General features: G+C 59.1%; 48 protein-coding genes and 3 pseudogenes (2 of these 51 cut by a window edge). 25 read left to right on the top strand and 26 right to left on the bottom strand.

Going from position 1 to position 57,671, the window contains the following annotated elements; all coding sequences use genetic code 11:
* Positions 1–727, bottom strand: the 5' portion of a protein-coding gene (locus tag AC0L7P_RS20785; protein ID WP_473436023.1) for an ABC transporter permease. It extends 50 nt beyond the left edge of the window; the window shows 727 of its 777 coding nt (coding positions 1–727); its start codon is at positions 725–727; its stop codon lies off the left edge, out of view.
* Positions 724–1,413 (bottom strand): ABC transporter permease, encoded by a 690-nt coding sequence (locus AC0L7P_RS20780; RefSeq protein ID WP_473436022.1) that lies wholly within the window; start codon positions 1,411–1,413, stop codon positions 724–726. The genes AC0L7P_RS20785 and AC0L7P_RS20780 overlap by 4 nt, the downstream gene beginning before the upstream one ends.
* Before the next feature lie 223 nt (positions 1,414–1,636).
* On the opposite strand from AC0L7P_RS20780, the gene AC0L7P_RS20775 reads away from it, so the two are divergent.
* Complete coding sequence (locus tag AC0L7P_RS20775; RefSeq protein WP_473436021.1) at positions 1,637–2,842, top strand: mandelate racemase/muconate lactonizing enzyme family protein; 1,206 nt, start codon at positions 1,637–1,639, stop codon at positions 2,840–2,842.
* 65 nt (positions 2,843–2,907) lie between these two features.
* Here the strand turns inward: AC0L7P_RS20775 and AC0L7P_RS20770 are convergent, their stop codons facing one another.
* A complete protein-coding gene (locus AC0L7P_RS20770; RefSeq protein WP_473436020.1) occupies positions 2,908–3,927 on the bottom strand; it encodes a LacI family DNA-binding transcriptional regulator in 1,020 nt (339 codons plus the stop codon).
* A gap of 346 nt (positions 3,928–4,273) precedes the next feature.
* Between AC0L7P_RS20770 and araD the strand changes: the two genes are divergently transcribed.
* Positions 4,274–6,016, top strand: a complete 1,743-nt coding sequence (araD, locus tag AC0L7P_RS20765; RefSeq protein WP_473436019.1) for an L-arabinonate dehydratase — start codon at positions 4,274–4,276, stop codon at positions 6,014–6,016.
* Positions 6,017–6,027: 11 nt separating this feature from the next.
* Positions 6,028–6,930 carry a dihydrodipicolinate synthase family protein gene (locus AC0L7P_RS20760; RefSeq protein ID WP_473436018.1) on the top strand — a complete coding sequence of 301 codons (903 nt, stop codon included), beginning with the start codon at positions 6,028–6,030 and terminating at the stop codon, positions 6,928–6,930.
* A gap of 98 nt (positions 6,931–7,028) precedes the next feature.
* Here the strand turns inward: AC0L7P_RS20760 and pcaF are convergent, their stop codons facing one another.
* Entirely contained in the window at positions 7,029–8,234 is a 1,206-nt protein-coding gene (pcaF, locus tag AC0L7P_RS20755) for a 3-oxoadipyl-CoA thiolase (RefSeq protein ID WP_473436017.1), read from the bottom strand.
* Between the two features lie 404 nt (positions 8,235–8,638).
* Between pcaF and AC0L7P_RS20750 the strand changes: the two are divergent.
* A pseudogene (locus AC0L7P_RS20750) lies at positions 8,639–9,696 on the top strand (YeeE/YedE family protein).
* A 72-nt stretch (positions 9,697–9,768) separates the two neighbouring features.
* On the opposite strand, the gene doeB reads toward AC0L7P_RS20750, so the two are convergent.
* The 8 genes from doeB to ehuR form a co-directional block, all read right to left on the bottom strand.
* Complete coding sequence (gene doeB, locus AC0L7P_RS20745; protein ID WP_473436016.1) at positions 9,769–10,761, bottom strand: N(2)-acetyl-L-2,4-diaminobutanoate deacetylase DoeB; 993 nt, start codon at positions 10,759–10,761, stop codon at positions 9,769–9,771.
* The gene (doeA, locus tag AC0L7P_RS20740; RefSeq protein WP_473436015.1) at positions 10,758–11,942 is read right to left on the bottom strand and encodes an ectoine hydrolase DoeA; all 1,185 of its coding nucleotides are present in this window, start codon (positions 11,940–11,942) and stop codon (positions 10,758–10,760) included. Before doeA ends, doeB begins: the two co-directional genes overlap by 4 nt.
* A gap of 12 nt (positions 11,943–11,954) precedes the next feature.
* Positions 11,955–12,800, bottom strand: a complete 846-nt coding sequence (locus AC0L7P_RS20735) for an aspartate racemase/maleate isomerase family protein (RefSeq protein WP_473436014.1) — start codon at positions 12,798–12,800, stop codon at positions 11,955–11,957.
* A 31-nt stretch (positions 12,801–12,831) separates the two neighbouring features.
* Positions 12,832–13,272, bottom strand: a complete 441-nt coding sequence (locus AC0L7P_RS20730; protein ID WP_473436013.1) for a universal stress protein — start codon at positions 13,270–13,272, stop codon at positions 12,832–12,834.
* A 20-nt stretch (positions 13,273–13,292) separates the two neighbouring features.
* Complete coding sequence (locus tag AC0L7P_RS20725) at positions 13,293–14,579, bottom strand: TRAP transporter large permease (RefSeq protein ID WP_473436012.1); 1,287 nt, start codon at positions 14,577–14,579, stop codon at positions 13,293–13,295.
* A gap of 3 nt (positions 14,580–14,582) precedes the next feature.
* Positions 14,583–15,185 carry a TRAP transporter small permease gene (locus AC0L7P_RS20720; RefSeq protein WP_473436236.1) on the bottom strand — a complete coding sequence of 201 codons (603 nt, stop codon included), beginning with the start codon at positions 15,183–15,185 and terminating at the stop codon, positions 14,583–14,585.
* 96 nt (positions 15,186–15,281) lie between these two features.
* A complete protein-coding gene (dctP, locus tag AC0L7P_RS20715) occupies positions 15,282–16,301 on the bottom strand; it encodes a TRAP transporter substrate-binding protein DctP (protein ID WP_473436011.1) in 1,020 nt (339 codons plus the stop codon).
* A 170-nt stretch (positions 16,302–16,471) separates the two neighbouring features.
* Positions 16,472–17,830, bottom strand: a complete 1,359-nt coding sequence (gene ehuR, locus AC0L7P_RS20710) for a MocR-like ectoine utilization transcription factor EhuR (RefSeq protein WP_473436010.1) — start codon at positions 17,828–17,830, stop codon at positions 16,472–16,474.
* A gap of 73 nt (positions 17,831–17,903) precedes the next feature.
* Here ehuR and AC0L7P_RS20705 point away from each other — a divergent pair, with 73 nt between their 5' ends.
* The 3 genes and pseudogenes from AC0L7P_RS20705 to AC0L7P_RS20695 all read left to right on the top strand — a co-directional run bounded on the left by AC0L7P_RS20705 (position 17,904) and on the right by AC0L7P_RS20695 (position 21,429).
* Positions 17,904–18,386 carry an Lrp/AsnC family transcriptional regulator gene (locus AC0L7P_RS20705; RefSeq protein ID WP_473436235.1) on the top strand — a complete coding sequence of 161 codons (483 nt, stop codon included), beginning with the start codon at positions 17,904–17,906 and terminating at the stop codon, positions 18,384–18,386.
* 136 nt (positions 18,387–18,522) lie between these two features.
* Positions 18,523–20,007, top strand: coding sequence for an NAD-dependent succinate-semialdehyde dehydrogenase (locus tag AC0L7P_RS20700; RefSeq protein WP_473436009.1), 1,485 nt, complete (start codon positions 18,523–18,525; stop codon positions 20,005–20,007).
* Positions 20,008–20,056: 49 nt separating this feature from the next.
* Positions 20,057–21,429 (top strand): annotated as a pseudogene (locus tag AC0L7P_RS20695) (aminotransferase).
* 36 nt (positions 21,430–21,465) lie between these two features.
* On the opposite strand, the gene AC0L7P_RS20690 reads toward AC0L7P_RS20695, so the two are convergent.
* The 8 genes and pseudogenes from AC0L7P_RS20690 to AC0L7P_RS20655 form a co-directional block, all read right to left on the bottom strand.
* On the bottom strand, positions 21,466–21,900 hold the full coding sequence (locus AC0L7P_RS20690) for an aldo/keto reductase (protein WP_473436008.1): 435 nt from the start codon (positions 21,898–21,900) through the stop codon (positions 21,466–21,468).
* Positions 21,901–21,923: 23 nt separating this feature from the next.
* Positions 21,924–22,535, bottom strand: coding sequence for an aldo/keto reductase (locus tag AC0L7P_RS20685; RefSeq protein ID WP_473436007.1), 612 nt, complete (start codon positions 22,533–22,535; stop codon positions 21,924–21,926).
* A 79-nt stretch (positions 22,536–22,614) separates the two neighbouring features.
* The gene (locus tag AC0L7P_RS20680; protein ID WP_473436006.1) at positions 22,615–23,283 is read right to left on the bottom strand and encodes a GntR family transcriptional regulator; all 669 of its coding nucleotides are present in this window, start codon (positions 23,281–23,283) and stop codon (positions 22,615–22,617) included.
* Between the two features lie 82 nt (positions 23,284–23,365).
* The gene (locus tag AC0L7P_RS20675) at positions 23,366–23,725 is read right to left on the bottom strand and encodes an ABC transporter permease subunit (RefSeq protein WP_473436005.1); all 360 of its coding nucleotides are present in this window, start codon (positions 23,723–23,725) and stop codon (positions 23,366–23,368) included.
* Positions 23,726–24,267: 542 nt separating this feature from the next.
* The gene (locus tag AC0L7P_RS20670) at positions 24,268–25,200 is read right to left on the bottom strand and encodes a carbohydrate ABC transporter permease (RefSeq protein WP_473436004.1); all 933 of its coding nucleotides are present in this window, start codon (positions 25,198–25,200) and stop codon (positions 24,268–24,270) included.
* Between the two features lie 65 nt (positions 25,201–25,265).
* Entirely contained in the window at positions 25,266–26,537 is a 1,272-nt protein-coding gene (locus AC0L7P_RS20665) for an ABC transporter substrate-binding protein (protein ID WP_473436003.1), read from the bottom strand.
* A 43-nt stretch (positions 26,538–26,580) separates the two neighbouring features.
* Positions 26,581–27,686: pseudogene (locus AC0L7P_RS20660) on the bottom strand (ABC transporter ATP-binding protein).
* Positions 27,687–27,781: 95 nt separating this feature from the next.
* Entirely contained in the window at positions 27,782–28,939 is a 1,158-nt protein-coding gene (locus AC0L7P_RS20655; protein ID WP_473436002.1) for an enolase C-terminal domain-like protein, read from the bottom strand.
* Between the two features lie 428 nt (positions 28,940–29,367).
* On the opposite strand from AC0L7P_RS20655, the gene AC0L7P_RS20650 reads away from it, so the two are divergent.
* From AC0L7P_RS20650 to AC0L7P_RS20640, 3 genes are all read left to right on the top strand, one after another.
* Positions 29,368–30,366 (top strand): ABC transporter substrate-binding protein, encoded by a 999-nt coding sequence (locus AC0L7P_RS20650; RefSeq protein ID WP_473436001.1) that lies wholly within the window; start codon positions 29,368–29,370, stop codon positions 30,364–30,366.
* A gap of 223 nt (positions 30,367–30,589) precedes the next feature.
* The gene (locus AC0L7P_RS20645; protein WP_473436000.1) at positions 30,590–33,175 is read left to right on the top strand and encodes an ATP-binding cassette domain-containing protein; all 2,586 of its coding nucleotides are present in this window, start codon (positions 30,590–30,592) and stop codon (positions 33,173–33,175) included.
* Positions 33,130–33,477: a TOBE domain-containing protein gene (locus AC0L7P_RS20640; protein ID WP_473435999.1), complete on the top strand. Its 348-nt coding sequence runs from the start codon at positions 33,130–33,132 to the stop codon at positions 33,475–33,477. Before AC0L7P_RS20645 ends, AC0L7P_RS20640 begins: the two co-directional genes overlap by 46 nt.
* 12 nt (positions 33,478–33,489) lie before the next feature.
* Here AC0L7P_RS20640 and AC0L7P_RS20635 read toward each other — a convergent pair whose 3' ends face one another.
* Complete coding sequence (locus AC0L7P_RS20635) at positions 33,490–34,392, bottom strand: hydrogen peroxide-inducible genes activator (protein ID WP_473435998.1); 903 nt, start codon at positions 34,390–34,392, stop codon at positions 33,490–33,492.
* A gap of 190 nt (positions 34,393–34,582) precedes the next feature.
* Here AC0L7P_RS20635 and katG point away from each other — a divergent pair, with 190 nt between their 5' ends.
* A complete protein-coding gene (katG, locus tag AC0L7P_RS20630; protein ID WP_473435997.1) occupies positions 34,583–36,757 on the top strand; it encodes a catalase/peroxidase HPI in 2,175 nt (724 codons plus the stop codon).
* 161 nt (positions 36,758–36,918) lie between these two features.
* Here the strand turns inward: katG and AC0L7P_RS20625 are convergent, their stop codons facing one another.
* On the bottom strand, positions 36,919–37,851 hold the full coding sequence (locus tag AC0L7P_RS20625; RefSeq protein ID WP_473435996.1) for a LysR family transcriptional regulator: 933 nt from the start codon (positions 37,849–37,851) through the stop codon (positions 36,919–36,921).
* A gap of 125 nt (positions 37,852–37,976) precedes the next feature.
* Between AC0L7P_RS20625 and AC0L7P_RS20620 the strand changes: the two genes are divergently transcribed.
* From AC0L7P_RS20620 to AC0L7P_RS20555, 14 genes are all read left to right on the top strand, one after another.
* Complete coding sequence (locus AC0L7P_RS20620; RefSeq protein ID WP_473435995.1) at positions 37,977–38,936, top strand: Bug family tripartite tricarboxylate transporter substrate binding protein; 960 nt, start codon at positions 37,977–37,979, stop codon at positions 38,934–38,936.
* Positions 38,937–38,947: 11 nt separating this feature from the next.
* Positions 38,948–39,355, top strand: a complete 408-nt coding sequence (locus AC0L7P_RS20615; RefSeq protein WP_473435994.1) for a tripartite tricarboxylate transporter TctB family protein — start codon at positions 38,948–38,950, stop codon at positions 39,353–39,355.
* 73 nt (positions 39,356–39,428) lie between these two features.
* Complete coding sequence (locus AC0L7P_RS20610) at positions 39,429–40,913, top strand: tripartite tricarboxylate transporter permease (RefSeq protein WP_473435993.1); 1,485 nt, start codon at positions 39,429–39,431, stop codon at positions 40,911–40,913.
* Positions 40,913–42,331: a sulfatase family protein gene (locus tag AC0L7P_RS20605; RefSeq protein WP_473435992.1), complete on the top strand. Its 1,419-nt coding sequence runs from the start codon at positions 40,913–40,915 to the stop codon at positions 42,329–42,331. The genes AC0L7P_RS20610 and AC0L7P_RS20605 overlap by 1 nt, the downstream gene beginning before the upstream one ends.
* A gap of 28 nt (positions 42,332–42,359) precedes the next feature.
* Positions 42,360–43,790 carry a sulfatase family protein gene (locus AC0L7P_RS20600; protein ID WP_473435991.1) on the top strand — a complete coding sequence of 477 codons (1,431 nt, stop codon included), beginning with the start codon at positions 42,360–42,362 and terminating at the stop codon, positions 43,788–43,790.
* A gap of 185 nt (positions 43,791–43,975) precedes the next feature.
* Positions 43,976–45,235, top strand: coding sequence for an adenosylhomocysteinase (locus tag AC0L7P_RS20595; RefSeq protein WP_473435990.1), 1,260 nt, complete (start codon positions 43,976–43,978; stop codon positions 45,233–45,235).
* Positions 45,232–46,467 (top strand): adenosylhomocysteinase, encoded by a 1,236-nt coding sequence (locus AC0L7P_RS20590; protein ID WP_473435989.1) that lies wholly within the window; start codon positions 45,232–45,234, stop codon positions 46,465–46,467. Before AC0L7P_RS20595 ends, AC0L7P_RS20590 begins: the two co-directional genes overlap by 4 nt.
* A 77-nt stretch (positions 46,468–46,544) precedes the next feature.
* Positions 46,545–47,831: an ABC transporter substrate-binding protein gene (locus tag AC0L7P_RS20585; protein ID WP_473435988.1), complete on the top strand. Its 1,287-nt coding sequence runs from the start codon at positions 46,545–46,547 to the stop codon at positions 47,829–47,831.
* 65 nt (positions 47,832–47,896) lie between these two features.
* The gene (locus tag AC0L7P_RS20580) at positions 47,897–48,814 is read left to right on the top strand and encodes a carbohydrate ABC transporter permease (RefSeq protein WP_473435987.1); all 918 of its coding nucleotides are present in this window, start codon (positions 47,897–47,899) and stop codon (positions 48,812–48,814) included.
* Positions 48,811–49,641 carry a carbohydrate ABC transporter permease gene (locus AC0L7P_RS20575; RefSeq protein WP_473435986.1) on the top strand — a complete coding sequence of 277 codons (831 nt, stop codon included), beginning with the start codon at positions 48,811–48,813 and terminating at the stop codon, positions 49,639–49,641. The genes AC0L7P_RS20580 and AC0L7P_RS20575 overlap by 4 nt, the downstream gene beginning before the upstream one ends.
* Positions 49,631–50,899: an amidohydrolase family protein gene (locus AC0L7P_RS20570; RefSeq protein ID WP_473435985.1), complete on the top strand. Its 1,269-nt coding sequence runs from the start codon at positions 49,631–49,633 to the stop codon at positions 50,897–50,899. Before AC0L7P_RS20575 ends, AC0L7P_RS20570 begins: the two co-directional genes overlap by 11 nt.
* Positions 50,886–51,926, top strand: coding sequence for an ABC transporter ATP-binding protein (locus tag AC0L7P_RS20565; protein ID WP_473436234.1), 1,041 nt, complete (start codon positions 50,886–50,888; stop codon positions 51,924–51,926). The genes AC0L7P_RS20570 and AC0L7P_RS20565 overlap by 14 nt, the downstream gene beginning before the upstream one ends.
* Positions 51,927–51,988: 62 nt before the next feature.
* Positions 51,989–52,897 carry a nucleoside hydrolase gene (locus tag AC0L7P_RS20560; RefSeq protein ID WP_473435984.1) on the top strand — a complete coding sequence of 303 codons (909 nt, stop codon included), beginning with the start codon at positions 51,989–51,991 and terminating at the stop codon, positions 52,895–52,897.
* 58 nt (positions 52,898–52,955) lie between these two features.
* Positions 52,956–53,963, top strand: a complete 1,008-nt coding sequence (locus AC0L7P_RS20555) for a LacI family DNA-binding transcriptional regulator (RefSeq protein WP_473435983.1) — start codon at positions 52,956–52,958, stop codon at positions 53,961–53,963.
* Positions 53,964–54,000: 37 nt separating this feature from the next.
* Here AC0L7P_RS20555 and AC0L7P_RS20550 read toward each other — a convergent pair whose 3' ends face one another.
* The 4 genes from AC0L7P_RS20550 to AC0L7P_RS20535 all read right to left on the bottom strand — a co-directional run.
* Complete coding sequence (locus AC0L7P_RS20550) at positions 54,001–54,387, bottom strand: VOC family protein (RefSeq protein ID WP_473435982.1); 387 nt, start codon at positions 54,385–54,387, stop codon at positions 54,001–54,003.
* 231 nt (positions 54,388–54,618) lie between these two features.
* Complete coding sequence (locus AC0L7P_RS20545; protein ID WP_473435981.1) at positions 54,619–56,022, bottom strand: hypothetical protein; 1,404 nt, start codon at positions 56,020–56,022, stop codon at positions 54,619–54,621.
* Between the two features lie 81 nt (positions 56,023–56,103).
* Entirely contained in the window at positions 56,104–57,378 is a 1,275-nt protein-coding gene (locus AC0L7P_RS20540) for a hypothetical protein (protein WP_473435980.1), read from the bottom strand.
* Positions 57,379–57,459: 81 nt separating this feature from the next.
* Positions 57,460–57,671, bottom strand: the 3' end of a protein-coding gene (locus AC0L7P_RS20535) for a hypothetical protein (RefSeq protein ID WP_473435979.1). 1,177 nt of this gene lie beyond the right edge of the window; the window shows 212 of its 1,389 coding nt (coding positions 1,178–1,389); its start codon lies beyond the right edge, outside the window; the stop codon is at positions 57,460–57,462.

Below are 57,671 nucleotides of genomic sequence, written 5' to 3'. Positions count from 1 at the left end.
AATCAAGAACAAGCCCGACGACGCCGACCACCAGCATATAGCTGACCAGACCGTTCACATCGCGATCGACAAACAGGGTCGATACCATGATCTGGCCGATGCCGGCCTCGATCTTGCCGCCGGTTTCCAGTTTGACCCCGATGGCCAGTTCGGCGGCGACAATGGAGGCCCAGGCAAACCCCATCGCAATCCGTGCCCCGGTGATCGTGGCGGGCGCGGCGGCGGGCAGGATCACCCGGCGCAGCACGAACCCCGGCCCCGCCCCAAGGGTGCGCGCGGCGTTCACCAGCCGCATATCGACATTGCGCGCCGCCTCGGATGCATTGAGGATGATCGGAAAGATGGCGGCATAGGCAACGATGAACACCGCCGAGGCCCCGGTCACGCCGAACCACAAAACCGCCATCGGAATCAGCGCAATGGGCGCAATCGACCGCAGGGCGTTGATAAACGGGCCAATGGCCCGATCCAGCCAGCGAAAACGCCCGATGGCAACCCCGATCAGCGTGCCGAACACGGCGGCAAAGACAAAGGCCAGCACGATCCGCGACAGGCTTTGTTCCAGAGCGATGAACAATTCGCCGCTGGCCGCATTGTGGGCAAGGCTGGCCAGCACCCCAAGGGGCGAGGGGTATTTGTCGGGCGTGGCGGACAGGCGGACGGCGATTTCCGCCAGAATCAAGATGCTGCCATACACCGTCAGGACAAACAGGCGGGGATGTTTCATTGACCGGCCCCCTGCCCTGCGGAGGGCGACCAGCGCAAAAGCCGGGCCTGCACCATGCGGATCAGGAAATCGAAGGTAAACCCGAGAAACCCGACGACCAGGATCACCGCGAGGTTCTTGTTCATGGCAAAGAATTGCTCATACCAGAACGCCCGCCAGCCAAGGCCCGACGCCCCGCCGATGAGTTCCGCGCCGATCAGGGTCATCCAGGCAACGCCCAGGCTTAGCCGCAGGCCGGTCAGGATCATCGGCAAGGCCGAAGGCAATATGATTTCGCGTTGGATCTGGCCCGAACCGGCGCCCAACACCCGCGCAGCATGGATCAGCCGGGCATCCACGCCCTTGATGCCCGCGACCGTGTTGAGAAAGATCGGAAACACCGAAACATAGGCGATCAGGAAAATCGGCACCGTCTCTCCGACGCCGAACATCATGATGGCAAGGGGGATCCAGGCAATGCCGCTGATCGGCCTGAGCAGTTCGATCAACGGATCCAAAAGCAGTTCGGCCACGCGCAGGGAGGTTGCCAGAAACGCCAGCGCCAGACCCAGGATCACACCGACCCCCATGCCGGTTCCCAGATGGCGCAGACTGGCCAGAATATCGGGAAACAGCTCATCCCCGAGGATCTGCCACAGGGCCGTCAGCACCGCGGCAGGCGGCGGCATAAGCACCGGGTTGTTCATGGCATAGGCCAGGACATGCCACCCGAGAAAAACACCCGCCCCCCAAGGACAGGGGCAAGAATCCGTGTGGCAAGACGCCCCTGAAGGTTCTGCTTTTGCATGTGCCGGCTCTTTATTTCCGCTTGACGCCCCAATTGATAAACGCTTATCAAATCATCCGTCAACAGTTTGATAAGCGTTTATCAAATATCGCGCCGACAGGGCGCCGAACAAGGGAAACGCCGTGCAAAGCCACCGGATCATCAACACCGCCGTGCGCAATGTTCAGATCAGTGACAGAACCGTCTGGCGGCATGTGGTGCTTGAAACCGACAGCGGGCTGACGGGTCTCGGTGAGGCGACGCTAGATGATGCTTCGGCTGGTTTTGACGCCGCGTTGCGCCACGCCGCGCGGGGGCTGCAAGGCCGGGTGGTGGATGGCGCGCCGCTGGCCGTGCTGCCGGATCAGGGGTTGGAACACCGCACCATCCGTTCCGCTCTGGATCAGGCGGTTTGCGATTTGCGGGCCAGGGCGCAAGGCGTTCCGCTGCACCGGCTGTTCGCGCAGGGCGCGCCGGAAACGGGGGTGCCGCTTTATGCCAACATCAATCGCACCAGCCGCGACCGCAGCCCGGAGGCAATTGCACGCAACGCGCGCCGGGCCGCCGCCGAAGGATACGGCGCGATCAAGCTGGCGGCGTTCGACGGGTTGACGCCAGCCCTTTGCGCAACGGCCCAGGGCGCGGCGCTGATTGCTGCCGGGCTGGCCCGGCTGGCGGCGATGGCGGCGGCGGCGCCCGATGCACAGATCATGGTCGATTGCCATTGGCGGTTTACCCCGGCGGCGGCCCGGAATGTTCTGGCCCCACTGGCCGAAATCGGTGTGGTCTGGTTTGAATGCCCCCTGCCCGAGACACCGGACCGCATCACAGAGCTGCGCAATCTTCGCACCCATGCAAACAGGCTGGGGATCCGGCTGTGCGGTCTTGAAACCCATGGCGATTGGGATCATGTCGCGCCATTCGTGACCGCAGGCGCATATGACGTGATCATGCCCGATGTGAAACACGCCGGCGGCATGGCCACGATCACCGATATCGCTGCCAGGGCCAGGGCATTCGGGGTTGGGGTGTCGCTTCACAATCCGTCTGGTCCGGTGGCGCATATGACCAGCCTGCACCTGGCAACCGCCATCGGTGGCCCCGAGCGGCTTGAAATTCAATGGCGCGAAAGCGGCCTGTTCCACACCCTCACCGATCCCGCCCCGATCATCGAACAGGGCAGCGCGCGGCTTTCCAAGAGACCCGGGCTCGGCGTCACCCTGACGCCCCCGGCCATCAGGAACCTGACACCAACACATAGCCGTCAGGGCAAGGGCCCATCAAACCTTGCATCCTTGCGCGTTCAAGACCGGTCAACCCTTTGTCGGCGTACGGCGCGGCCCGCGTAAAATTCCCGAATTCCTCAAGCTGGATCGTCGCGACGCCGGTGATTTTCATATGCTGTTGGCGTTGGTCATGCCGATTTCCGGCGCAAAAGTTCAAACCCCACATCAAGAACGGGCCGTTCGGCCGGATGCCCCTGAATGCGGGCCAGCAATGCCGCGGCCGCCTGCCGGCCCAATGCGTCGCGGTCAACGCGAACGGTGGTGATGCCCGGTTCGACATCGGCGGCAAATTCCTGATCGCCGAACCCGACCACGGCAATGTCGCCCGGCACGTTCAGCCCGCGCGCCTGGGCCTCGGTGATGACGCCATGGGCCAACAGATCGGAACTGCAAAAGATCAGACCGCCATCAAACGCCGCATCTTTCAGCAACAGCGAAAGCCCCCGCCGCCCCTGCCCCAAAGACGCGGGCGTGTGCAGGTTTATGTCGCGCACCGTATGGCCGGTACGTTGTGAAAATCGCTGGCCGAAGGCCGCCATCCGGCGCGCCGCCCGTTCGTCACCCGCATGAATGACCGCCGCCCTACCATGGCCCGTGTCACAGGCAAAATCAGCGACCGCCCGCCCGGTCGCGGCGTGGGAAAATCCGACACAGATATCGATGGGTGATTGGGTGATATCCCACAATTCAACCACCGGAATCCCGGCGCCAAGCAGGGCCTTGCGCGCCTGTGGCGTATGGTGAATTCCGGTCAGCATCACCGCATCGGGCTGACGCGACAGGTGCAGCGCGATCATCTTTTCCTCGGCCTCGGGCGCAACCCCGGTTTCCGACAGCAAAATCTGATAACCGCGCGCCCGCATCCCTTCGGAAAACGCGCGCACCATGGACGAATAGATGATGTTGGTGATCGACGGCACCAGCGCGCTGATCAGCATGCTTTTGCGCGAGGCCAGTGCGCCCGCCAGTGCGTTCGGCACAAACCCGGTCAGGTCTATTGCATCGTGAATGCGCGCCAGCGTTTCGGGCGACACCTTTGACGGGTCTGACAATGCCCTTGATACGGTGACCTGGCTGACCCCGGCCAATCGCCCCACGGCGGCCATCGTCACCCGCTTGCCCCCTGCCCTTTCCGTGCCCCTGTCCATGTCCTTCACCTTTTGCCGCGCCGCATTGCGCAGTTTCGCCACCCTTGGTTTGCTTTGCCAGATACACAGATGCGCCGGGTGATCCAAGGATCAGCAGCCACAGCGCCCCGGCTGTTCGGGCAACGCCACGATGGCCGAATTCTGACGGGCATTCTGGCCGTCGTGCCAGTGTGACGCCGTTGGCTTTGCGATGGCTATGTATACGTATACATCACTACCCCTTAAAGAAGGCGCCATCAATGCCATAGGTACCAACAATAATCGAAAATCAGGTATAGTCAGCCCCGTGATATTGACTCGTGAAAATGATTGCGCATACACGATGGGGCGTAACGTGGAGAACGCCATGAAGAAACCCACCGCCAAGACCCCCGAAACCCTGCGCAGCGCGCGCTGGTTCGCCCCTGACGATCTGCGCAGTTTCGGTCACCGGTCGCGGATGATGCAACTGGGATTCGCCGAGGAAGAATTCCGCGACAAACCCATCATCGGGGTGCTGAACACCTGGTCCGATCTCAATTCCTGCCATGGCCATTTCCCCGAGCGGGTCAAGGATGTGAAACGCGGGGTGCAGATGGCGGGCGGGTTCGCGGTGGAAATGCCGTCACTGTCTGTCGATGAAAGTTTCACCAAACCCACCTCGATGCTTTATCGCAATCTGCTTGCCATGGAGGTCGAGGAAACGATCCGCTCGCATCCATTGGATGGCGTTGTCCTGATGGGGGGCTGTGACAAGACCACGCCGGCCCTGATCATGGGGGCGCTGACCGCTGGAGTGCCGCTGATTTATCTGCCCGCCGGGCCGATGTTGCGCGGCCATTACGCGGGCAAGATCCTTGGCTCTGGCTCGGACGCCTGGAAATACTGGGACGAACGGCGCGCGGGCAATATTTCCGACGATGAATGGCTAGGCATTCAGGGCGGAATCGCGCGCTCGGTCGGCACCTGCATGACCATGGGCACGGCCAGCACGATGACTGCGATCACCGACGCCCTTGGCCTGACCCTGCCCGGTGCCTCGTCGATTCCCGCCGCCGATTCCGGTCATCAGCGCATGTCGTCGGCCTGTGGGCGGCGCATCGTCGATATGGTGTGGGAGGATCTGACGCCGAACCGGATCGTCACTGATGCCGCGATTCGAAACGCCGCCATCGTGGCCATGGCAACGGGGTGTTCCACCAACGCCGTCGTTCACCTGATCGCCATGGCGCGCCGCGCCGGGGTTGGCCTGACGCTGGATGATCTTGACGCATTGGGGCGCACCACGCCGCTGATCGCCAACGTCCGCCCCTCTGGCAAAGATTTCCTGATGGAAGATTTCTTTTACGCCGGGGGGTTGCGCGCCCTGATGAAACAGATGGAAGACCGGCTCGATACCACTTGCATGACCGTGACCGGCAAAACCCTGGGCGAAAACCTGCAAGGCGCGCAGGTGTTCAACGACGATGTGATCCGCCCGCTGTCAAATCCTGTCTACAAGGAAGGTTCGCTTGCCGTGTTGCGCGGCAATCTGGCACCCTCCGGCGCCATCATCAAACCCGCCGCCTGTGACCCGAAATACCACGTTCACCAAGGCCCCGCCCTTGTCTTTGACAGCTATCCCGAGATGAAAAAGGCGGTGGATGATCCCGATCTCGACATCACCCCTGATCACGTCATGGTGCTGCGCAATGCCGGGCCGCAGGGTGGGCCGGGGATGCCGGAATGGGGCATGTTGCCGATTCCAAAGGCGCTGATCGCGCAGGGGCATCGTGACATGCTGCGCATTTCCGATGCGCGCATGTCGGGCACCTCTTACGGGGCTTGCGTGTTGCATGTCGCGCCGGAATCCTTTGTCGGCGGTCCGCTTGCCCTGTTGAAAACCGGCGATATGGTGCGCATGGACCTGCCCAACCGCACCCTTGATATGCTGGTGGATGCGGCGGAACTGGAGCGCCGCCGCGCCGCATGGGTTGCCCCCGAACCCCGGTTTCAGCGCGGTTGGGGCTATATGTTTTCCAAACACGTCAGTCAGGCCGACAAGGGCTGTGATTTCGACTATCTCGAACAGGATTTCGGCACAGCGGCGGGCGAGCCGGATATTTTCTGAAAGGGGCCGGTATGGCACATGATCTTGACACCGCGTTGACCGGGATTTCCGGCATTCTTGTCACGCCCTATGACGCGGGCGGCGATGTGGCGCCCGAGCGGCTGAGCCCGATCATCACCCGCGCGCTGGCGGCAGGGCTGCACATGCCTGTGGTGAATGGCAACACCGGCGAATTCTATGCGCTGACCACCGATGAGGCCTGCACCATGACCCGCGAGGTTGTTGCGATGGTCGATCACCGTGCGCCGGTTCTGGCCGGGGTCGGGCGCGGTGTGCGCGATGCCTGCACCCTGGCGCGTGTGGCGGCCGATGTCGGGGCCACGGCATTGATGGTGCATCAGCCGCCCGACCCGTTCGTGGCCCCGCGCGGGATCGTCGATTACCTGAACGCAGTTGCTGATGCCTCTGGTGGCTTGCCAATGATGCTGTACCTGCGCAACGATGCCATCGGCACGGGCTCCATCGCTGATCTGTGCGCCGTGCCCGGGGTGAAGGGTGTAAAATGGGCCACGCCCAACCCGCTGAAACTGGCGGCGGCCAAGGCGGCCTGCGACCCCTCTATCGTTTGGGTGGGCGGCTTGGCCGAAGTCTGGGCGCCGTCGTTTTATGCCGTGGGCGCGCGGGGCTTTACCTCGGGGCTGATCAACGTCTGGCCCGAACGTTCGGTCGCGATTCATGCTGCGTTGGAGGCGGGCGATTACGCAACCGCAAACCACCTGATCGGCGGGATGAAAACATTCGAGGACATCCGCGCCGAGGAAATGAACGGCACCAACGTCACCGGGGTGAAATCGGCGCTGGCCGCCATGGGTGACGATTGCGGCCCCACCCGCCCGCCGTCGGCCTGGCCGCTGAGCGATGCGCAGCAGGGCCGACTGATTGAATTTCTGACCACAAATGGGTTGATTGCCTGACCGTTCCGCTATCCAGTGGCAAAACAATGGCTTAGCAGAGGATCAGGCGGCCTTTTTTGACGCGCGCTGGTGCCTGATGCGTTTCGTGCCGTGCTTTCTTATACCCGCTCAAGAATGACGGCGATGCCCTGTCCAACACCGATACACATGGTGCAAAGCGCATAGCGCCCGCCGCTGTGCTGCAATTCTGCCGTCGCGGTAAGCGCCAGCCGTGCGCCGCTCATGCCAAGCGGATGCCCAAGGGCAATCGCCCCGCCGTTTGGGTTCACCTGTGGCGCATCATCAGGCAGGCCAAGCCCGCGCAGAACGGCCAACCCCTGTGCGGCAAACGCCTCGTTCAGCTCGATCACATCCATCTGGGCAAGGGTCAGCCCGGTCTGTGCCAGCAGCTTTTGCACGGCGGGCACCGGCCCAACCCCCATCACGCGCGGCGCGACCCCGGCCACAGCCATGCCGACAACCCGCGCGCGTGGCGTCAGCCCTTGCTGCGCCGCCATCTCTGCCGAGGCAAGGATCAAGGCCGCCGCCCCGTCATTGACACCAGAGGCATTGCCCGGGGTCACCGACAGATCGGCGCCGTTGATGCCGCGCAACCTGGCCAATTGTGTCTCTGTGGTTTCGGGCCTTGGGTGTTCATCCGTTGTCAGGACCAGAGCGTCACCGCGTTTTTGCGGGATTGTGACAGGGCTGATTTCCTGCGCAAACCGGCCTGCTGCCTGTGCTGTCGCCCAACGGCGCTGTGAACGCAGGGCAAATGCATCCTGATCGGCGCGGCTGATGCCATATTCGGCGGCGACATTGTCGGCGGTTTGTGGCATTGAATCCGTGCCAAAGGCGTTTTGTATCCTGGGGTTGATGAAACGCCAGCCAATCGTTGTGTCATAAACGGCAGGCGCGCGCGCAAAGGCCGTTTCGGCCTTTGGCATCACAAAGGGCGCCCGTGACATGCTTTCCACGCCGCCCGCGATCATCAACTGACATTCGCCTGCGCGGATGGCACGCGCCGCCGTTCCCACTGCATCAAGGCCCGAACCGCAGAGCCGGTTCACCGTAACACCCGGCACCGTCGTTGGCAGGTTCGCCAGCAGCACAGCCATGCGCGCCACGTTGCGGTTGTCTTCGCCCGCCTGATTGGCGCAGCCAAGGATCACATCATCCAGCGCGCCCCAATCAACCGCCGGATTGCGCGCGGCAAGGGCCGCAAGCGGCAAAGCCGCAAGATCATCCGTGCGCACCGACGATAAACCGCCACCATAGCGCCCGATCGGGGTTCGGATGGCATCGCAGATAAAGGCGTCGGTCATGGTGTCGCTCCTCGCGTCACAGGTGCGTTTGTGGGTTCACTCTTGCTTGCCTTTGCTGCGTCAAAAGCGCAAGGCACGACGCCGCTTGCAATCTGCCCTCGACCTGCCCCGGTGCACAGCCACGTATTGCGTGCGACCCATCCTGGCGCAGGTGGGGCCAAAAGAGGCGGGCCGGTTCAACATTGAATGCCTTCAAGGGTTGAAAAAGGATCAAAGCGTGACTCTGCCTTTCGCGACAGGCGGCGTGTTTCGAATATTTGACCAAAGGAGAACACTATTCCAATAGTCCTGCCTCAAAAGGAATAATATCCTGATACGGGCGTAAATTAGGCCGTTATTGCCCCTTGATGTTCCGACTTGGCCGGGGCATCTGGGAAATATTCCTTAATTCTGGGGTTTTCGTGATGTTTGAGACGTTTGGCTTTGAAGAAGTGACCCCAAGGCAGGTTTCTGTCCTTTTGGCGCTTTTTATTGGTGTTGCTTTTGGGGTCCTGGCGCAACAGACAAAATTCTGTTTCCGCCGGTCGCTGGTGGGCGAGGATCGCCGGCAGGCGTCTGGCATCTGGCTGATGGCGCTGGCCGTGGCGGTGATCGGAACGCAGGCCGCTGTCATGCTTGGCTGGATCGAATTCACGGATCACCGGTTTATGGTCACGGACCTTCCGGCTCTGGCGATCGCGGTTGGCGGCCTGATATTCGGGGCGGGTATGATCCTGACCCGTGGCTGCATTTCCCGGCTCGCAATTCTGACCGGCGGTGGCAATCTGCGCGCGGGCCTGATGTTGCTGGTCTTTGCGATCGTGGCACATGCCACCCTCAAGGGCGTTTTGGCGCCTGTGCGTGTGGCTCTTGGTGGTGTGACCGTGGATCTGGGCAGCTATGTTTCCCTGGCCGCCCTGCCCGGCGGAGCATGGCTCTGGGGCGGGCTGATTGCCCTGATGGCGCTGGCTTTTGCATTGCGGTCGGGCAATCGTGCGGGACAGTTGACAATGGCGGCGGCCATCGGGCTGCTGGTGCCGCTTGCATGGGTTGGAACCGGTTTTGTCCTGCTTGACGATTTCGATCCAATCCCGCTGGAAAGCCTGAGCTTTACCTCGTCCACGTCCGAAACCCTGTTCTGGTCTATCGCAAACAGTTCGATCCCGGCCGGGTTCGGCACGGGTTTGGTCGGTGGCGTGTTGGTTGGCGCCTTTGCGGCAAGCCTGATCTTTGGCGGATTTCAATGGCAAAGCTTTGACACGCCCCGCCAGACCCGACGCTATATCGCAGGTGCCGCCATGATGGGCATGGGGGTGTTCTGGCTGGCGGTTGTACCGTGGGCGCTGGCCTGTCCGGTGTTCCAACCCTGTCCGTCGCCGCAGTTGAAGCGATTGCGTTTATTGCCATCGGTGGATTGGCCATGAACGCCTTTCTGTCGCGCGCCGCTTCCCCTGTTGGCGCCGAGCCTACCTTTCTGACGTGATAGCCGCGGTGTCCGGCATCAGTTAGGGGTGTCACCCAGAAAATGGCGTTTGCCCCTCAGGTCGGGCGGTTGTCACCCCACCGGCTGAGCGATGACGCCAACGCAGTCGCCCATGGCGACAAGCCCGGGAAAATGTCGTGCGGTCAATACCCCGGTGAGTTTGGCATCAAGGTGCAAAGGCGCGCCGCCGCTGCGGTCGGCCTGCCAGATGCGTGCGATTGGCTGGCCGTCTTTCACCTCGGCCCCGAGATCGACCAGAGGTTCAAGCAACCCGGCCTGTTCACTGAAAACAAAACACCGTGCATCGGGCATGTCGAGCATGACAGTGGGGTCTTTTTGCATCTGGCCTTGCAGAATATTCGCATGAATCAGCAGATTCCGCAGGCCCTTGCGCGCAACGGCAACACTGGCGGCAGTCGATGTTCCCCCGCCGCCCAGCTCGGTGGTGACAAAAACCTTGCCCTGGGTTTCGACTTCGGTGTCAAACATGCCGACACTGTCGATCTCAAGCATTCGCATGGAAAACGGGGCGTTGAATGCCTCCATCGCCCTCATGCAGGCGGCATCCTGTTTCTTGTCGGGCAGAATATGGGCCGCTGCAAAGGGCAGGAAATCCAATGTGCGCCCGCCCGAGTGGAAATCAAGCACGACATCGGCCAGCGGAACCAGTTGGGTGGCAATGAAATGTGCGATCTTCTGGGTCACGGTCCCATCGGGGCGGCCCGGAAAGCTGCGGTTCATGTTACCGCCATCAAGGGGCGAACAGCGGCGTCCGGCGGCAAACGCGGGCATGTTCATCATCGGCAAAATGATGACCCGGCCCTGAACATGGGCGGGGTCCAGCGTCGCGGCCAATTCCTGAAGGGCGATCGGCCCTTCATACTCATCGCCGTGGTTTCCACCGGTCAAAAGAGCGGTTGGCCCGTCCCCGCCGGAAATCACGCTGATCGGAATCATCACGCTTCCCCAGGCGCTGTCATCGCGACTGTAAGGCACACGCAGAAACCCGTGGAATGCGCCTTGGGCATCCATGGGTATGGTAGGGGAAACGGGGCTTTTGGTCATGATTTCACAAAAAGTTTGCGGGGGGTGGTGCAAAGGCATTCATGCCCGGTTTCGGTGATCTGGATCGGTTCGGTGATTTCCAACCCGCCATCATCCAGCCACAGGGCCGGCATAAAGTGAAACGTCATCCCCGGTTCCAGAATTGTCTTGTCGCCGCGCCGAAAGGAAATCGTGCGTTCGCCCCAATCCGGCGGATAGCTGAGCCCGATGGCATAGCCACAGCGGCTGTCCTTTTCGAAACCCGCCTTGTTGAGCGTGGTGTTAAAGGCATTGGCGATATCTTCGGCCCGGTTACCGGGGCGGGCCTGTTCCAGCCCGGCTTCGATTCCGTCAAGGACTGCCGATTCGGCATCACGGTATTTTTGCGGCACCTTCCCCAGAAACAGCGTCCGCGATTGCGGGCATTGATAGCGGCGATGCGCCCCCGCGATTTCGAAAAACGTGGCTTCGTTGGTTTCCATCGGGCGGTCATCCCATGTCAGGTGCGGCGCGGTGGCGTCCATCCCTGAGGGGGCCATCGGCACAATCGCGGGATAGTCGCCCCAATACCCATCGGCGCCGTGAATCCCCTTGGCATAGATTTCGGCCACCAGATCATTCTTGCGCAACCCCGGCCGGGCGATTTCAAGGATACGTTCGTGCATGGCTTCGACAATGCGGGCCGCGCGCTGCATGTATTCGATTTCGCGTTCGGATTTTACGGCGCGCTGCCAATTCACCAGACCTGTTGCATCCGCCAGATGGGCCTCGGGCAATTCCCGCACCAGCGTCGCATGGGCGGCTGCCGCATAATAGTAATTGTCCATCTCGACGCCGATCCGGGCCTTTTCCAGCCCAAATTCCTTGAGCAGCCGGGACAGATCCTCCATCGGGTGTTTTTCGGGGTTCTGCACATATGTGTCGTCATAGCCGCGAATGCAGTCGTCATCGTCCATGAATACGGTGCGCCGCGCGCCAAGGGCATCCATCCCCCGGCCCCACCAGATGGGGTCGCCTTCCTGCCGGAGGATGACCGCCTGATAGGTATAGAAAGACCAGCCATCATAGCCCGACAGCCAGGACATGTTGGACGGATCGCAAACAACGATGGCATCAAGATGTCTGGCGGACATTTCCTTGCGGGTCTTGACGATCCGACGTTCGTATTCGCCTTGGATAAAATTCGCCTGGAAGGTCGTCATGTCCTGCCCCTTTCACTGTTGCAGCGCCACATTGGGCAGGCAAACCATGTCACCCCCGATTCCGTTGGCAAACGCGGCCGGTAAAGCAAAATCAAACAACCGTCCAAAGTCAACGGGACGGGTGTTCAGACTGGCAAGCCGGTCCAGCGCCCAGAACTGTGCCTGATTGGAGGTCACGACAGGTTTGCCCAACCGCCGTTCTATCCGGGCAATGACATCCACCCCCCGCATGCCGGTACAAGACAGGAACAATGCTTCGACGTCGGGGGTATCGAGGGCGCAGGCCGCCTCGATCATGCTGTCATCGTCGATTCGGGCCATGTCGCGGTCATCCTCAAGCGCAAAACACGCGCTTTTCACGACGTCGACGCCTTGTTTGACCATATATTCCGCGATCAATTCTGTGGTTTCCGGCAAATACGGGGTCAGCAATGCAATCCGTCTGGCGCCCATCGCCGCAAACGCGGCCATTGCGGCAAATGACGGCGTGATGACCGGCACACCCGGCAGGCTGTCGCGAAAGGCATTTGCAACCGCCGCATTGCCAATCGTCACCGATGCAGATGTGCACCCAAAGGCAACCGCGCAAAGCGGCACCCCCGGCACCAGCAAACCCGCCGTCCGCGCCAGATCGGGTGTGATGGCGCGTAGACGTTCCGGCGTCGTGGGGTTCTGGAACGGAATGCGGGAAACATGCAGGATCGAGTTATCCCGATCAAGCAGCCGCACGGCATCGGCCTCGGATACCATATCCGTCGACAAAAGGACCGCGCCCAGCCGGACCGGTTCCTGGGACGGATGGCGCAGTTTGCATGCGGCAACGCCGGTCTGCGGCGTGGTATTTGATGTTGTGGTCATTGGGACAACGCTCGCTTTCGCCCCTTTCGTGTCAGACGACAAGAACAGGGCATTTGGAAATTCCCGTCAACTTGTGTGACACGCTACCCAAAAGATAGCTGTCCCCCGGAGAGCCAAGCCCCCGGCTGCCGAGAACAATAAGGTCGACCTTGTGTTTGACCGAAAAATCGTTGATTTCGCGGACAGGACGGCCCGAGCGCACAAAGGCGCGCACGTTTTCGATCCCGGCAGCGCGCAGAATTGTCTTGCCATGTTCGGCAATTCCGGTGGCGTGTTCGCGCATGGCATCATCCATCCGGCCCGGATCATTGACCCGCACCATGGACAACGACGCCTCCAGCATGGAGTGATGCCGATAAACCGTCAGCAGCGTCACCTGTGCATTGGTCAGCTTGGCCAGTTCCGCCGCCTTTTCCAACGCGCGGTCCGCGTTTTTCGACCCGTCATAGGGCGCAAGGATATGGTTAAACATGGCAGGCTCCTTTCACCGGGTCATTTTGCAAACGCGACATCGCGCAGGAACAGGGCAATCTGCGGGAAAAAGATCAGCGCGACCGACACCCCCAGCAACATGATGATGAAGGGCGGTGTGCCGCGGATCACCTCGATATAGGGGCGTTTGAACACCGCAATCGCCGTGAAAATATCGCACCCGAACGGCGGCGTGGCGGACCCGATGGCAACCTGAAGCGTGATAACAGTACCCACCAGAACCGGGTCCAGTCCCACGGCTTTTACGACCGGCGCAAAGATCGGCACAAAGACCAGAATGACGACGATGGGATCGACGAACATGCAGCCGACGAAAAAGGCGATCGAGATGACGAACAACACGCCGATCGGGCCCATCTGATCAATGCCGATACCCCCCAGAATGGCCTGCGGGATCTGCGCAAACGAGATGACCCAGGAAAACGCAGCGCCCGCGCCCACAAGGATAAACACCACGGCGGTAATCAGCCCGGTGGATTTCGCGGTTTCATACAGCCCGCGCAGATCAAGCGAGCGGAATACGATCAATTCAAGGAAAATCGCATAAAGCACACAGGCCGCCGCCGCTTCGGTCGGGGAAAAGATGCCGCCATAGATGCCGCCAATGATGATCGCCGGAAAACCCATGGGCCAAAGCGCCTTGCGCACCGCGATCAGACGGGCGCCCCATGTGGTTTTTTCCTCGGTCGGAACATTGTTACGGATCGCATAGATCACGGAATAGGCCGAGAACAACACCAGGATCAGCAACCCCGGCCCGATCCCCGCGATGAACAATTCGGCAATCGAGGTGTTGGAAACAACACCGTAAATAATCATCCCGATGGAGGGCGGAATGAGAAAGGCGATATCCGAGGAATTGACGATCAGCGCCAGAACGAAACTGTCCTTATAGCCTGCCTTCAGCATCCGGGGCCGCAAGGGCGAACCGATGGCCACAACCGTGGCCTGCGTAGAGCCGGAAACAGCGCCAAACATCGTACAGGCCGCCGCCGTGGAAACCGCCAGACCGCCCTTGATGTGGCCCACAAAGGACATCACCATGTCGATCAGCCGCCCCGCCGATTGGCCACGTGTCATGATGTCGGCGGCGAAGATGAACATCGGCACCGCGATAAGAGAGGCAGGGCGAATACCCGCCATCATCTGCTGTACCATGGTTTCAAGCTGACCAAAGCCGTCAAACAGCGAGTAAAAGCCCACAAAGGCGCCGACGATGAGCGGGATCATCATGGGAAAGCCCAGCAAAAGAAGGACAATCATGACAGAAAATATGGTGATTGCCATGGCTCAGATCTCCAGCTCGTTGTCGTCGTAACCTTCGAGAACATTGGTCGAAAGATAGATGTCCTTTTCGATCATGTTCTTGATCGCCGTCAGAAGATATTGCAGCCCGGTCATGAAAAACCCGACAGGCACCCAGACAAGCGTGATCCAGACCGGAATCTGAAGTGATGGCAACACCCGCCCGCGTCCGGCCTGCGTCAGGATATATTGCAGAGAATACCAGGCTAGCCCCAGCATGAAAACCGCCGTGACCAGCGAAATGACGATCATCAATGGTTTGCGAAGACTGGGCGGAAGCGCGTCGAAAATCGCCGACATGCGGATATGCCGCCCCTGACGGGCCGCATAGGAAATTCCGGCAAATGTGATGAGAATGATGAGAATACGGTTCAATTCTTCCGAGAAGAAGATCGAATTCTGAAAAACAAACCGCCCGATAACATTGGCGATGGTATTCAGCGCCATCAGCAACACACCCACGGCAAGCATCAGGGATTCGATGCGGCTGATTGCGGTGTCGATGGTGCCAAGAAACCCCGGCAGGCTCGATTCATAGGGTTCGAGCGGCGCGTCATCCGTTCCTGTGGTGTCGGTCTGCGATTGCAGTTGCGAGCCGTGCTTTTCGTCTGTCACCTGCGAAATCCCGTCACAATGGTTGAATGACAGCCCCCGGCAAACCCATGCCGGGGGCTGAAAATGGTGTTACTTCTTGACGGCGTCGAGATCCGCCTTGAACTGATCCAGGAGCTTTTTGCCACTGTCACCGGTCATTCCGATAAAGGCATCTTCGACCTGACCCGCCGCATCCTTGAACGGCTGACGCTCTTCCTCGGACAGGGTCGTGACCGTATAGCTGGGCTTGGCTTCCATGATGCCCTTGATTGCCTCTTCGGTCTGGCCCTGCTGGTATTGCAGGATATATTCAAAGGCGGCGTCGATCGCATCGCCGATCATTGCCTTGTCGTCGTCGCCAAGGTCGGCATAGAAATCCTGATTGGCCATCACGGCGGTCGTGAAATTGTTGTGGCCAATATAGGTCATGTATTCGCTGACCTCATAGAGCTTGTTGGACAGGATATAGAACGTCGGATTTTCCTGCCCCTGAATGATCCCGGTCTGAAGCGCGCCATAGACTTCGCCCCAGGGCAGCGGCGTCGGGGTCGCACCAAAGGCCTTGTAGCTTTCGACCAGCAACGGGTTGGTCATCACCCGCACCTTGACCTCGTTGAAATCGGCCGGCGATTTCAGCGGCTCCTGGGTGGTGATGGCCACGTCGCCTTCGGGGAACATGGTCAGCAATTCCAGCCCCTGCTTTGCATAAAGCTCGGGGAACATTTCGTGGATCGCCTTGGACGTGCGGAAGAAATCGAACAATTCCTCGTCGTCCTGGGGCAGCAGGTAAGGCACGAAGAAAACTTGCGCTTCGGGGATCAGCGCGCCGGTGAAACCGGGCGACTGGTCAACAAACTGAAGAATCCCCGCCTGTGCCTGCTCCATGATGTCGGCCGATTCGCCGAGTGTCCCATAGGGAAACAACTGAATTTCGTGATCGGAATTGGCCTCGACCTCTTCCTTGAATTTCTGGGCGAATTTACCCTGAATTTCGTCCATCGCCTCTTCGAAGGCATAGCGCCATGTGTCGGCATGAACGGCATTTACGGCCATAATGGACGTGGCAGCGGAAAGAATACCCCCCGCCAGAACATTTTTATAAACGGTCATAACTTTTCCTTTTCGTTAGGCGTTTCATCCATCGCGCAGGCCAAAGAGATTGGCAGCACATGGATTGTCCTGATTGGGCGATCATTGAAAAGCAGGGCAATCATGTCAATGCGATTATTGAACCATGACAATGTGACGTTTTCAAATCGACGCTATCGAAGGTTACAGGCTTAGGGCGACCTGCCTGATGATCTGCAACCCACGGGCGAAATCCGGAAAGGATTGCCCCCCAGCGCGACCCGAATTCCGGTATGAAGATGGTGCGGCCCAATGGAAAAGCTTGCTCCCGGCGCGACGGCAACGCTCTCATCGCGCAGGGATTCAACCAAGGCGTGTTCGTCCTGGGCGTCGCGACATCCGATCCAGATATGCAGGCCATTCGGGCTGGCGCGGAAATCCAGCCCATCCAGAATTTGCAGCGCATAATCCTGCCGGTCCCCCAGTGCCAGCCGTTGACGAAGCAGCAGTTTTTCGGCCGTACCATCACCAAGCCAGCGTTCGGCAATTTCTGTCATCAACCCGGTGGCCATCCAGTTGGTCACAAGATGCCGGTTCAGCGCCGCCGATCCCAGATGCGCCGGCACCGCCAGATACCCCACCCGCAGCCCCGGCATGAGGCATTTGGTCAGGCTGGTGAAATACAGTGTCCTTTCGGGCGCGAGGGCTGCGATCGGTGGTGGTGGCGCGTCCTGCAACGGACCCCAGGCATGGTTTTCGATGATCTGAAGATCATAGCGGCGCGCAACATCCACCACCGCGCCGCGCCGCGCCTCTGTCATGTTGAACGCAAGCGGATTCAGCCCGCTTGGCATGATATACAGGGCTTTCACGCTTTCCGTGCGACAAAGATCCTCTAACGCCTGTGGGCAAATGCCGCCTTCATCAACGTTGGTGCCTTGCAACTGCAACCCCAGAAAACGCGCCAAAGGGCGCAGGGTGTGATGGCCGATATTTTCGCTGACCACGAGATCGCCGGGTTGCGTTGCCGTCATCAGCGCCGCCGTCATCGCGCTCGTGCTGCCGTTGGTCGGGATCACGACGGTATCATCCAGATGCACCAGCCCGCATTGCGCAAGCCACCTTTTGACCGGAACCGGATTTGGTTCGTGCCGGTGCATGGGGCGAATCGAGTCCAGAACCGAACGGGGTATCGCGGCCGCAATCGCGCGCAATGCCGCCTGAAGCGCGTCTTCGTGGGCATGGTCGATCACCGGCCTGAGAATCGACATATCCAACAATTCGCGCGATGTCTTGCGGTTCACAAATGGCATCGTCACATCATTGGGCGAATCCCGAACGAACGTCCCCCGCCCCACGACACCCACGATCCTTCCTGCTTCGATCAGTTTGTCGTAGGCGCGGCTTACGGTCTGCACACTGAGGTTCAGATCAAAGGCAAGCTGGCGCTGCGTCGGCAGGCGGTCACCCGGTTTCAACAGACCGTTCTGGATGGCGGATTCTACCGTCTGGATCAGCGAACGATAGGCGGGGCGTTTCAAAGAGTCGGGGTCTGGCGGCCATTTTGTCATGATTTATATCCTGACCAAAATCAATACAATTGACAAGCCTGCGGACCCTGCGCATCAGTGTTCCATGAGCTTTCTGAAAGTCGACAAACGAGATATCGCGATCCTGCAAGTGCTGTCCGCCGAGGGCCGCATTTCAAAAGCCGCGCTTGCGGAGCGGGTCAATCTTGGCGCCAGCGCCTGCGGTGACCGGCTCACGCGGCTGGAAGATGCGGGGCTTGTTGCCGGCTACAGCGCCGACGTTGCGCTGCGCCGGTTGGCCCCCCATGTCACGGTGTTTGTTCTGGCCGAACTCAGCAGCCACAATGCGGCGGCGTTCCAGCAATTCGAAGCGGCGATCACCCGGTATGACGAAATCACCGGATGTTGGGCGCTTGGGGGCGGGTATGATTACCTGCTTCAGGTCATCACGCGCGACATCGACAGCTATCAGCGGTTGATAGATGCCCTGCTTGGCGAACGGGTCGGGCTTGCCCGGTATTTCACCTATGTGGTGACAAAATCGGTCAAATCCACGCCGCCGCCCTTTGCGCTTTTGCATTCCGGCATTGCGGATTAAGCGGGCAGATTCCCCGATTATCCGCCGGGTTTGGCGCAGAACCACCTGAAAATTCCGGCGAATTCCGGCGTTCCTGCGCCATGTTGACGGTATTCTTCGGCACGAAGCTGCCAACAGATGACGGAGGACACCCAAAATGAACACTTTGAACACGCCCGCCGCAACCGGCCTGCCCGTGCTGGGGCAGGCTGAGCTGGCGCGCAGCTTTGCCTATGTCGGGGGTGCCTGGGTCGCGGGGGCCGACAATGCCACCCTTACGGTCACCGACCCGGCTACGGGCGCCACTCTGGCCGATATTGCCCGGCTCGACGCCGCTGACAGCCGCCGCGCCGTCGATGCCGCACATGATGCCTGGCCTGAATGGGCCGCCCTGTTGCCACAGGAACGGTCGGCGGTGTTGCGCCGCTGGTTCGAGCTGATGATCGAACACCGCGAGGATCTGGCCCGCATCATGACCGCCGAACAGGGCAAACCCATTTCAGAGGCCCGTGGCGAAATCGACTATGCCGCAGCGTTTCTTGAGTTTTATGCCGAAGAAGCGCGGCGCCCCAACATCGAAGGGGTCACGTCGCATCTTCCCGATGCCGAGGTCGAGGTCTGGCGCGAACCCGTGGGCGTGGCCGCGCTGATCACACCCTGGAACTTTCCCGCCGCCATGCTGACCCGCAAGGCCGGGGCGGCACTGGCCGCCGGGTGCACCGTTGTTGCGCATCCCTCATCCGAAACGCCCTGCTCTGCTCTGGCGCTGGCCGAACTGGCGGAACGGGCCGGATTTCCTGCGGGCGTTTTCAACGTCGTCACGGGCAACGCGCCCGAAGTGGTCGGCGCCTGGATGGAAGATTCCCGGGTGCGGGCGGTTTCTTTTACCGGGTCCACCGAAATCGGGCGTCTGCTTTATGCGCAAAGCGCCGATACGATCAAACGGCTGGTGCTTGAACTTGGCGGCCATGCCCCGTTCCTGGTGTTCGGCGATGCGGATATAGACCGCGCAGTAAATGAGGCGATCAAGGCCAAATTCGCCACCTCAGGGCAGGATTGTCTGGGCGCCAACCGTTTCTTTGTGGCCCGGGGTGTTTATGATGCCTTCTGCGCCCGCTTTGCCGAGGCCACCAAGGCCCTGACAATTGGCCCCGGCGCGGATGACCCGGATATCGGCCCGCTGATGAACGAACGTGCCGTTGCCAAGCAGGAAGAACACGTTGCCGATGCGCTGGAACGGGGCGCGACCCTGCTCTGTGGCGGCGGGCGTGACGCCAACGGGCTGCTTTTCTTTCAGCCCACGGTTTTGGCAGATGTTCCGGCTGATGCTAAAATCATGCACGAAGAAACCTTCGGCCCCGTTGCCGCCATCGCCGCGTTTGACACCGAAGCAGAGGCGATCAGCCGCGCCAATGAAACGGAATACGGGCTTGTGGCCTATCTGCACACCCAGGATCCGCGCCGCATTTATCGTGCCAGCCGCAGTTTGCGGTTTGGCATGGTCGCGGTGAACCGCACCAAAGTGACCGGCGCGCCGATCCCATTTGGGGGCATGAAACAATCCGGCCTTGGGCGCGAGGGGTCGCGCCTTGGGATGGAAGCCTTTACCGAGGTCAAATATCTTTGCCGTGACTGGGCCTGAATAACGATCGAAGAAACGGCGGCCCTGCCGCCAGAGAGAAGGAAAGACCATGCTGAAGAATGATATGCTGGACCAATGGGACCGCGAGAATTTCTTTCACCCCTCCACCCACCTTGCCCAACACGCGCGCGGCGACAGCCCAAGCCGTGTTATCAAAACGGCAAAGGGCTGTCATATCACCGACCGCGACGGCAACAGCTCGCTTGATGCCTTTGCCGGGCTGTATTGCGTCAACGTCGGCTATGGCCGCAGTGAAATCGCCGAGGCGATTGCCGCGCAGGCGCACGAGCTGGCCTATTACCACGCCTATGTCGGGCACGGCACCGAAGCCTCGATCACCCTGTCAAAGATGATCCTCGACCGCACCCCCAAAGGCATGAGCAAGGTGTATTTCGGACAATCCGGTTCGGATGCCAATGAAACCAACATCAAGCTGATCTGGTATTACAACAACATCCTGGGCCGCCCGGAAAAGAAAAAGATCATCAGCCGCTGGCGTGGCTATCACGGGTCGGGCCTGATGACCGGCTCGCTGACCGGGCTTGAGGGGTTTCACCGCAAATTCGACCTGCCGTTGCCCTATGTGATTCACACCGACGCGCCCTATTACTATCGCCGCGACAACGAAGATCTGACGCCGGAACAATTCACCGATCATCTGGTAGCCGAGCTTGAGGCGCTGATCGAACGCGAAGGGGCCGACACGATCGCCGCCTTTATCGGAGAGCCGGTTCTGGGCACCGGCGGCATCGTGCCCCCGCCCCCGGCTATTGGCCAGCTATCCAGAAGGTGCTGGACAAACACGATATCCTGCTGGTTGTCGATGAGGTGGTAACCGGGTTTGGCCGCCTTGGCACCATGTTCGGGTCCGATCACTATGGCATGCGCCCCGATCTGATCACCATCGCCAAGGGTCTGACCTCGGCCTATGCGCCGCTGTCGGGGTCGATCGTGGGTGACAAGATGTGGAAGGTTCTGGAACAGGGCACCGATGAAAACGGCCCCATTGGCCACGGCTGGACCTATTCCGCCCACCCGATCGGTGCGGCGGCCGGGGTTGCCAACCTCAAGCTGATTGATGATCTGAACCTGATCGAAAATGCCCGCGATGTCGGGGCCTATCTCAACACCCAGATGCAGGCCGCGGTTGGCGACCATCCCAATGTCGGCGAAGTGCGCGGGGAAGGTATGCTTTGTGCCGTCGAGTTGGTGGAAAACCGTGACGGACGGCAGTTTTTCGATCCCTCGCGCAAGATCGGCCCGGCGGTTTCTGGCGAAATGGCGAAACGGGGCGTGATCGCGCGGGCCATGCCCCAGGGTGATATTATCGGCTATGCCCCGCCGTTCTGCCTGACCCGCGAAGAGGCCGATACGATCATCGCCGCAACGGTTGATGGCCTGAACACTGTTCTCAAGGCCTGATCTGCGGCGCGCCGGCATGGGGCCCTTTCAGGGGTGTCATGCCGGCGGATCACCCCGGCCCCGGTCCGGGTCAGCCATGACATGGGCAAAATGCCGTTCGGAAATGAATGCGTTGACATAAAGCGCCTGCCAGAAGTCGACCGGAATTTCGGCCTCCAGACTGGCGAGGTTCTGTGTCACTTCGTCGGCCGAGCGCATGCCCGCCACGACATTGCAGACTGCCGGGTGAAAAAGCGGAAACTGCAACGCCGCAGCTTGAACCGCGACTTCATAGTGATGGCAAAGTGCCGTCAGTTCTTGCACGCGAAGGCGAATGTCATCCGGGACAGGCCCGTAGCGCCAATGATCGCCCCCCGCAAGGACACCCGACAGGAAAGGCGCGGCGATGATGACAGAAACGCCCTGCCCGGCACATGCATCCAAAAGACCGTTATCGCCCTGCGACAACGCCGAATAAGACCCCGCCAACATGAAACAATCCCACGCCCCGATTTTCAGCGCCCTGGCGCAGGGGCTGGTGAATTGACGCCAATGCCAATGGCGGTGATCAACCCCTGTTGCCGCAGGTCGTCCATCACACTGTAGGCTTGGGACAACAGCGCATCCAAAGCCGGGCCATCGGTCGCATATTTGTCAGGGTCATGCAGAAACAGGATGTCCAGCTTGCTCAGGCCGGTTCGTTCAAGGCTTTCCTCGACCGACCGCATGATCCCGTCGCGGCTGGCATCATATATCGTCGTGCGGCCGCTGGCTTCGGGCCAGTTTTGCGATGCGGGCTCTGCCCCGCCTTCCCCAAGAAGCCGGCCGACCTTGGTTGAAACAACGGGTGTCAGATCGGGCGGGCATTCACTGCGCAGCCCCATGCCCAGACGTTTTTCGGCCAACCCGAAACCGTAACTGGGGGCGACATCAAAATGGGTGATCCCGCCATTGATCGCGGCGCGAATTGCCTTTCGTGCCGCATCCGTGCTGCTGGCTTGAAACAACCCACCCAGTGGGGCAGCACCAAAACCGAGAGCAGACAGCCTCAGATTGGTTTGGCCAAGCCTACGCTGGGCAATGGCCTTGGGGGGCGACACATTCCCAGATTTGTCTGACGGGTTCATGGCATATCTCCGGCCCTGTCATTGATGCAGATTGAAACGGCGCAATGGGTTGGCCTTGCTTTGGCGGCCTGCGGGGCGGTCAGTCAAAATTCTGTTTCATACTGGCTTGCGCGTTTTTGATATGGGCCTGACCGGCAATGATTGCCGCTTCCGTATCGCGGGCTTTGATGGCTGCAACGATGGCCCAGTGTTCCTGCGAAATCGTGCGCAGCCGATCAATCTTGAAGCCGAACAAATCACGCAGCGATCCGGTGAGGTGCGTATATCTTTTCCCCGCGCGGACAGCCTCGCGGTTCAAGCAGCGAGATTCGATCTCGAAGTGAAAGCTCCGGTTGCATTCATTGCAGCGTTCCACGTTTCCCTGCTCCATCGCCTCATCGAACCGGGTTTGGGTTCGCGTTAGCAGTTCTTCAAAAGCAGGGTCAGCAACGGCGACGGCATCGCGATAGTATATAACGCAGAGCGCCACCCGGATTTCATAGATATCGGACAGAAACCTGTGATCAAGCGCCCGGACACTTGCGCCCTTGTGGGGCAACATCACCACAAGCCCTTCGCCCTGAAGCTGCTGTAATGCCTCGCGGATTGGCATCGGGCTGAGACCATAGCGTTTGCACAGATCGGCAATCTTGAGCCGCGCCCCGGGGGCAAAATGACCACTTACGATATCAGCCAAAAGCGCCTTGTGGACCCGCGCATAAGTCGTCGCTCCCAGGGCATCGTCAGCAGGCGCTTCGCTTTCCATCATTTTGTGACGCTCCTTGGTGGGGGGCAGAACCTTGGCCTGCGTTTTCGGTGTGGTCAAAATATTCCGGCATCATACCCATATCCTAGCCTTTTTCGGCACCGGCAAGCATTCCCGTGCGAACAAACCGCTGTGCGATCAGGAACACGATCAAAACCGGCGCAACCACGACGATAGCCGCCTGAATGGCCTCGGGCATCCTGATGGGTATATCGTTTGCGGCCTGATTTTCCAGTGCACCCGACGAATTGATCAACGCCGTCAGGCCAAGCGGCAGGTTAAAGAGCTTCTCACTCGACAACAGAACGAAGGCCAGAAAGTAATTGCTCCAGTTTGCGAGAAAACTGAAGAACGCAACCAGCGCGATGATCGGCGTGGCCAAAGGCAGTGCGATATGGATGAACAGTTGGAAACGATTGCAACCGTCCACACGCGCCGAATCCATGACCCCTTTTGGCAGCGAGCTGGAAAAGAAGACATATGACAGGTAGATCCCGAAGGGGAAAAGCTCGTTGCCAGGATCAGCCCGAGATAGGTGTTGTTCAGGCCAATCGCCAGCAGTTCCAGAAAGATTGGCAGCACAATCGCCTGACTGGGTGTGATCATCGCGATGAGCGTGAGGATCAGAATGAATTTCCGGCCCGGAAACTCTGAGGTTGCAAGAGCATAGCCCGCCGGAATGGCCGTCAGCAGGGACAGGCCAACACCACCGACCGAATAGATGACCGAGTTCTTTGCCCAGTTGATGATCTGAAAGTCGTTATAGGACGTCAGATCGTGCCACGTCTCGATCGTCTGTGCCCATGACCCGATCGTGAACACGTTGTCCGTGAACAGCGATATCTGCGATCTCGTGCCAGCAACAAAGAGCCAGAGAAGTGGCACGCCATAGAAAATGACTGCGAAGCCAAGGAACCCATAGACGGCGAACCGGCCGACGCTGAACTGCTTTTTCTGATTTTTGCTCATTTTGATCAAGCTCCCCTGCTATTTGACCTGGTAGAACTTGGTGGCGAAGATCAGGATCAGTGCGATCGTGACCGAAACCGCGATCAGCATCATGCTCAGCGCCGCTGAAACACCGAAATCACCCATGCTGAACGCATATTGAAACGCCAGTTGGTTGATCGACCAGTCCGCGCGCGAATACTGCGGGCCCGCCATCCCCATAAGCTGTGGCTCGACAAAGATCTGCAAGCCGCCGGCAAAGGTGAGAATGCCCATAAGTGATATGGTTTTCCAGATCATCGGCAGTTTCACATAGGCCGCCTGTTGCCACAGGTTGGCGCCGTCCACGCGCGATGCCTCCATGACCTCGCGCGACAGGCTTGACAGTGATCCACCAAGAACGATGATCCAGCCGCCGGAATGGGCAAAGAACGTCATGATCGCAAACAGGCTTGCCATGCCCAGACCATTCACGACGTTTTGCCGGGCGTCCCAGCCAAAGAGATGAAAGACAGACTGAAACGGGCTGACCATCGGATCAACAAGAAACAGCCACAAGACAACGATCGCCGAGGATGTAATCGCGCCCGGCAGAAAGAACACGGTGCGCAATATGGTGGCCGGCCCCCGTTTGAGGATGTCGAGCATCAGAGAAAGACCGGTGACCGCAACGATGGTGCCAGTCACCCAGAGGGCAACATAGGCACAGACGTTCACGATACTTTGTGACAGCCGGTAATCGTCCAGCGCCATGCCATAGTTCGTAAGCCCCCAGAATACGCCTTCGATCGAATCGAAAAAGCTCATGCCAAAGGCATAGAAGACCGGAATCACGCCAAACATCATCAAAAGGCAAAGATACGGCAAAACGAAAAGATACGAGGCAATCGCACCACGACGCTGCTGGCGCCGGCGCTTTTTCTCTCGGGCTGTGCGGGCAATGGCCGCGTCGGCAGTGTTGATCTGGGTCACCCTCACGTCCTCGAACTGGTGGCATGGTGTCCGGGCGCACCTGCATGGCGCGCCCGGGGTTTTGGTTACTCTACCTGGTAACCCGCCAGTTTGGCGGCGTTTTTCAGTTCCTGCTCATAGGCGGGCAGAAGATCGGCAAGTTTGCCGTTCGTGGACAACGAGGCGCTGATCGTTTTGCCAAAGGCCGCCCGCATGTCAAACCCGAGAGATGCGAAATCCGGGCTCGAATATTTGGAGGCCGCCTGCATCGTGTCATACACATCGTCAGTCGCATAATACGGGTCATTGTTGACCCGCTCGCCCCAGACAACGGATGCGGCCTCGAATGCGGGCATCGTCACCGCGTTGGCAAGGTGCGTCGTTTCTGTTGCCGCCCATGTCACGATATCGGCTGCGATCTCGGGGTGTTCGGTGCCCTGCCAATAGCCATAGTTGCCGCCGCCCCAGCTCCAGGTGACGGGTTCGTCCTGATCGGACCAGCGCAGAGGCAGCGCCGCCGACAGATGGCCCTCGGGAATCTTGTAGTTCGGCTTCATGACGTATTCGCCAAACCAGGTCGGGCCGAGGCTCATGACCAGTTTGCCCGCTACGGCCTCGGTGACCAGGCCGGGTTCCGATGTGCCGAATTTCAAAAGGCTGCCGTTCGCCATCATCCGGTCGATCAATCCGGCCATGCGCATGCAAGCCTCGGATGTCAGGTTGATCCGGAGCGTATCGGTCTTGCCTTCCACCGGGATTGCAACGTCGCATCCCGACGCGGCCAGCATGGCAATGACAATATCCGGCTGAACCCCGGAGCCAAGGAAATACCCCTCGCCGCCCTCGGCCAGTTTGGCGCCAAGCTGTTCGAAGTCCTCCCATGTTTCGGGGATGTCGGCACCCAGCTTTTCCAACAGCGGTTTATCATACCATACGACAATATGGGCGACATCATTTCGCAGGCACAGAACCTTGCCGTTGAGTTGGCACAGGGAATTTGCGTTTGGCAGAAACCCGTCGAAAATCTCCTGTGGAACAACATCGCTCAGATCGGTCAGATAGTTGGTGCGACGCGTGGAAAGCTGTGCAGGCTGGTTGGACGACGACATGAAAATAACGTCCGGCACCTCTGCCTTGGCGCGCATTGCCAATTGCAGCTTGGTCACCAGTTCGTCTTTGTCGACGGTCAGCATTTCCAGCTCAACGTCGGGGTGCGCCTTGTCGTATGCCTCGAATGTTGCAATGCGCGCGGTGTCGGTCCAGACCACCATCTTGGTCTGGGCCTGTGCTGCCGATGCAATGAGCGACATCGACAATGCGCCCACACATCCGAGTGCGGTTCCTGTTCGTTGTTTCATTCTGTCCTCCCTGGAATTGTCACCGATCAACGACCGGCGGCCTTTACTCCGATCCTCTGGTTAATGATTGGCCCGAGGAATCGAAAACGTGAAGTTCGGTTTTTGGCAGGCCAAGAACCACGGCCTGGCCGTATCGCAGATCGGTGTGGCCCATGATCTGAACGATTACCGGGTCTTCGCACCCAACGTTGAAATAGCCATAGTTGATGTTTCCCAACCGTTCTACGGCGTCCACCACAGCGCTTAGGGGCAGGTGCGTGGCGGGTATTTCGCCCGCCGTATCATGAACGGAAACCTGTTCGGGGCGCACACCGATGGTCAGCTTGTCGTTTGCCGCCAGTTCCAGACCCGGCATCTGGAACGAAACCGACGGATCCGCATCAAGGCACAGCATTCCTGAACCGTCTGCCGCAACCGTGACTTCAAAAAAGTTAATCTTGGGCGAGCCGATAAAGCTGGCAACGAACTTGTTCTTTGGGCGGGCGTACAGCTCCATCGGGGTGCCCACCTGCTGGATCGACCCATCGTCCAGCACCACAATCCGGTCGGCCATGGTCATCGCTTCGATCTGATCGTGGGTGACATAGATCATCGTTGCGTCAAGTTCGCGGTGCAGGCGTTCGATCTCCAGCCGCATCTGCACGCGCAGGGCGGCATCAAGGTTGGAAAGCGGTTCATCAAACAGGAAAACCTTTGGTTTGCGCACGATGGCGCGCCCGATGGCAACCCGTTGCCTTTGCCCCCCGACAGCTGCGCCGGGGAACGATCAAGCAGGTTCTCGATCCGCAGAATTCTGGCGGCATCACGGACAAGCTGATTGATCTCGGGTTTGGAAAAGCGCGACAGCCGAAGATTGAACGCCATGTTGTTATAGACGTTCATGTGGGGGTAAAGCGCGTAGGATTGGAAAACCATCGCGATGCCCCGTTCCGACGGCTCGGCAAAGGTCATGTCTTCGCCGTCAATAAGCACTTCGCCATCGGTGATCGATTCAAGGCCGGCAATCATCCGAAGCAGGGTGGATTTGCCTGACCCCGATGGTCCGACAAACACCACGAACTCTCCTGTGCCAATGGTCAGGTCAACGCCATGAACGACCTCAAGGTCGCCAAACGCCTTTCTGACTTGGTGCAGTTCTACATCAGCCATCTATCGTCCTCGGGTTCTGTTCGGTTGTGCAGGTTTCCAGGGTGCTGTCCGACCCAAACTGTCAGAGCAGCCCGCCAGAAAGGGAACGCAGGGTGTCATTGAATGACTGTCGTGTTGGTCGCATTCCGACGAATGAAATCCCAATCGTATTCCACCCCAAGGCCATGCCCTGTCGGCACCGGGAATGTTCCGTCAGCCGCGACCCCCTCAAGGGTGTCGGAATAGGAATCCGCATAGACCGGCGGGCTTGATGAACCACACTTTGGCCCGACAAGCGCCAACTCATAGTAATTTGTGTTGCGGATCGCGGCCATACAGTGCCGCTGAGCCGGACCAGCGCCGTGAACCTCGACATCCATCCCCAGGGATTCCGCCATATGCGCCACTTTCATCGCACCGGTGATGCCCATGTCATAATTGGGATTGAGGCGCACAAAGTCGCTTGCGCCAGAGATTGCCAGATCCGCCTTGGATTCCAGACCCCGCATGTGTTCCCCAATAAGCAGGGGCGTTTTCACACGTTCACGCAGCAGCTTGTTGGCCGAATGTGCAACGCCGCCGTCGCGGAACGGATCTTCCCACCAAAAGAATTCCGCCTCATCGCAGGCATGGCCGACAGTGAGGGCGTCGCCGAATGTCCGCAAATGACATGCCGGATCAAGCATGAGTTTGACGTCAGGCCCCACCCGATCTCGCAAAAGCAGGATCGCTTCGGCCTCTTTCTTGACGTCGCCCTTGACCCAGCCGTGCATCTTGAAGGCCCCATAGCCAAGATTTACGCAATGTTCGGCAAAGTCAGCAAAATCCTGCGCCGTCGTCAGACCACCATTGTCATCGCCATGATAGGTGCTGGCATAGGCCGGCAGGCTGGTGCGGCTTGACCCCAGCAGGGTCGCCACCGAGGTTTCCAGACTTTTCCCGGCCCAGTCCCAAAGCGCGATATCAAGGATGCCCGCCCCCATCTTGTCGTACTTGCGCAGCCCGCGCTTGAACTCCTCATAAAAGGCAAGCCGATGCGACGGGTCGCGGCCAATAATTTTTTTGGCGAGATACGCCGTCTGGCCAAGGGCCATTGACACACCGCCGACATAGGCACCAACCACCCCGTTCGAGGCCTCAATCCTGACCGCGACAGACGACATGGTTCCCTCGGTGTCCGGGATATAGATGGAATCATAGCCATCCTCTGACGGGCCAAGATTTCTCACCTTGTAAGAGAACTCCAGCAGTTCAATCTTTGTGATTTCGGCCATTGTTGATCGCGCCTCTCTGTGTCGTATTTGATATAATATCAAAAATATAATATCGGATGTCAACCGAAATTTGCACCCCTTCAAGTCTGCCGCACCACAGCGCGTGATCCCCCAGCCCCATGTTGCCTGCCCCATCAAATGAAATATTTCGCGCCTCAACTGCCCCGGTGCCGTGGCAATTCCAGTCAGGATGCATCCCGTGCCGCAAAAGGGGGGCGCCAGACATACAAGGTGTTTGCGCAACCATCGGTGCATGATTTTGCTGTGCAGCATCTTCACAACGCGACCGCCAGATCAGCCCGGAAAGCCCCAGTCACGGGCCATGCAACCCCGTGCAAGTGATTGACAGAAGCAGGTTTCGCGGAAACTATCCCTTATCGGACACCAATCGAAGTTTTCCAAAAAATCAATAACAGGGAGGAACGTGAATGAGCTTTCGGGGAATGATGCGAGGCTGGGCAACCGCAGCCTTGACGGCAAGTCTTGTTTCGGCAGGCGCGATGGCCGTTGCAGAAGACTGGTCGCAGATCGAAGCGGATGCAAAAGCCGAAGGGGCGCTGCTCGTTTATTCGACCACCAGCAGAACGGCGAAAGCCGCCGAAGCCTTTTCCGCCAACACCGGCATTGCCGTGGAAGTGGTCCGTCTTGGCGAACAAGACCTGATCCAGCGCGCCTATCAAGAGGCGGCCGCAGGGGTTCGCGATGTTGATATGATCGTCGCCGAAGATTGGGTTGCCGCGCGCGAACTGCTGTCGAACACTGGCTATTTCGTCAACTATATCCCGCCAACCGCACGCGAATTGTTTGCCGAACGCCATCAGAACCCGCTTGTTCTTGGCTATATCAACCGGGTTTTCGGCTATAACACCGACAAACATCCTGATGGCGATCCGTTCGTAAGCGTCTGGGATCTGACAACCGAGGAATACCGGGGCCGCGTTATGATCCGTGATGTCGCGATCACCGGCGAACATCAGAACGCGTTTACGGAATGGGTGCGCCGCAGTGATGAACTCGCCGCTGATTATGAGGCGCGCTTTGGCAAACCACTGGAAATGACCGAGGCAAACGCCGGGTTGGAATTCATCAAGCGGTTCCTGCAAAATGACGCCATCATCATGACGTCTGATACCAAGATCACCGAAGCCGTGGGCGCCCCGGGCCAGGAAGACCCACCCTATGGCATGTTCTATGTCTATTCCAAGCATCGCGATGTGCCGCTTCAGGATCTGCGCATCAAGGACAGCCGCCAGATCAGCCCGACCTTGGGCTATTACTATCCCATCGTGCTGCAACTTTCGGCCAATGCAGAACATCCCAACGCCGCCAAGATGTTCATGGAGTATCTGGGCACCCTCGAAGGGTTCGCGCCCTGGGCGGATCTCGCCCGGCGTCTATTCGCCCAACCCCAACCAGGTGCCCTTTGAGGGTGACATGCCCCTGGCATGGTGGGAAGATCATATGTGGTCGTATGACCTTGATTTTGCGGCGGCAAATCGTGGCATCGTGCTGGATACCTGGCTGAAGTACGCACAGCGCTGACGGCCTTTTACCTGTTACTGACTGATACCGGGACATGCCAGACAATGGCCTGCCCCGGTATTGACGGGCCCGCGCCGGGCCACCGTTCTGGAAATAAAGGCCCCGTCCATGCGAACCACCTTTAACCGTTTTCGTCTTGGCCTGACGCCACAACGGATACTGTCAGTTCTTTTTCTCGTAATCCTTGGGTATCTTGTCATTGTGCCGCTGTTCCTGATGCTGCGCGAGACGTTCATCGTCCATCCGCTTGAGCGGTTTCAGATCCCGGGCGCGCAGATCGGTGATTGGACCTGGGCCCATTGGCAACGCAATTTCCTGAGCGATAACGCCTATGCCTTCTTTTACAAACCCCTGATCAATACACTGAAGATCGCGCTGGGGTTTTCACTGTTGGCGCTTGTCATCGGCGGCACGCTGGCGTGGCTGGTGGTGCGGACTGACCTGCCGATGAAGGGGTTTATCGCCAACGCGGCGATTGTTCCCTATATCATGCCCTCGTGGACACTGGCGCTGGCATGGATCACCCTGTTCAAGAACCAGCGCATCGGCGGCGACCCGGGAATTTTTACGGCGTTGACGGGGATCGCCACGCCAGATTGGTTTGCCTACGGGCTGTTTCCGATCACCATTACACTGGCGCTGCATTACTTTCCCTTCGGTTTCATGCTGATCGGTGGCGCGTTGCGCAATATCGACGCGCAGCTTGAGGAATCCGCCGAACTTTTGGGGGCGGGCCGGTTCACCACCCTGCGCCGCATTGTTATCCCGCTTGCGCTTCCTGCGATTTTTTCGACGTTTCTTCTGACCTTTTCGCGCGGGCTGGGCACCTTCGGCACGCCTGCCTTTCTGGGTGGCCCCGTGCGCGAATTTGTCTTGTCCACCTCGCTTTATGCCAACCTGATCGGCCAGCGTCCGGGAATTGGATATCTGGCCGCCGTGGTGATGATCGTGCTTGGGGTGCTGGTGCTTTATATGGATCACAAGATCATTGGCACCCGGCGCAGTTATGTCACCATATCGGGCAAGGGCGCGCGCGCGGGGCTTGTTGCGCTGGGGCGCTGGCGCTGGCCGGTGGCGGCGCTGGTGCTGGGGTTCATTCTGGCGGTTATCGTGGTGCCATTGTGCGCCCTGGTGATTGACACGGTGATGTTGCGGCCCGGCATTTATGCGTGGGATAATTTCACCCTGCATTACTGGATCGGTGACGCAAGCCTGACAACCGGCCTTGGCACCGGCGAACCGGGGATTTTGCGCAATTCACAGCTCATGTCGGCCCTGGGCAATACAATGATGCTGGCGGTGGTCGTCGCATTGATCACCGGCATTCTGGGGGTTCTGGTTGGCTATGCGATCGTGCGGATGCGCGGCAGTTGGGTTTCGCAGGCGCTCGATCAGATGTCATTCCTGCCGTATCTGATGCCCTCGATCGCGCTTGGGGCGATTTTCCTTGCCATGTTTGCGGTGCCGCGCGGGCCAATACCGTCGTTGCATGGCACCTTCTTGCTGTTGGTGATCGTCTGTACCGTCAGTTACCTGCCCTATGCCGTCAAAGCCGGGGTAAGTGCCATTCGCCAGATCGGCCCCGAACTGGAAGAGGCCGCGGTGATGGTCGGGGCGTCATGGTGGACCAGAATGCGGCGCATTCTGATTCCGGTGCAGAAATCCACTTATTTCTCGGGAATGTTGCTGCCATTCATTTCGGTAACGCGGGAATTGTCTCTGCTGATTTTGCTGGTAACACCTGCCACGCAACTGGCGACAACAATCACGCTGCGGTACACGGATCGGGGGTGGTATCCCTATACCAACGGTATGGTGCTGTTGTTGGTGATCATCGTTGTCAGCAGCACGATCCTCAGCCGTCGGTTGATGGGAACAAGTATCGCAAAAGGTTTGGGGGCTGACATGCCAGCAATCATTCTAGACAACGTATCCCGGACCTATGGCAAGGCGGTGCGCGCGGTCAGCGATCTGTCATTGGAAATTCCGGACGGATCGTTCACGACGCTTCTTGGCCCTTCGGGATGTGGCAAAACCACGACGCTGCGCATCATTGCCGGGCTTGATATGCCAACAAGCGGCACCATTCAGATCGGCGATCAGATCGCGTTTTCACTGGCCGAAGGAAAATCCTTGCCCCCAGCGAAACGCGGCCTTGGATTGGTGTTTCAGAGCTATGCGCTCTGGCCGCATCTGACCGTGGCGCAAAACATTTCCTTTGGGTTGGAGGTGCAGAAAATTGGCCGCGTCGAGGCAGCCCAGCGGTTGGAACAGGTCGCGACCGCGCTTCAGATTGATGGCCTGCTTGGCCGCTATACAAGCGAGCTTTCCGGTGGTCAGCAACAGCGCGTGGCCATCGCGCGCGTACTGGTGATGCAGCCGTCAGTTCTGTTGCTGGACGAACCCCTGTCAAACCTTGATGCAACGCTGCGTATGGACATGCGGGCGGAATTGAAACGCCTGCACCAAGAGACAGAGGCAACAATCATCTATGTCACCCATGACCAGCTGGAGGCGCTGACCATGTCAACGCATCTTGCCCTGATGCAATCCGGCAAGCTGCAACAATTCGCCCCCCGCTTGAGGTTTATGCCCAGCCCGCAAACCAGTTTGCGGCGGATTTTCTGGGCAATCCCCGCATCAATTTCATGGAAGGCACGATCGCGGATGGCATGTTTCATGGGGCAGGCCTGACCCTTGCGGTGCCTGCCGAAATATCTTCGGCGCAGGGAGCGAACGTCACGTTGGGCCTGCGCGCAGAAGAGCTGCACTTGCACGGCGCCACGGCGCCCGGTCTTGCCCCTGCCAGGGTGACCACGGTATTGCCCACCGGATCAGACTGGTATTACAACATTGATATTAATGGAAAATCAATGATCGTGCGCCAGAATGATGCACCGCGATTGCAATATGGCGACATTGTTCATGTTGAGGCGCGCCCCGACACTCTCAAGCTGTTCACCGCCGATGGCCGGGCGCTGATTGGGGCACCATAGGGCGCACCGGCGTCACCCTCTGGCTTTGGCGGTGCAATCTTGGCGGATGATTTCCGCGATGCTCATGAGTTGGGCCGACAGGGGGGTCGTTTTTCGCCAGACAAGGCCGATGGTCCGTGACGGTCTGGGTGTATCCAGACGCACGACAGATACGGCAGCAGAGCGCGTTTCGATCGCCACAGCCATATCAGGGATAAGCGTCACCCCGATCCCTGCCCCGACCATCTGAACCAACGTCGACAAAGAGCTGCCTTCCATCAGATCACGCGGCAAGGTCGATGACATCTTGCAGAACGACAGGGCCTGTTCGCGAAAACAATGCCCCTCTTCCAAAAGAAGCAACCGCATTTCGCGCAACATTGCCACGTTGGGAACCGGCTTTTCCACATCGTCAAGCGGTCTGACCAGAACGAATTCTTCGTCAAACAGAGCTTCTTCGTGCAGCGCGTGTTCGGAAATCGGCAGGGCGACAATGGCCGTATCAAGGCGCCCCTCGATAAGATCTTCGATAAGTTTCTGGGTCACCGCCTCGCGGGGGCGCAGATCGAGATCAGGATAGTGTTGTGTGAGGTTTGCAATGAAATTCGGCAGAAAATAGGGCGCGACGGTTGGAATCACACCAAACCGGAAGCGGCCAACGAGGGGGCCGCGTGATGCGCGGGCCAGATCGCTGAGTTCGCCAACGGATTGCAGAATATCATGGGCGCGCAACTGAAAAACCTCGCCAAGTTTTGTCAGGCAAATCCGTTTGCCCCCTCTTTCGACAAGGGGCGCGCCAAGTATCTCTTCAAGTTCTTTGATCTGCACGGACAGCGCAGGCTGTGAAATGCCACAATCCTGCGCCGCGCGGCCAAAGTGTTCGTGCCGGGCCAGAGCCACAAAATACTTGAGGTGCTTTACGGTCACGTCCGCCATAGGTGAAAGTTATCACGTCAATCAGAAAATACAATTTTTTATAATGGCTGTGCGGGTATATAGTTCCTTGGAAATGGAGCCGTTCAATGCGATGCCGTTCAGATTCGGCAAGATGCCAGAGTCGTTCAGGCGATGAACGGTTGGCCATTTATCTTGATTGCCGGGCGTAACACCCTGATTGGAGACGAACATGGATGGAAATGATATGAATACCGCGGGCAAATGTCCCTTTGTTCACGGCGCGGTAACCCATACTGGTGCGTCGGTTGCGGATTGGTGGCCAAATGCGCTTAACCTCAGCATCCTGCATCAGCATGACACCAAGACCAACCCGATGGGCGGTGATTTCGACTATCGCGAAGAAGTGAAATCGCTCGACGTCGAGGCATTGAAAGAAGACCTCAAGGCGATGATGACGGACAGTCAGGAATGGTGGCCCGCCGACTGGGGCACCTATGTCGGGTTGATGGTCCGCATGGCCTGGCATTCCGCCGGAACCTACAGAATATCCGATGGGCGCGGGGGTGGCGGCACAGGCAACCAGCGTTTCGCACCGCTGAATTCCTGGCCTGACAACGTCGGCCTGGACAAGGCGCGACGCCTGCTTTGGCCGATCAAGAAGAAATACGGCAACAAGATTAGCTGGTCCGATCTGATCCTGCTGGCCGGAACGATGGCATACGAAGCGGCAGGCCTGAAAAGCTATGGTTTTGCCTTTGGCCGTGCTGACATCTGGCAGCCGGAAATTGATACCTATTGGGGCGCCGAGAAAGAGTGGCTTGCCGACAGCGACAGCCGCTATGGCGATATCGAAGATGCATCCACCATGGAAAACCCTCTTGCTGCCGTGCAGATGGGGCTGATCTATGTGAACCCGGAAGGGGTGAACGGCAAACCTGACCCGTTGAAAACCGCACTGCATGTACGCGAAACCTTTGCGCGTATGGCCATGAACGACGAAGAAACTGCGGCGCTGGCAGCTGGCGGGCACACCGTTGGCAAATGCCACGGCAACGGCGACGCTGCGGTGCTGGGGCAAGTTCCCGAGGGGGCCGACGTTGAACACCAGGGCCTTGGCTGGCACAACCCGAACGGCAAGGGCAGCGGGCGCGAGGCGGTCAGCAGCGGCATCGAAGGCGCCTGGACCACCAACCCGACCCAGTGGGACATGGGATATTTCAAACTGCTGTTCGGTTATGAGTGGGAACTGAAGAAAAGCCCGGCAGGCGCCTGGCAGTGGGAACCGATCGACATCAAGGAAGAAGACAAACCCGTCGATGTCGAAGACCCGTCAATCCGGGTCAACCCGATCATGACCGATGCCGACTTGGCCATGAAGATGGACCCGATCTATCGCGGTATCTGCGAAAAATTCGCCGCGGACCCTGCGTATTTCGCAGACACCTTCGCCCGCGTCTGGTTCAAGCTGACCCACCGCGATCTGGGGCCAAAGGTGCGCTATCTTGGCCCTGATGTGCCACAGGAAGATCTGATCTGGCAGGATCCGGTTCCCGCTGGCAACACCGGTTATGATGTGGACGCCGTCAAGGCACGCATCAACAACAGCGGTTTGACGCTGGCCGAGATGGTGGCGACCGCATGGGACAGCGCCCGGACCTATCGCGGGTCAGACATGCGCGGCGGGGCCAATGGCGCCCGTATCCGTTTGGCGCCGCAAAAGGATTGGGAAGGCAACGAACCTGCGCGCCTGGCCAAGGTGCTTGGGGTGCTGGAGGGCATTGCCGCCGACACGGGGGCAAGCGTGGCGGACGTTATCGTTCTGGCCGGGAACTGTGGTGTTGAACAGGCTGCAAAGGCGGCCGGGTTCGACGTGACGGTTCCCTTCGCGCCGGGCCGTGGTGATGCAACCGACGCGCAGACCGATGCGGACTCCTTTGCGCCGCTTGAACCGCTTGCCGATGGCTATCGCAACTGGCGCAAGGCGGATTATTCGACCAGCCCCGAAGAAATGTTGCTGGACCGCACCCATCTGATGGGCCTGACCGCCAATGAAATGACGGTTCTGGTTGGTGGCATGCGCGCCATGGGCGCCAACTATGGCAACAGCAAGGACGGCGTTTTCACGGATCGTGTCGGCGCCCTCACGCCCGATTTCTTTGCCGTGCTGACGGACATGGCCTATTCTTGGCATCCCGTTGAGGGCGGCGGTTACGAAATCCGTGATCGCAAGACGGGTACAGCAAAATGGACAGCAACACGGCTGGATCTGGTCTTTGGCTCCAACTCGATCCTGCGATCCTATGCCGAAGTCTATGCGCAGGACGACAACGCCGGCAAATTCGTGACCGACTTTGTTGCCGCATGGGCCAAAGTCATGAACGCAGATCGGTTTGATCTTGTGTAAATAGGGTTGTGGCGGCCATCGCCAATTCAATCCACCAGATCGGCCAGCCCTTGGCCGATCTGGAACGTCCCCTTTCTTTGGTTTTGATTGCCTGCACAAGCGTTGTTACACGCCACGGCAGAAGATGATGTCGCAAACGGTTTCCGGTGCATGTCACCGGGTCAAGTTCCCCCTGCCCTTCCCCGACCGGTCAAAGGGTCGAGGTGGCGGCCGATTTCGGCAATGACATCGGTTGCGATTGCGGGCAGAACATCGCCCACCCGTGTCAGGATCGCTGTCTTGCGTTCGCGGTTGGCGGGGGTGTTCAGCAGGACGACACGATCAGCGTGGTCAATGGCGATCATCCGCGCGTTGGCAAGGGCCAGAAAATCGGTTCGGGCCAGAACATCCAGCATCAGGACATTGGATTCGATGGTCATTCGCGGCACTGGCGGCGCGCGCCCTGCCGCCAGAAAAAGCCCACTCACATGGCGCCATGAATAGGTTTCCGGGCGGGCGCTGATCCATTCATAGGCGCTCAGCTCGTCCAGGCTGATCTGGCCTATGCGGGTCAGGGGATGATCGTGGCGCACTGCCACGCCTTGCCGGTCCGGTTGAAAATAGCGCGCTTCAACACCGGTCAGATCATCCAGTTCGCTGGGGGTTGCCAGCACCAGATCAAGGTCGCCGTTGCGCAGATCGTCGATCATCCGCCAGGATTGATGATCCGAAAGCAGGGTGATCCGCGCCTGCCGGGCATCTCCGGCGAAATCGCATAACACCTGCGGAATGATCTGGCGCAGCGCCCAACGGATGGCGACGCCAATCCGCAGCTCTGCCTTGCTGCCTTCGATCTGCGCCTGCAATGCGCCCGACGTTTTGTTCAGTTGATTGTCAAGCAGCCGGGCGTGCCGCAACAGGGTTTCACCCAGTCTGGTCAGGCGCGCGCCCTGCGGCCGCCGTTCGAACAATTCGCCGCCCGCCAGGTTTTCCAGGGCGCGGATACTTTTGGTCATGCCCGCCTGTGAAATATGACAGTGAACGGCAGCACGGTTGATGCTGCCGAACTCTACGACTGCCAGAAAATGGGTCAGCCTGCGGGTGTTGAATGGCATGGCGCGCACGCTCCGGTATTGGCGGCAGGGGGTAACAGAAAGTTATACCTATAGTCGCATCCCTGTACTACCCCGGGCAACGGTGCCGTGCAAAAGTCGCGAAAGAAAATTGGGAGGACTGAACCATGAAATTTTTAACCCGTTTCCTTGGGCTTTCACTGGCGTGCCTGATGTCGACAGGGGCGCAGGCCCAGGCCGATTATCCGAGCGCACCCCTGCGAATCATCGTTCCGACCGATGCCGGGGGCAGCGTTGATGCTTTGGCGCGGACCTTTCAGCGTGGCATCGAAAACCAAAATGTGTTTCCATCGGTGGTGATCGTCAACCTGCCGGGGGCCGGTGGTACGGTCGGCACCCGCTCGCTGCGCGATGCGAAACCGGACGGTTATACCATCGCCCTCTGGACATCGGGGGTTATCACCTCAAAGGCGATGGGCGTGGTGGATTACGATCACACCGCCTTTACCGTTCTGGGCGGCACCGGCCAAACCGAAATCGGCATGGGCGTGCTGGACAGTTCACCGATCAAGACGCCGCAAGACCTGATCGAAATGTCCAAGGCCAAACCAGACAGCATCACCGTGGCCACCAACATCGGCCTGCCGGTGTTTTTCATTCCGATGATGTTTCAGGAAGAAGCCGGCATCAAGATGAAGTTCGTACAGATTGGCGGCGGGGCAAAACGTCTGGCCTCGATCCTTGGGGGCCATACGGACATCGCGCAATTCTCGGTTTCGGAGTTCCAGCAATATAAGGACAGCGGCCTGCGCCCATTGTTCCTGTACTCGAAAGAACGCAGCGCGGAATTGCCTGACGTACCGACAGCCGTTGAATCGGGCGTGAACCTGTCCATCACGGAACCGCGCATCTGGCTGGCGCCTGCTGGCTTGGGTGACAGCGAGGCCGCGAAACTGCGCGAGGTGTTGTCAACCGCCGCGTCGGACCCTGAAATTGTTGCCCAGTTGCAAGGGCAGGGGATCGACCCAACCTGGTATGGGCCGGACGCGACCAAGGAACAGTTGGACGAAGCCGCCGCGCGCACCGAACCGCTGGCCGCGATCGCCCGTGGCATGGCCGCCAACTGAGGACGCCGGGGATGAATGCTCTTGTTACGCGCGTCGACAACGCCGCCTGGTTCGCCTGTGGTCTTGGCCTTGTGGTCGCCGCTGTGCTGCTGATTGCCGCGCGCAACATTGCGCCGCCGATATTCGACCCGGTCGGATCGGCTGCGCTTCCCCGGGCCTGCGCTGTTGCGTTGATTGGCACGGGCCTGGGGATTGTCATCGAAGCGGTACAGCGGGCCAGGCGTGGGTTGACCGCGCCACCCTCTGCGCCGTTGCGTTTGGGAACCGCCGGAACATTCGCGTTGATGGTGGCCTATCTGGCGGCCATGCAGGCGGGGCTTGGGTTTACCCTTTCAACCATCCTGTTCACCGCGCTGGCCATTCCGCTGGTTGCCCATTCACTGCGATCGATCCCCCCGCAATCGGTATTGCATTGCTGATGGGGTTCGGGTGCGACTGGGTGTTCACCTCTGTTTTCTTCGTTGATTTGCCGAGTTTCCAATGATTCAGGGATTGATTGACGCAATCGGGCCGATGGCCCTGATCTGGACGTTTATAGGCACGGCATCCGGGATTCTGGTTGGGGCCATTCCCGGTCTTGGCGGTGGAATGCTGATGGCGCTGGCCTTGCCGCTGACCTTTTCGATGGAGCCATTGTCGGCAATCCTGCTGCTGATCGGTATGCATGTCGGTTCGGTCAGTGGTGGCTTGATCAGCGCCACCTTGTTGAAAATGCCCGGCACGCCGTCCTCGGTGATGACCACGTTCGATGGCCACCCGATGGCCCTGCGCGGCGAGCCGGAGCGCGCGCTGAGCCTGGGGATCGGCAGTTCGCTGATCGGGGGCCTGTTTGCCGGTATCGTGCTGGCCTTGCTGGCGCCGCCCCTGTCGTTCTGGGCGCTGAAGTTCGGGCCATGGGAACTGGCCGCGCTGATCCTCATGGCGCTGGTGCTGGTGGCGGCGATTTCCAAAGGCTCGACGCTCAAGGGCCTGTTTTCGGCAACCCTTGGGGTTGTCGCGGCCCTGCCCGGGCTGGCTGAATCCGATGGGCAGTTGCGCTATACCTTCGGGTTTGATGACATGGCGGCCGGGTTCCGGCTGTTGCCGGTGCTGCTGGGCGTTTTTGTCGTCAGCCAACTGCTCAACGAAACCGACAAGGCGCTGGGAACCGGCAATCTGATCAGGCTGGGAAAACGGATTGCCTTTCCAAAGCTGAAAGTATGGCGTGCGCAGACTGCCAATATCATCCGCTCGTCCGTGATTGGCACCTTCGTTGGTATCCTGCCCGGCGTGGGTGCCAGCATTTCGGCGATGGTCGCCTATGGTATGGCGCGCACCTTTTCGAAAACCCCGGAAAAATTCGGCACCGGCCATGACGAAGGCATCGTCGCCTCGGAGGCGGCCAACAACGCCAATGTCGGTGGCGCACTTATTCCGCTGATTACCCTTGGCATCCCCGGAGCGCCGGTCGATGCGCTGTTGCTGGGGGCGATGGTGATGCATCAGATCCAGCCCGGTCCGCTGTTGTTCACCACCCATGGCGATCTGGTCTGGGCGATGATCGCGGCTTATTTCATCGCCAATGTCATGATGTTTGTCATAATGGCCGGCAGTTATCGCCAGATTGCCCGGGTTATCACGATTCCGACGCAATATCTGGTGCCTGTGGTCTTTGTTCTTTGCGCGATCGGGTCATTTTCCGTGGGCAACCGGCTGTTTGATGTCTGGGTGATGCTGGGGTTCGGGCTTTTGGGCTATGCGCTTGACCGGGCCCGTGTGCCGCTTGGGCCGTTCATCATCGGGCTTGTGCTGGCCACACCGTTTGAATCGGAGTTCCGCACGGCACTGCAACTCTCCGATGGGTCGATGCTGGCGATTGTCGATCATCCTGTTGCCCTGATTTTCGTGGCCCTTGCCGTGGTGATGCTGGTGCTGCCGATGGTGCGCCGCACTCCGCCGCCACCGGTGGTGGCAACCGGGGATAAGGAGGACGCATGATGCCCAACACCCTTATCCTCATGTCGGATGAACACAGCCGCAAGGTGATGGGCGCCTATGGCAACGCCCTTGCCGCAACCCCAAACCTCGACGCGCTGGCGGCGCGGGGCACGTTGTTTACCGCCGCCTATTGCAACAGCCCGATCTGCGTGCCGTCACGCGCCAGCCTGCACACGGGTCTTTACCCGCATCAGATCGGATATTGGGACAATGCCATGCCCTATGACGGGCGGGTGGCAAGCTGGGGTCATGCCCTGCAATCTGCGGGGCGGTCTGTCACATCCATTGGCAAGCTGCATTTTCGCAATGAAACCGACGATACCGGGTTTGACGAACAAATCCTGCCCCTGCACGTCAAGGATGGGGTGGGCGACCCGACCACGCTGTTGCGTCGCAATCCGCCTGAACGCCCCGGCACGCAGCAGATGGCGGCGATGACCGGCCAGGGGGTGACGCCCTATTGGGAATATGACCATGCGGTCGCCCAGGCCTCGGCAGAGTGGTTGAAAACCCCGCGCGCGCCTGGCTGGACATTGTTTGTTTCGCTGGTGTTGCCCCATTTCCCCCTGAACGCGCCTGACAGGTTCCGCGCCCTGATTGACCGCGACAGGCTGCCGTTGCCAAAGATGAACCGCAGTTACCCGGGTGAAAATGCAAGCGTCAGCGCAATGCGTCGGTTGCAGAATTTTCAGGATCACTTTGCCGATGACGATGCCGTGCGCGAGGCGGTGGCGCAGTACTACGCCCTGTGCGCCGCGCTGGATGAAAATATCGGGATTGTTCTGGGCGCATTGAAAGACAGCGGCGCAGAGGATGACACGGCAGTGATCTATACCTCGGATCACGGCGACAATCTGGGCGCGCGGGGCTATTGGGGGAAATCGACTTTGTGGGAGGAAAGCGCCGGCGTGCCGATGGTGATTGCGGGGCCGGGCATCCCGCAAGGGCATCGCAATGACACGCCTGTCAGCCTGATTGATCTTTATCCAACGGTTCTGGATATTGCGGGCCTGCCTTTGGCCCCTGACCGCCCGGGGGAAAGTCTGGTGAAACTGGCCACCTGTGATGATCCCGAACGTGTGGTGTTTGCCGAATACCACGCTGTCGGGTCGCCCACCGGAATGTTCATGCTGCGACTGGGGCGTTTCAAGCTGATCGAATGCGTGGGGGATGATCCCTTGCTTTATGATCTTGCGGATGATCCCGAGGAAACCCGTAACCGCGCCAATGACCCCGCCTTTGCCGCCCCCCTTGCCGCATGCCGTGCCGCGCTGCGCCGGATTGCCGAGCCGGAGCGCGTGAACGAAACCGCCTTTGCCGATCAGGCCGCCCTGACCGACCGCCTTGGTGGCGAAGCCGCAATTCGCCGCATTGTTCCCCTGGCCTTTACCGATCCACGGGCAGAACAACCCGCCTGACACGACACCACCCAACAGGAAACCCACCATGACCGATCACCCTGCGCCGCAGAACCTGCTGTTCATCCTTTCGGATGAACACAATCGCAAACTTTCGGGCTGTTATGGGCACGGGTTGGTGCAGACCCCGAATATCGATGCCCTCGCGGCGCGGGGCACCCGGTTTACCAATGCCTATTGCAACAGCCCGATCTGCGTGCCGTCGCGCGGCGCGCTTGCGACGGGGCTTTATCCGCACCAGATCGGGTGTTGGGACAATGCAACACCCTATACCGGGGCGGTGCGCGGCTGGCATCACATGCTGCGCGATGCCGGGGTTGATGTCGTGTCGGTTGGCAAGCTGCATTATCGCGGCGACGATGATTACGGGTTCACCGAAGAACTGATCCCGCTGCACATTGTCGATGGCAAGGGCGATCTCAAGGCGCTGTTCCGCAAAGACCCGCTGCCCAAGGCGGGCACCGGCGATATTGCCGCCACCGCAGGACCGGGCGACAGCACCTATTGCGCCTATGATCACCGCATCGCTGAAACGGCTGCCGAATGGATCGCCAAACGCGGTGCCGATCCGCAGGGCCGCCGGTTTGCCCTGTTTGTCAGTTTCGTGATGCCGCATTTTCCGATGATCGCACCGCAGGCCGATTATGATCTTTACGGCGATTACACCCTTGATCAGTTGCGCGAAGGGCTGACATCGCCGCCGCCGGATCATCCATCGCTGAACTGGATGCGCCGCCACAAGGATTATGACAGCCACTTTGACGATGAACGCCGTGCCGTGGCGCTGCGGGCCTATATGGGCATGGTCACCTGTCTGGATCGTTTGATCGGTCAGGTGCTGGCGGCGTTGGACAATGCCGGGCTGAGCGAAACGACGCGGGTGATCTATACCTCGGACCACGGTGACAATCTGGGCAATCGCCGGATGTGGGGCAAGTCGGTGATGTACGAAGATTCCCTTGGCGTACCGATGATTATCGCAGGTCAGGGCGTGCCTGCGGGCAAGGTGTCAGACACGCCGGTGTCGCTGATTGATGTCGCACCTACTGCGCTGGCCTGCACCGGCGTCGGCGGGGATGAGGCGTTGCCGGGTGACTCGCTCATCGCGCTGGCCAATACGCCCCGGGACCGGGCGGTGTTCGCCGAATATCACGCCGCCGGGTCCGATACGGGGGTGTTTGCGCTGCGCAGGGGGCGCTGGAAATATGTCGAATATGTTGGCGCACCGGCGCAGCTTTTCGATCTGGCCGCAGACCCCGACGAGGAACGCGATCTTGGCACAGACCCGGCCCATGCCGATACCCGCGCCGAACTCGCCGCTGCCTTGCGTGAAATTTGCGACCCCGAAACAGTCAACGCCCGGGCCTTTGCCGATCAGGCCCGCGTCATTGCCGCCAACGGTGGGCGCGCGGCAATCGCGGGGACCGGTGACATTCCCTTTACCCCCGCCCCGGGTTAGCGCCGTTCCATCGCACCCCGTGAAACCCACCTGACCCAATCCTGATGCAAGCTGGCCTCTGGCGTAGGGTTCTGTCATGCCCTGCGCCCTGTCGGTTTGAGGTTAACACTTGACGCGTAAAAATCTAAGCGATTAGATTGCGGAAAGACAACAATCGAATCGTCATCGACAAAGGGGCATTCCATTTGCTGGGACATAACACTGACGACTATCGCCGCCTTGTAGACGAAGGGAACGCCCGCATTGACTGGGTTGATCGGTATTCGCCCGCGCTGAATGGTCTGGTGCGCAAAACGGTTGCGGATGGATCACTTGAGGGTAAGAAAATCGCGGTTGTTGTCCACCTTGAGGCAAAGACCGCGTTTTTGGCGCTGGTACTGGCCCGCGCGGGGGCCGAGGTTATCGTCGCCGGAAGCAACCCGCGCACGACCCAGGATTCTGTCGTTGCCGCGTTGCGCGATCGTGGGCTGACCGTTGTTGCCGATGCCGGTGGCGATATGGCGACCTGGGAAAAGGAATTGCTTGCCGCGGCGGATCACGGCCCCGAATATATCATTGATGATGGCGCGGAACTGACCATGCGGATCGGCATGTACCGCCCGGAACTGTTCAGACGCCTGAAAGGTGTTTCCGAAGAAACCACAACCGGCACCACCCGTCTTTATGCGATGGAGGCCGCGGGCAAATTACCCTTCCCCGCCCTGACGGCCAACAATGCGCGCTGCAAGCACCTGTTCGATAACCGCTATGGCACCGGCCAGACGACCATGCAGGCGATGTTGCGCCTGACCAACCGCCAGGTCGCGGGCGCGGTGATCACGATCATCGGATACGGTTACGTGGGGCGTGGGATTGCCGAATATGCGGCGAAAATGGGTGCCATGACCCGTATCGTCGAAACCGATCCGGTGCGCGCGGTCGAGGCCCATATGGATGGCCATGTCGTTGGCCCGGCCCGTGAAATGGTTCCCGGAAGCCAGATGATCATTACCGCAACGGGGGGGATGCGCGCCCTTGGCGAACCGGAATTGCGGCTTGTCGATCACGATGCCGTGCTGGCGAACGCAGGCCACCACGACCTTGAGGTCGACGTGGAAGCCTTGGCCGGGATGGCGGATGTCGTCACCGAATCCCGCCCGAACATCACCACCTATCGCGTCGGGGATCGCGACTTGCATGTGCTGTCCGGCGGCGCATTGGTCAACATCGCAGGGGGCAGCGGCCATCCGGTTGAAATCATGGATATGACGTTTTCGGTGCAGGGTCTGGGGGCGCATCACCTGATCAATGGAGGGTTGAAACCCGGTGTTCATGTGCTGCCCAAGGCGGTGGACGATTCGATCGCAGCCGCGATACTGGCCGAAAAAGGCATTGTTCTGGACGCTGGCCGACCCGAACAACAAGACGATTTCAAAACATGGATCAACGGGATGCCTTCTGTATGACACAGCAAGATTTTGATGCCGAACAGGCAAAGGCAGGTGCCGCCAGAATAGCCTGGGCCAAGCGCAGCATGCCTATCCTTGCCTCTGTTGTTGCGCGGCTGAAATCAACCGGGGCCATCGACGGCAAACGCATTGGCATTTCACTGGTTCTGGAACCCAAAACGGCAAATCTGGTGCTGGGCCTGCGCGATGCGGGCGCCACGGTAAGCGTTTGGGCGCCTGCCGATTGTGCTGAAATGGAGGTCGTTCACGCGCTGCGCTCTGAAGGGATTGACGTTTTTGCCGATGCTGCGGCAACCGCAACCGAGGATCTGACACTGGCGCGCGAATTTCTGGCAACCCGCCCCGATATTCTGGTGGATGATGGCGCGTCTGTTACCCGCCTTGCCCACAAGGAATTTCCCGACCTGATCGCATCCATGATTGGCGCGGCCGAGGAAACCACCAGCGGCGTGCGCCCGCTGCGGATGATGCACGGCGCCGGAAAGTTGAAAATTCCGGTGATCGCGGTGAACGATTCCGCGCTGAAATATCTGTTCGATAACGTTTACGGCACGGGGCAATCCTGTGTCATGGCCCTGCTGGATGTCACCAATCTTCAACTGGCCGGGCGTCAGGTGTTGGTGGTTGGGTATGGCTGGGTTGGCAAGGGCGTGGCGCTTCATGCGCGGGCCATGGGCGCGCAGGTGACGGTTGCGGAAATCGACCCGGTAAAGGCGCTTCAGGCGTTTCACGACGGGCACAAAGTCAAAGCCATAATCGACGCGGCACCCACCGCCGAAGTCGTGTTTGCCGCAACCGGCATTGCGGGCGTTCTGACCCGTGAACATCTCGACGCGATGACAAACAAGGTTATCCTGTGCACGGCCGGCGGGGGCGCTTTTGAAATGCCGATGGCGTATCTGCAAAGCCTTGTCCCCCCCAAGAAAATTCGGGCCGAGGTCGAGGAATATACCCTGGAAAGTGGCAAAACCGTTCTTTTGGTTGCCGGGGGCCATTGCATCAACTGCACCGCAGGCGAAGGCAACCCGATCGAGGTCATGGATCTATCGCTTTCGTTGCAGGCCTGTGCAATTGAACGTCTGGCGGATACAACCCATCCGCTGCCGGTTGGCGTGCATGAAATTCCGGTCGAAATTGAGAACGCGATCGCCTTGGCCCGCCTGACGAACGCAGGGGCGAGCGTTGAACCAATCACCCCGGCCCTCAGCGCAGCATTGCAAAGCTGGTAGACGGGATGACCACCAGATGATCCAACAACAAAAGCGGTGCCAAAATCGCATTTAACCTAATCAACAAGGAGAATGTCGTGAAATTTTCACCTCTTGGAACTATTGTTCTGGCCGCACTTTTGGCCGCACCGCTGCCTGCCATGGCGCAATCGCTCAGCCCGCTGGCGGATTCGCCCGTCCCCGCCGATGCGACCACGATTCAGGTCTGGTCATTCCTGCCGGGCAATTACGAGGACGGCGAAGCTGCCTTTGCCGAGGCTGTCGCGTCGTTCAACGCGAAATACCCGAATGTAACCGTTGACATCACCGAGATGCCTTATGGCACGTATTTCGATCAGATCCGCAATTCTGTCGTCGCCCAAACCGGCCCCGATGTCATCACCATGTATGGCGCGGCGCAGGCCTACAGCTACAAGGACGGCCTGTTCCCCCTGCAAGACGCGGTTGACCCGGATCTTTTGGCGACCCTGAAATTCATTCCCGAAAATGAATCCGAGGACGGCAATCTGTATATCCTGCCGACCGGCACCTATGGCTATGCCCTGGTTGCCAACAACGACATCTTTGAAAAGGCGGGCATTGATCCGGCCAAGGGGCTGGCCACCTGGGATGCCATGCTCAAGACCTGCACGACGCTTGGCGATGCGGGGATCGAACCGATCTCGGCGGGCTGGCGCGATGGCTATCTGCTTGAAACCTACGTCTATATGATTTCCAGTCAGTTGATGGATGACGCCACATTGGCAAAATGGGTCGCCCATGACATCGACATGAAAAACGATGTGTTCGTGCAGACCATGAATTACATCGTCGACATGCGCGACGCCGGTTGTTTTGGCGGCAAAGACGCCCTTGGCCGCAATATGTATGACGACACGATCAACCGCTTTGGCACGGGTGACGCTGCGATGGTCACGGTTGGGTCGGTCGGAACGGCGGATTGGGCGACAGGCGATCAGCCCAACGCGTCGGGATTCATGCTGCCGATGGTTCCCACATCCCCCAATGAACCCATGCTTGATGCGGGCGCCGAGGCAGGCTGGGCCGTGACCCGCTGGACAGACCACCCCGAGGCCGCACTGGCATTTGTCACCCATATGGCCGAACCTGCAACACAAGAGGCCTTTGCCGCACACACCAACGTGCCGGCCAATATCGAAGGGGCCACCATTGACGTGCAGAACAAGCTGCAACAGCAGTTGCTGGATGTGTTCACCCTGCTCGGCAACCACACCGGTTTCGCGTCCTTTCCGTTGACGGTGCTGGCCGTGATGGAACGCAACGCCGTGCCGCTGATGAGCGGGGAAATGGATGTTGATCAATTTCTGAACGCCGCACAGCGCGCGTTCTCGCGGACACGCTGATACCGATGGGGTGGTGGCGGCAATGCCGCCATCCCACGACATTCCTTGAACACGGGCGGGGCCACATGCAAAAATCCTCTGCGATCGGCTGGATCCTGTTGCTTCCGGCAGTGATGCTTGAATTGGCGATCCTGTTTCTGCCCCTCGTCTATATCGCCTTTCGATCCTTCTATGATTGGAACCCGGCCGGCACGTCCGAATTTGTCGGGCTTGAAAACTATGTCTGGGTTCTGACCGATCCCGAGTTCTGGGAGATCATCTGGAACCAGGTTTTCTATCTCATGGGGTTGCCGCTTTGGGTGATTGCGCCGCTGATCGTTGCCTATCTGTTGCGGGAAAATGTCTGGAATGCGGGGCTGTTCCGGTCAATCTATTTCCTGCCCGCTGTCATGTCGCCTGCCATTGTTGGCCTCGTCTTTCGGTCGTTGCTGGCCACGGATGGCACATTCAACGCGGTGCTGGACAACCTCGGCCTTGAGGCATGGTCACAGCCCTGGCTGACCGACCGCGCCTTTGTGAAACCCGTGGTCATCATCATGGTTCTGTGGGCCGGGTTTGGCACGGGGGTCTTGATCTTTACGTCATCACTGGCCGCCGTGCCCCGCGACATATTCGAGGCCGCGCGTCTGGACGGCGCGAAATTCTGGCATCAGTTTTTCTATGTCGCGGTGCCAAGCATCAGGAACACGATCATCCTGTGGACGATGTTCCAGATCGTCGCGATTTTCCTGTTCATGTTCGGCTGGATCTATGTGCTGACCGGGGGCGGGCCGGGCCTGTCCAGCGCCACGATGGATTTCTCGATCTATCAGCAATTCATCCGGTTCGGGTTTTACGGAACGGCGGCGGCACAAACCGTGGTTCTGGTGTTTTCCATCATCGCGGTGCCGGTGGTTGGGTATCTCGTATGGGGTGTCATTGGCCTTGTTCGCAACCGGTTTGCCACATCAAAGCGCAACATTGTCGAAAGGGCGCGCGCATGAGCAGCGAACAACCCGTCAGCCTGCCAAAGACCCTGATTGCGATTGCTATTTCGCTGGTCTTTATCCTGCCATTCCTGTTTCTGATCGGCACCGCCCTGCGCACACCTGCCGATTTCGCCGCAAACCCCGGGGGCATTCCACGGGCGTTCACATTCGACAACATGATCCATGCCTGGCACGAGGCGCACCTTGGCCGCGCCTTGATTGTCACGTTTGTGGTGTCCTGCATTGCCTGCGCAATCAGTGTGTCGGCCGCCCTTGCCGCCGCGTTCTGGTTCCGCATTCACAAGGGGCCAATTGCGCGGGCCTGTCGGGTGATGCTTGTTTCCGGCTATACGATTCCGACAATTGCCTGGCTGTTGCCGATCTTTGTGGTTCTGGCCCGGGCCCAACTGACGGGAAATCCGATCATTGCGGGCATCCTGAACGGCGTCGGAAGCATTCCGTTCGCAATCTATTTCTTTCACACCTACTTCAGACAGGTGCTGTCTGATGATCTGATGGATGCGGCGGCCCTGGATGGCGCGGGCATTTTGCTGCGGTTCCGGCGCATTGCCGTTCCGATGGCGCGACCGGCCATCGCATCTGTTTGCGCATTGGTCTTTGTCTGGACATTCGGCGAGTTGCTGATCGCGGCGACCATCCTGCAAAGCAATCCAGAATCATACACATTGCCCCTGGCCGCCACGACCCTCTCGACACGGGAATCTGTCAATCTGCAAGGCCAGGCTGCCGCTGCGATTGTATCATTGATCCCCGTCATGTTCATTTTTGCACTGGCTCAGAAATCTCTGGCGGCCGGTTTCGGAGCTACAAGTGATAAATAAGGTAATTGGCGCCAGTTGGATTGTTCCCGTCAAAGGGGACATCATCAAAGACGGGGTTGTCGCCATTGATGGCAACCGCATCGCATGGATTGGCCCCGCCGCCGCCTTGCCGGATCACTATGACGCTTCGCAGATTGAATGGGTGGCGGGTGTCATGTTGCCCGGGTTGGTGAATGCCCATACGCACCTGCAATACAGCAACCTTCAGCATGTCGGACAAGGCGCCTATCGGGATTTTGAACATTGGAGCGAAGCGTTCGAGGTCGCCTACAAAAGCGTCACCGACCCCCAGGAATGGGCCGATGCCGCCGCCCTCGGTGCCCGTCTGGCGTTTGCGACAGGTACGACGGTGTTCAGCGAAATCGTCACGGATGACGCCGCGCGCGGGGCGATTTCCGACTGTTGCGCCAGCGGTATCGAATATCTGGAGGTCATCGGCCAGGTCGATAAAAGCTGGGCTGAAACAGGACGTGACGCGTTCCTGCAACGGCTGGCCGTTCCGTCGCGCACACAAATAGGGATCTCGCCCCACGCGCCCTACAGCATTGACCCGGACGTGATCAGGGATCTGGTCAGTATCGCCGCTGACAAGGGGCTGCGCCTGCACACCCACCTTGCCGAAAGCAGCGTAGAAGATGCCCTTTACCTTGGCGGCAATCAAACCGTGGTGGAGATTTTCGGATGTCTGCGCGATCAGTTCAAACTTGTCCGCACTGGTGGTGTGGGGTTGGGCGCCGCCGATTTTGCCGACAGCCTTGGGTTGCTCGCGCCGACCTGCCATATCGCCCATGGCATCTATATTGATCGCGCCGGGCGCGATCTGTTGCTGGCGCGTGGCACCCGTGTTGCGCTGTGCCCGCGTTCCAACGCGACCATCGGTTTGGCCGAAGCGCCTGTCGCGGCCTATCTGAACGAAGGGCACGACATCTGTATCGGCACGGATTCCCTGTCATCCTGCCCTTCCATGGATCTGATGGCAGACGTGCATTTGGCATCTGACATCGCCATACGGCAAGGTTACCGAAACGCAGACCTGCATACACGGCTGATCACGGCGGCCACAGTGGCCGGAGCGCGTGCCTTGGGGTTGGATGCTCTGGGCTATGGCACACTGCAAACCGGCGGCCCTGCCGACATGGCTGTTTTCGCGGTCGCGGTTGAGAATGGGCAGGTTGAAAAATCTCTGGTCGAACACGCCAAAGGCAATTGCGTTCTCACGATCGCAGACGGAAAGGTCGTACATGATGTCACACCTTAAGATCACCAATCTGCAAAAGAGATTTGGCCAGCACCATGTGCTGAAGGATATAAACCTGGAGGTTGAGGCCGGAGAGTTTGTGGTGTTTGTCGGGCCGTCCGGGTCAGGAAAATCGACCCTGCTACGGTGCATTTCCGGGCTTGAACCGCTTACCGAAGGCCGGCTGGAAATCGCCGGTCAGGACACCAAAAAGATACCTCTTGAAAAGCGCGGCGTGGCGATGGTGTTTCAAAGTTATGCGCTTTACCCCCACATGAGTGTTTTCGACAACATCGCGTTTTCCCTGCAAATCCAGAAATTGCCCAAGGCCGAGATCGAGGCAAAGGTGTTCGGCGTTGCGGAAAAGCTTCAGCTGACCGAATATCTGGATCGGCAACCTTCGCTGTTGTCGGGGGGACAGCGCCAACGGGTGGCCATTGGCCGCGCGATTGTTCGCGATCCGCAGATTTTTCTGTTCGATGAACCCCTGTCCAATCTTGATGCCGCGTTGCGCGTTCAGATGCGCATGGAAATCACACAGCTCAAGGGCCAGCTCCCGGATACGACGATGATCTATGTGACCCACGATCAGGTCGAGGCGATGACTCTGGCGGATCGGATCGTCATTCTGCGCGATGGCCGGATCGAAGACACCGGCACCCCGTTGGAACTGTATGAACACCCAAAGTCACTGTTTGTCGCGGGGTTCATCGGATCGCCCAAAATGAACCTTGTTTCTGGTGATCTGGCCGAGGACTATAACGCCCATACCGTTGGAATCCGCCCTGAATCAATGACGTTTGTTTCGGATCATGCACCCGGATGGCCGGGGAAAATTGCCTATGTGGAAAACCTTGGGTCTGATACCTTTGCCTATGTCGATATAGGGGCCAAAGACCTGTTGATCGTGCGCCTGTCCGGCAAATCACACCCCCGCCCCGGCCAAGAGGTGCGCATTGGGCCGGATGGCGACGCCTATCACCTGTTCAACGCCGAAGGCGCCGCAATCAGGCAACAACACCCGGGAACACCTGAACGACCTGGCTGAACCGGGCCGCCCATCGCGACTTCGACAGATCAAAGATATTCTGCAATTCAAGAGGCAAAACCGTGAAACTTATTATTGATACCGATCCCGGCGTTGATGACGCCATGGCAATTTTCTATGCCGCCCGCGCCCCCGAGATTGAATTGTTGGGGCTGACAAGTGTGTTTGGCAACGTGACCGTGGAAACCGCAACCCGAAATGCGTTGTGCCTGTTGGAACTGGCGGGCCTTGACGTGCCTGTCGCCAAAGGCGCGGGCCGGGCGATGACACGCGCCTTTAACCCACCGTCCAGTAATGTTCATGGGGTGGAAGGGTTTGGCGATATTCCGGCCCAAACGCCAACAACCAGGGAAATCACCGAAACCGCGCCAGAATTCCTGTGCCGCATGGCGCGCGAACACAAGGGTGAACTGACCGTTTGTCCGATCGGACCGATCACCAATATTGCCGATGCGATCCGCCTTGACCCGGAATTTGCAACCAACGTCAAAAAGATCGTCTTTATGGGCGGGGCGGCGTTCTGCCCCGGCAATGTGACACCCTTCGCCGAGGCCAACACCTTTAACGATCCTCACGCATTGAATGTGGTCATCAATTCGGGGGCTGACTGCCTCATGGTCGGGTTGGATGTCACGATGCGGGTTCTGATCCAGGCGCAGGATTTCACGGCCCTTGCCGAAACCTCCCCAAAACTCGGCGGATTTTTGAAAGACGCCAGCGGGTTTTATCTGAATTTTTACAAGGAAGTCCCCAAAGTTGACGGGTGCGGGCTGCATGATCCCATGGCCGTCATCGCCTGCACTCACCCCGAAATGTTCGAGATCGAACACCACCCTGTTCAGGCCGTCGAAACCGGCGAGGCCATCGGCCAGACCATTGTGACAGACACGCCCGGCGCACCAAAAATCGGCGTTTGCGTGGGCGGAAACATCGAAGCCGTGAAAGAAAAATTCATCCGCGCCTTCGCCTGACCCCGGGATGATTGGACAAACAGGCGCGTGAAAATTGACGGAAGCAGGGCCAAAAAAGATGAACGAAGTGCCCGGAAAGCCAACCAAACGCGCGACGCTTTCTGATGTTGCGAAAGCTGCCAATGTGTCGACTGCGGTTGTCAGTTATGTCCTGAACAACGGGCCGCGCAACGTGTCTCCGAAAACCCGCCTGCGGGTCGAACAGGCGATTGCGGCACTGAACTATCGCCGCAATACGCTTGCCAGCGCATTGGTCGGTGGCAAAACCAACCTGATCGGAATGTTGGTCCCGGATGCGTCAAACGCATTTTTCAGCGAACTGGCCCGGGAATTCGAACGCGAGGCCCAGGCGCGCGGCTATCTGACGATGCTTGGCAATACGTCCAATGACCCGGATGTCGAAAGCAGGTTCGTCGATGCGCTAAGCGGCCTGCACGCACGCGGCGTGTTCATAACAAGCGTCAACGCGGCCGAACACGACGACCCGTCCTGTCCGCGTGTGTACGTTCATTCGGCACCGGCGGGGTCGCAAAGCCCGCAGATTCTGTTTGACGATTTTGCCGGCGGGCAGATCGCAACGCGCCACCTGATCAGGCAGGGATATGAAAACATTCATTGTCTGGCCGGCGCGACCGACTTTGGCCCATTGGGCCAACGGCGCCGGGGCTGGCAAATGGAAATGGCCAAGGCCGGTTTGCCGACCACCGACCGCGTTCTTTATGTCTCGTCCAACCGGCTTGACGCGACGAACCAGATCCGCGAATTCCTCACGTCTGGCGCCGCCCCACGCGCAATTTTCGCAACAACCGATGAACAGGCCATCGCAACCGTTCGCGCCGCACATGAAATCGGGCTTGAAATTCCACAGGATCTGGCAATCGTCGGTTTTGATGGCATTTCCGAAGCGCGCCATGGGTTCATGCGCATCACCACAATCGTTCTGCCCCTGCGAGAGCTGGCCAAAAGGGCTTTTGACACCCTGGATGGGTCGCAATCTTCACATCCGTCGGCCCAGCTTTTGCAGGGCGAATTGTGGATAGGTGAAACCTGCGGAGCAGCGCCTTGACATGTTTGCGACCCTTTCAAAGTCGCCATCGGCAGGCTCAGTCGGACGCGTTCAATTCGTCAGAGTGAAAATCAATATGAATGTGGTTACCGTCCACATCTTCAAGGTTCACCTGCACAATCGGCGCACCCGGGACCGGATCGACCGAATGGCGGATACCAGCCTGCGTCAGCTTTTCGGTCATTGCCGTCAGGCCCGTCGCCTGAAGCGCGAAGTGTTCAATCTTGGGGTCCACCGCCGCACATTCCTGCGCGACCCCGACAAGATGAATGATGGGGTATTCACCGACATAAATCCAGGCGCCCGGAAAGGGAAAATCCGGCCGTGCGCCGGATTTCAGGCCCAGGATATCTTCGTAGAAGCGGACCATTTCGGCCAGTTTGGCGGTTTTGACGTTCACATGATCCAGGCGGAGTATTTTCATTTGATGGCCCTCTTGCAGTCTGGGTGACGATTGGCATGAACCTTTGAAACAAAGATGCGGGCGCGCGGCACGTTATGATGATTTTGCTTATACCCTGCTGGTCCTGCAGAATCGAGCGCAATTCAAGGATGATTACTTTGAAACACTGACACTGAGGCCAGCGAACCGGTGATCATATGAAGGGGCCAACAGGTTTTGCCGCGTCATCACGCCGATGATCCGTTTTCGCGATTACTGTCGGATTCGGGCATAATTGGCCATGCCGCGCTGACTTATGGAGGCATCGTTGCGCGATCCACCCTGGAGCAAGGCGGATTCGTTGTCATCGCCCTTGACTGACAGGCGGAAAATATTGGCCAGACCCGTCTGTTCCGAGGCGAACCGGTTGTCGTTCCCTTCGACGGTCATGGTTGCGTTGTTGTCGGTGCCGGATTGCAGAAAATACCCGGCCGCAAGCCCCAATGCCCGCGCGTCGGCCGACATGAGCCCGCCAGTGTTGTTGCCGCTGCCGGTGATGTCGAGGGTGAAAAGATTGGTTCCCGCCTGTATCAGACGGGCCGCGTTGTCGGATCCACGCACCGTCATGGATGCGGTGTTTTCCCCGCCCCGGCCAGAATCGTAATCCTGATCCGATGTCAGGATGTTCCTGCTGCCCTCGATGCGCATGTTCAGATCGTTGGTGCCTTGTTGGCGCACCAGAATTTTGTTGGCATCGCTATCTTCACCGATCATGTCCAGTACGGCCGTATTCGTGCCAATCTGATCCATGCCGATGTTGTTGTCGTCGCCTTGGATCGTCGCTATTGAAATGTCGTTCTCGGTGCCGTCCTGGCGCAAGCCAAGCTGGTTTGCGTTGCCAGAGATCGTCAAAAGCCCGACCGAGTTCAGGCGACCGCCCTGTCGGATCCCGAACCGATTGTTGTCACCATAGATCAGAAGATCGGCGATGTTGCCGTTGGCCTCTTCGTCTTCGGTGCCGACCTGTTGAAGGATGCTGTTGTCGGCGGTCGAGGGGATCGCCGCGAACCCTTCCAATGAAAGTTGACCGTTGAAGTTGCCCCTCATCGTAATACGGATGCGGTTCTCTTCGCCCCGGAAAAGGCTGTTGGAAAACTGTTCGACCCTGTTCACGACGTTTTGCATGCCGAATTGTTCGATGGTGGCGATTTGCCGGGCCTCGCCTGATTTCTGGGTCTGATTAACCGAGTTCAGAACGTTTTCTTCGCCGGTGCCCTGACGCACGACAAGAGTGTTGGCGCCATGGGTCACCACGCCAAGGGCGTTTTGTTCGACGGATCCAACGACATTTCGGTTGGACGTCTGTTCGATGTCGATGGTGTTGAACGTCGTTTCAGTATTGAAGCGGCCAAGTTGGCGGATGCCGGGCGCCGTCAGACCGACGCTGTTGTTCTTGCCCGTCTGAAGAATGCTGAGAGCGTTGTACTGACCATCCTGAAACATGACCACCGTGTCAGAACCGGCCTGATTGGTGTCGCCGTTCTGGATAATCTCGGCGGCGTTGTCTTGGCCATCCTGGGTGATAAGGACAGAACTGTCGGTGGACTGCGCCCGGGCCAGGGTGGGGGCGGCAAGGCAAAGGGCCAGAACAGCGAGGGAATATTTGTTCCTGGACACTTACGATCCTTTCCTTGACGAGCCGGGTAATTTTGCCGTGGGTGGCGGACCCGATTTCCCGGGTCCGCCGAAAGTGTGGCCTTACTGATTGACGTAGGCGTTGTTGCCATTGCCGATCTGGGCAAAGCCGGTGGTGTTGGTGTTTCCGGTCTGCAACACCGCGACCTGGTTGTTGTTGTCGATCTGGGTTCCCGTGATCGTGTTGTCGTTACCAAGCTGCGAGAACGCAAAGGCGTTGTTGTCGCCGGTGATGTCCAGGCTGGCAAAGTTCAGGCCGCCGGTCTGAATGATTTCGCCCGAGATCAGCCCAAGCCCGCCAGCAACGCCGCCGCCAAAGGCAGTGGTCGTACCGTTGTTGTCACCGAGGATATCGACATAAGCTTGGTTTCCGTCGCCGCCGGTCTGCGTAGTCGTGACGCCGTTGTTGCTTCCGGCTTGCAGTGTGGACGCGACGTCGTTGTTTCCGATCTGCGTGATCATGATCGTGTTGTTGTCGCCACCCTGGGTGCCGGTCGCCATGTTGGAATCACCCAGTTGCGATACATCGGTGGCGTTGCCGGTCGACGCGGTGTTCACACCCTGCCGCAGGTCAAAGTTGTTTGCGATACCGTTCTGGCTGACCCGGATATAGTTCCCGTTCGAACCCTTGGTATCGGCGATCGAAGCGATCTGACCGTTATCGGTGCCGGTTTGAAGAATGCGCTGGACGTTGTCCTTGAACGGTCCGGCAGGTCCGAAAATGGTGGGGTTGTTGTTGCTGCCTTCGATATGGGCCTGCTGGATCGTGTTGCCGTCACCCGACTGGACGATGCGCGTGCCCTTGTTGTTGGCGTTCACCATGCCGGCGCCGTTGTTGCTGCCGATCATCTTGACGCTGTTGACAGTGTTGCCGCTGCCGCTTTGCTGGGTGATGCTCAGGAAGTTGCTGTCGCCCTTCTGGAGCAGCACGCCGACGGTGCCGCCGACCGAGTTGTTGCGACCGACCGAAGCGACGTTCTTGTCACCGACCTGGTCAGCATCGCTGATCGTGTTGCTGCCGGCATTGTTGCTGTAGTTCGAGCTGAAGCTGTTATCGTCGCCCTTTTGGCGCAGCGCATCAATCACGTTGTTGCCGCGGCTGAACCCGCCACCGGTGGATTGGGTTTCGCTAAAACTGTTGCGGTCGCCTTTCTGCAGGACCGGCGCTCCGGACTGACCCACGCGGTTGCTGCCGGGGCCGGCGTTTTGCTGGACTACGGCGGTGTTGTCGTCGCCGTTCTGTTTCAGATACGCCTCGTTATCGTTCGCGGCCAGCGCGACGGACATGGAAAGGGTCAGGGCGGTGCCGCTGATGAGAGCGAGTTTGGAGATGTTCATTTGATTTCCTCTTGCGTTAAGGGGTCTGTGGTTCCGGTGGAATGAAGGGCGGCTGGCGCAGCGCCTGCCGCCGTCCGTGACTTATTGCGTGATCGAGGCGTTGTTGAAGCTGCCGATCTGTTGGAAGTTGGCCATGTTGTTGCTTCCATCCTGAAGCACCGCGACCTGGTTGGAGTTGCCGCTCTGCTTGCCTTTGATGGTGTTGCCCGAGCCGCCGGACGTTGCGTTGTCCTGTTTGAACGCAAAGACGTTGCCGTCACCGCTCACGACATGGGTGATCGCGTTGCCCACGC

This window comes from Oceaniglobus sp. K40-3 (genome assembly GCF_055808395.1).
The sequence above is the reverse complement of the archived record's forward strand: the minus strand, read 5'-3'. Positions and strand labels throughout refer to the sequence as shown.

What these genes read in the sequence shown, in the direction of transcription:
- AC0L7P_RS20780 (WP_473436022.1), bottom strand. Translation starts at nt 1,413, where the DNA reads ATGAACAACCCGGTGCTTATGCCGCCGCCTGCCGCGGTGCTGACGGCC.
- AC0L7P_RS20770 (WP_473436020.1), bottom strand. Translation starts at nt 3,927, where the DNA reads ATGGACAGGGGCACGGAAAGGGCAGGGGGCAAGCGGGTGACGATGGCC.
- araD (WP_473436019.1), top strand. Translation starts at nt 4,274, where the DNA reads ATGAAGAAACCCACCGCCAAGACCCCCGAAACCCTGCGCAGCGCGCGC.
- AC0L7P_RS20760 (WP_473436018.1), top strand. Translation starts at nt 6,028, where the DNA reads ATGGCACATGATCTTGACACCGCGTTGACCGGGATTTCCGGCATTCTT.
- pcaF (WP_473436017.1), bottom strand. Translation starts at nt 8,234, where the DNA reads ATGACCGACGCCTTTATCTGCGATGCCATCCGAACCCCGATCGGGCGC.
- doeB (WP_473436016.1), bottom strand. Translation starts at nt 10,761, where the DNA reads ATGACCAAAAGCCCCGTTTCCCCTACCATACCCATGGATGCCCAAGGC.
- doeA (WP_473436015.1), bottom strand. Translation starts at nt 11,942, where the DNA reads ATGACGACCTTCCAGGCGAATTTTATCCAAGGCGAATACGAACGTCGG.
- AC0L7P_RS20735 (WP_473436014.1), bottom strand. Translation starts at nt 12,800, where the DNA reads ATGACCACAACATCAAATACCACGCCGCAGACCGGCGTTGCCGCATGC.
- AC0L7P_RS20730 (WP_473436013.1), bottom strand. Translation starts at nt 13,272, where the DNA reads ATGTTTAACCATATCCTTGCGCCCTATGACGGGTCGAAAAACGCGGAC.
- AC0L7P_RS20725 (WP_473436012.1), bottom strand. Translation starts at nt 14,579, where the DNA reads ATGGCAATCACCATATTTTCTGTCATGATTGTCCTTCTTTTGCTGGGC.
- dctP (WP_473436011.1), bottom strand. Translation starts at nt 16,301, where the DNA reads ATGACCGTTTATAAAAATGTTCTGGCGGGGGGTATTCTTTCCGCTGCC.
- ehuR (WP_473436010.1), bottom strand. Translation starts at nt 17,830, where the DNA reads ATGACAAAATGGCCGCCAGACCCCGACTCTTTGAAACGCCCCGCCTAT.
- AC0L7P_RS20700 (WP_473436009.1), top strand. Translation starts at nt 18,523, where the DNA reads ATGAACACTTTGAACACGCCCGCCGCAACCGGCCTGCCCGTGCTGGGG.
- AC0L7P_RS20690 (WP_473436008.1), bottom strand. Translation starts at nt 21,900, where the DNA reads ATGTTGGCGGGGTCTTATTCGGCGTTGTCGCAGGGCGATAACGGTCTT.
- AC0L7P_RS20685 (WP_473436007.1), bottom strand. Translation starts at nt 22,535, where the DNA reads ATGAACCCGTCAGACAAATCTGGGAATGTGTCGCCCCCCAAGGCCATT.
- AC0L7P_RS20680 (WP_473436006.1), bottom strand. Translation starts at nt 23,283, where the DNA reads ATGATGGAAAGCGAAGCGCCTGCTGACGATGCCCTGGGAGCGACGACT.
- AC0L7P_RS20675 (WP_473436005.1), bottom strand. Translation starts at nt 23,725, where the DNA reads ATGGATTCGGCGCGTGTGGACGGTTGCAATCGTTTCCAACTGTTCATC.
- AC0L7P_RS20665 (WP_473436003.1), bottom strand. Translation starts at nt 26,537, where the DNA reads ATGAAACAACGAACAGGAACCGCACTCGGATGTGTGGGCGCATTGTCG.
- AC0L7P_RS20655 (WP_473436002.1), bottom strand. Translation starts at nt 28,939, where the DNA reads ATGGCCGAAATCACAAAGATTGAACTGCTGGAGTTCTCTTACAAGGTG.
- AC0L7P_RS20650 (WP_473436001.1), top strand. Translation starts at nt 29,368, where the DNA reads ATGAGCTTTCGGGGAATGATGCGAGGCTGGGCAACCGCAGCCTTGACG.
- AC0L7P_RS20645 (WP_473436000.1), top strand. Translation starts at nt 30,590, where the DNA reads ATGCGAACCACCTTTAACCGTTTTCGTCTTGGCCTGACGCCACAACGG.
- AC0L7P_RS20640 (WP_473435999.1), top strand. Translation starts at nt 33,130, where the DNA reads ATGGAAGGCACGATCGCGGATGGCATGTTTCATGGGGCAGGCCTGACC.
- AC0L7P_RS20635 (WP_473435998.1), bottom strand. Translation starts at nt 34,392, where the DNA reads ATGGCGGACGTGACCGTAAAGCACCTCAAGTATTTTGTGGCTCTGGCC.
- katG (WP_473435997.1), top strand. Translation starts at nt 34,583, where the DNA reads ATGGATGGAAATGATATGAATACCGCGGGCAAATGTCCCTTTGTTCAC.
- AC0L7P_RS20625 (WP_473435996.1), bottom strand. Translation starts at nt 37,851, where the DNA reads ATGCCATTCAACACCCGCAGGCTGACCCATTTTCTGGCAGTCGTAGAG.
- AC0L7P_RS20620 (WP_473435995.1), top strand. Translation starts at nt 37,977, where the DNA reads ATGAAATTTTTAACCCGTTTCCTTGGGCTTTCACTGGCGTGCCTGATG.
- AC0L7P_RS20615 (WP_473435994.1), top strand. Translation starts at nt 38,948, where the DNA reads ATGAATGCTCTTGTTACGCGCGTCGACAACGCCGCCTGGTTCGCCTGT.
- AC0L7P_RS20605 (WP_473435992.1), top strand. Translation starts at nt 40,913, where the DNA reads ATGCCCAACACCCTTATCCTCATGTCGGATGAACACAGCCGCAAGGTG.
- AC0L7P_RS20600 (WP_473435991.1), top strand. Translation starts at nt 42,360, where the DNA reads ATGACCGATCACCCTGCGCCGCAGAACCTGCTGTTCATCCTTTCGGAT.
- AC0L7P_RS20590 (WP_473435989.1), top strand. Translation starts at nt 45,232, where the DNA reads ATGACACAGCAAGATTTTGATGCCGAACAGGCAAAGGCAGGTGCCGCC.
- AC0L7P_RS20580 (WP_473435987.1), top strand. Translation starts at nt 47,897, where the DNA reads ATGCAAAAATCCTCTGCGATCGGCTGGATCCTGTTGCTTCCGGCAGTG.
- AC0L7P_RS20575 (WP_473435986.1), top strand. Translation starts at nt 48,811, where the DNA reads ATGAGCAGCGAACAACCCGTCAGCCTGCCAAAGACCCTGATTGCGATT.
- AC0L7P_RS20565 (WP_473436234.1), top strand. Translation starts at nt 50,886, where the DNA reads ATGTCACACCTTAAGATCACCAATCTGCAAAAGAGATTTGGCCAGCAC.
- AC0L7P_RS20555 (WP_473435983.1), top strand. Translation starts at nt 52,956, where the DNA reads ATGAACGAAGTGCCCGGAAAGCCAACCAAACGCGCGACGCTTTCTGAT.
- AC0L7P_RS20550 (WP_473435982.1), bottom strand. Translation starts at nt 54,387, where the DNA reads ATGAAAATACTCCGCCTGGATCATGTGAACGTCAAAACCGCCAAACTG.
- AC0L7P_RS20540 (WP_473435980.1), bottom strand. Translation starts at nt 57,378, where the DNA reads ATGAACATCTCCAAACTCGCTCTCATCAGCGGCACCGCCCTGACCCTT.